Origin of the sequence: Streptomyces sp. NPDC018693 (assembly GCF_044391385.1) — a bacterium.
Classification (GTDB): domain Bacteria; phylum Actinomycetota; class Actinomycetes; order Streptomycetales; family Streptomycetaceae; genus Streptomyces.
The window spans coordinates 168,305-224,300 of sequence record NZ_JBIRZZ010000009.1 but is presented as its reverse complement, the minus strand read 5'-3'; the positions used below and the strand labels follow the sequence as shown (position 1 = coordinate 224,300).

Here is a 55,996-nt window from a genome sequence, read left to right as displayed (position 1 = left end):
GGCTTGGGCAGCACCTTCCTAGGCGGCAGCGACCAGTGCTTGCCCTGGAAGCCGACGTACTCGTCCTGGAGCCACATCTTGGGGAACTCGGCGATCGTCTCCTCCCAGATCTCCTTGGTGTGGTTCATGTCGGTGATGCCGGGCAGGAACCCGAGGATCTCGTGCGAGCCCGCGCCCCGCCCCGAGCCGAACTCGAAGCGGTTGCCGCTGAGATGGTCGAGCATGGCGACCTTCTCGGCGACCTTGACGGGGTGGTTGACCTGGGCCAGCGGGTTGAAGATCCCGGAGCCGAGGTGGATGCGTTCGGTCGCGTGGGCGAGGTAGCCGAGGAAGACGTCGTTGGCGGAGAGGTGCGAGTACTCGTCCAGGAAGTGGTGCTCGGACGCCCAGGCGTACTTGAAGCCGGACTTGTCCGCCTGGATGACGTACTCGGTCTCCTCCATCAGCGCCTTGTGCTCGGCCAGCGGGTCGGTCTCGGCGCGCTTGCCCACGTATCCCTGTACGAACAGCCCGAATTCCACGGAGGCTCACCGTCCCGGTCTCAGTTGGCTGACGGCTCGTCAGATTGGCACCGCCGGTATGCACCGTCAATAGCTGACGGTCGGTCAGATAGTGGTCAGATCACGGCGACCCCCGCCAGCCACCCCCCGTCGATCACGAACGGCTGCCCCGTGATGTACGACGAGTCCTCGCACGACAGGAACAGCGCCAGCCGCGCCACCTCCTCCGGCCGCCCGATCCGCCCGAGCGGCACCAGCCTGCGGTACAGCTCGTCCAGGGCCCGCGCGGTCGCCTCCGGATCCGCGTCCGGGTCGAGCCGGGCCGGGTTGGACATGGCCGTGTCGATCGCGCCGGGGCACATCGCGTTGACGCGGATGCCGCGCGGGGCGAGCTCCAGCGCGGCGACCCGGGTGAGGCCGACGATCGCGTGCTTGGTGGCGGCGTACGTGCCCACGGCCGCCATGCCGGTCATACCGGTGTGGGAGGCGGTGTTGACGATGGTCCCGCCGCTCGGGGGCATCTCCGGCGCGACCGTCTTCACGCCGAGGAAGCAGCCGACCTGGTTGACCCGGACCACCTGCATGAACTCGTCCAGCGGGGTGTCGACGAGGGAGTTGAAGCGCAGGATCCCGGCGTTGTTGACCAGCCCGTCGACCCGCCCGTACGCCTCCTTCGCCGCGGTCACGGCAGCCTGCCAGTCGCCCTCCTCCCGCACGTCCAGATGGACGTACAGCGCCCCCAACTCCTTGGCCAGCGCCTCCCCCTGCTCGTCCAGCACATCCGCCACGACGACCCGCGCGCCCTCCGCCGCGAAGAGCCGCGCCTCCTGCTCCCCCTGGCCGCGCGCCGCACCTGTGACAAGGACAACACGTCCGTCGAGCTTGCCCATGCGAACTCCCTTGGCGTCGATGGATACCGCCAGCGTAGGGCATATCTGACGGCTCATCAGCTCAGCGGGACGTCGATTGCGGATTGCGTGTGCACATATCAAGTGACCGTGCAGTAGGGATATTTGACCCTGTCGGCGCCGCTCACGGCACGCCAATAATCCCGGCGGAAAGGCAAAGTCCACCCCCCTCAGGAGAGAGCGGAGCATGGCAGCCAAGAGGCGCTTCAGGAACAAGAAGGTCCGCTATGTGGCGATCGGCGCGGCGGTCACATCCGGAGCGGCGGTCGCCGCCGTACTACTGCCCTCGGCGAACGCGGCCGACATCGACAAGACACCGGAAGAGATCATGTCGATGTGCCACAGGTCCGCGAAGATCAATGGGCAGCAGCGGTCGACGAGGGATTTCAACGGCGGCCTCGGGGACGGATTCGCGGCCGACACCTGTGATTTCCGGGAGACGAACTTCGAGACCTTCGACGGACCCACGGAAAAGGTCACGATCGACTTCCCGAACTGCGCGCCGGACGTCGATCCCAACGCGTCGGCCGACACCACCTGGAAGACCACGGTCGGTCAGGGCCGAGGCAAGTACACCGTGACCCAGCAGGGCGGCGGGGCCGGAATATTCGGTTTCCTGAACGCCTCCTGGCTGCGGCACAAAGCCACGCTGGACATGACCCTGGAGTCGGCGACCGCAAGCGAGTCGACGAACCGGAAGATCCCGGAGGGCAAGGTGCTCCACGTGGAGTTCACGCCCAAGATGCAGCGCATGACCGGCACATGGGTGGTGAAGATCAACGCCCGTGAGCAGGGCACCGTCCTTCCCGCGGTGCCCGAGCAGATCTTCGAGGCGGAGGAAGTGGTCGAGGGACCCGTCATCCGGCCGGGGGCCGCGGGCGCGCCCGGGGTCGTGGACGGCGTGATCGAGTCCGTCCTGACCGACTGCTGACACCCTTCCCCACACCCACCTCACCCCTCTTGACCTGCACCACGACCCGTACAGGAGAAACCCATGACACGCGCCGGCCGCAGCGGCAGCCACCGGAGCAAGAAGAAGCGCCTCGTCCTCGCCCTGGCCCCGGTGGCCGCCCTCGCCGTGGCGATTCCGCTCATGGCCAACGCGGGCGCGGCCACCCCCAGCCAGGTGGACGCCGACTGCAAGAACGACTCGAACGAACTGGAGAACTGCGAGTTCGTGCCCGTCCAGAACAAGGCGAACAGTTTCGGCCCCAATGAGCGGGTGTCCGCCGTGGAGAGCAACTGCGGTTTCGACACGGAGGAGAGGAAGAGCTTCTCCGTGGCCGCCGAGGTGACCAGGGTCATTCAGACGGAGAGCGGTTCCAGCATCTCCGGCGGCACGAAACTGGGGAACTCGGTCTTCGAGATCGGCGTCCAGTTCGCCATTCAGGACATCAACATCAAGCGCGACGACACGACGACCGGTATCTCCTTCACCAGGAACGGCACCATGCAGCCGGACCACATCGCGTTCTTCATGTGGTCGCACAAACGCACCGACGTGAGCGGATTCCTCCGGGCCACCTACAAGAAGGAACAGGACGGCCAGAAGGTGTTCTTCTCCCCCAGCGAGGGAGCCACCAGCGTCCATGTCTTCTACCCGCAACTCCTCAAGAACGGAACGCCGGACGGCCGCCTCTGGCTGCGCAACGTGAAATGCGGCACTCCGCAGGCCGACGGGATTCTGAGGAGCCAGAACAGCGTGCGCGTCGAGCCCGGGTTCGGTGAGGCCGGCGAGAATGTCACCGACGTCGAGATTCCGCTGTCGGAGATCCCGCTGTCGGAGGTCACGGCGTCCTGACGGATCCCGGCGTCCTGCCGCTCGATGTTCTCAGGTGCGAAGCACGGGCGAGGCTCCCAGCCACCGCAGGACCGCGTCCGTGCTGCCCCGGGCGTCCAGCTTGGCGTAGATGTTGCTGAGGTTGTTGCGGACCGTCTTCTCGCTCAGCCGTAACCGCAGGCCGATCTCCTGGGCGCCCAGCCCGGTCGACAGCAGCTCCATGATCTGCCGCTCGCGCGGCGAGAGCAGCGACCGCAACCGCTCCATCGTGTACCCGGCCGTGGGCAGCCGCCGGACCCCCTCCCGCAGGGCCGCGCAGGCCGCCGGGGAGAGGTAGGTGTGGCCGACCGTGGCGCCCACGACGGCCGAGGACAGCATGCAGGTGCAGTAGTCGCCCTCGACGAGGTAGCCCGCTCCGCCGCGGAACACCTCGATGATCGTGTCGACGTCCCGGCGGGGACTGATGACGATCACGGGAACGTCCCGTCCGAGCTCGCCGAGCGCCTCCAACGGGTCGTGGCAGCGCAGGACGACCACGTCCACGCCCTCGCCGGGAACCCGGAAGGGCGGTGTCAGCCGCGTGATCCGGCCGACGTGCCGGTCGTCCGGCGCCGGCCAGTCGGCGTGCGGCCACTCGCCCTCGGCGCAGGCGAGGGCAACGGAGAGTCGCTGGGAGGATCGCACGTCAGGTGTCCTTCCGCCGGAACCGAGTCGTCCGTACGTCCGTACATACGCGGCCCGGCGGGAGTCTGTTCAAGTTTCAAAGAGAACCTGTCTGACAGGTGGTTGCTCGGTCGGGTCCCTCCCCGCTCACAGCAGTGGCGCCACCTCGGCGCCGAACGCCCGGATCTGGTCGGTGAGTTCGGTCCGGCTCCGGCTGCGGAACCGGACCTGGAGCTGGTTCACGCCCATCGCCCCGTAGCCGCGCAGCGACTCCGCGAGGGCGTCCGGGGCCCCGGTGAGGGTGCGGCGGCCGGTGTCCCAGCCGGGGGCGCCGACGTACAGCGGCTCGGCGATGGCGCCGACGGTGAACGGCCCCCGCAGGCCGGCCCCTTCGCGGATGCGCCGGATCCGGTCGATCCGGTCGGACAGCCGGTCCCGCGGGTCGCCCTGCGGCAGCCAGCCGTCACCCCTGAGCGCGGCCCTCCGTACGGCGACCGGGGACGATCCGCCGACCCACAGCGGGACGTGCGGCTGGGCGGGCCGGGGCCGCTGGCCCAGGTCGGCGAAGTCGTGGAGCTTGCCGTGGTGTTCGGGGAACTCGTCCGGGCCGAGGGCGGCGCGCAGGGCGTCGATCGTCTCGTCGAGCACGGCGCCGCGCCGCTCGAAGTCCACGCCGAGCGCCTCGAACTCCTCCCGTACGTGGCCCGCCCCGACCCCGAGGATCAGCCGCCCGCCGCTGAGGTGGTCGAGGGTGGCGTACTGCTTGGCGGTGGGGAGCGGGTGGCGCAGGGCGACGACGGCGACATGGGTGAGCAGCCGTATGCGCTCGGTCGCGGCGGCGACGTGGGCGAGGGTGGCGACGGGGTCGTACCAGACCGTGCTCATCGCGGGCGCCAGCCGGCGCGGGATGGCCACGTGGTCGCAGCAGGCGACGTACGCGAACCCGGCCTCCTCGGCGGCCCGCGCGACGGCGACGAGGTCGGCGGGGCCGGCGGCGGTCTCCCAGGGCTCGGTGTAGAGGGTGCTCTGGGACTGGACGGGGAGCTGGATGCCGTACTTCACGGCGACCACAGCCCGTCGGGCGTGAGCTGGAGCAGGTCGATCGCGTTCCCCCGTACGATCCGCTCGACGACGTCGGGGGCCAGGTGCCCCATCTGCGCCTCGCCGACCTCCCTCGACTTCGGCCAGGTGGAGTCGGAGTGGGGGTAGTCGGTCTCGTACAGGACGTTGCCCAGGCCGATGGCGTCCAGGTTCCGCAGTCCGAAGGCGTCGTCGAAGAAGCAGCCGTAGACGTGGTCGGCGAAGAGCTCGGACGGCGGACGGTGGACCTTGTCGGCGACGCCGCCCCAGCCGCGGTTCTCCTCCCAGACGACGTCGGCGCGTTCCAGGATGTACGGGATCCAGCCGATCTGGCCCTCCGCGTACATCACCTTCAGGTGGGGGAAGCGCTCGAACTTGCCGCTCATCAGCCAGTCGACCATCGAGAAGCAGCAGTTGGCGAAGGTGATGGTGGAGCCGACGGCGGGCGGCGCGTCCGCGGAGGTGGACGGCATACGGCTGCTGGAGCCGATGTGCATGGCGATGACCGTGCCGGTCTCGTCGCAGGCGGCGAGGAACGGGTCCCACTCGTCGGTGTGGACGGAGGGGAGGCCGAGGAACGGGGGTATCTCGGAGAAGGCGACGGCGCGGACGCCGCGGGCGGCGTTGCGGCGGACCTCGGCGGCCGCCAGCTCGGCGTCCCAGAGGGGGACGAGGGTGAGGGGGATGAGCCGGCCGTGCGCGTCCGGGCCGCACCACTCCTCCACCATCCAGTCGTTGTAGGCGCGGACGCAGAGCAGTCCGAGGTCGTGGTCCTCGGCCTCGGTGAAGGTCTGGCCGCAGAAGCGGGGGAAGGTGGGGAAGCAGAGGGCCGACTGGACGTGGTTGACGTCCATGTCGGCGAGGCGGGCGGGGACGTCGTAGGAGCCGGGCCGCATCTGCTCGTAGGTGATGACTTCGAGCTTGATCTCGTCCCTGTCGTAGCCGACGGCGGTGTCGAGGCGGGTCAGGGGGCGGTGCAGGTCCTCGTAGACCCACCAGTCGCCGAGCGGGCCGTCGTCGGTACCGGGGCGGCCCATGACGGGCTTGAAACGGCCGCCGAGGAAGGTCATCTCCTTCAGGGGTGCGCGGACCGTGCGGGGTCCGGTGTCGAGGTACTTCTTCGGGAGGCGGTCCTGCCAGACGTCGGGGGGTTCGACGGTGTGGTCGTCGACGGAGATGATCCACGGGAAGGGCGCGGTCCCGGGGTTCGTGGTCTCGGGGTTGGTCGTCTCGGGGTCCATGTCGGCCACGGTAGCGCTGATCTGACGGAGCGTCAGCTACCGTGCCGTGTGCGGGGGTCTGCGATGAGGATGTGCGGAGTTTGTGGACTCCCGTGCGCCCGGCTGTGATCGGGGTCTCCCGCGGCTGACGGTTCCGGCATGGACAGGGCAAACTGACCTGGATGGTCAGAAAGCCGAGGGGGACTCCGATGGACGACCGTGTACCTCGCGTGCCGGAACAGCGACGTCCCGACGCCTCCGAGGAGCCGGGTGCCGCGCTGCGCTTCGGCGTGCTCGGGCCCGTACGCGCCTGGCGTGGCGGGGAGCCGCTCCCGACGGGCTCCCCGCAGCAGCGGGCCCTGCTCGCCGCGCTGCTGCTGCGGGAAGGCCGCACCGCGACGGCCGGTGAGCTGATCGACGCGCTGTGGGGCGAGGAGCCTCCGTCCCAGGCGCTGGCCGCGCTGCGGACGTACGCCTCACGGCTGCGGAAGGTGCTGGACACCGGGGTGCTGGTCAGCGAGTCCGGCGGGTACGCGGTGCGCGGCCTGCGGGACGGGGCGCTGGACCTCGCCGAGGCACAGCGGCTGGCGGCGGACGCGGACAAGGCGCGGGCGGCCGGCGATCCGGGCCGCGCGCGGGAGGCGCTGAACCGGGCGCTCGCCCTCTGGGACGGCGAGGCGCTGGCGGGCGTGCCCGGCCCGTACGCCGAGACCCAGCGGGTCCGCCTGGAGGAGTGGCGCCTCGGCCTGCTGGAGTCGCGCCTGGACATGGACCTGGAGCAGGGCTGCCACGCGGAGGCGGTCTCCGAACTGACCGCCCTGACCGCGGCCCACCCCCTGCGCGAACGCCTGCGTGAGCTGCTGATGCTGGCCCTCTACCGCAGCGGCCGGCAGGCGGAGGCGCTCGCCGTGTACGCCGACACGCGTCGCCTGCTGGCGGAGGAGCTCGGCGTCGACCCCCGGCGCGGCCTGCGGGAGCTGCAGGAGCGCATCCTGCGCGCGGACCCGGCCCTGGCGGAACCGTCGGCCCCGGCCGCCGAACCCCCCGCCGCCCCGGTCCGCCCCGCCCAACTCCCGGCGACCGTCCCCGACTTCACCGGCCGGACGTCCTTCGTGCGGGAGCTGAGCGAGGTGCTCGCGGCGGCGTCGGGCAGCGAGAGCCGGGTGATGGCCGTCTCCGCGCTGGCCGGCATCGGGGGCGTCGGCAAGACGACCCTCGCGGTCCATGTCGCCCACCAGGCGCGGACCGCCTTCCCCGACGGACAGCTGTACGTCGACCTCCAGGGCGCGGGCCAGCGCGCGGCCGAACCGGAGACGGTCCTCGGCGCCTTCCTCCGCGCCCTCGGCACGGCCGACTCGGCGATCCCCGACTCGATGGAGGAACGGGCGGCGCTGTACCGGTCGGTCCTGGACGGCCGCAGGGTCCTGGTGCTGCTGGACAACGCGAAGGACGCGGCACAGGTACGACCGCTGCTGCCGGGCACCGAGGGCTGCGCGGCCCTCGTGACGTCACGGGTGCGGATGGTGGACCTGGCCGGCGCCCACCTGGTGGACCTGGACGTGATGTCCCCGGACGAGGCCCTGGCCCTCTTCACGAGGATCGTCGGCGAGGAGCGGGTGGAGGCCGAGCGGGAGGCCGCCCTGGACGTGGTCGCGGCCTGCGGCTTCCTGCCGCTCGCCATCCGCATCGCGGCGTCCCGGCTGGCGGCCCGTCGTACCTGGACGGTGTCCGTCCTGGCGGCCAAGCTCGCCGACGAACGCCGCCGCCTCGACGAACTCCAGGCCGGCGACCTGGCCGTCAAGGCCACCTTCGAACTCGGCTACGGCCAGCTGGAACCCGCCCAGGCGAGGGCCTTCCGCCTCCTCGGCCTGGCCGACGGCCCCGACATCTCGCTGTCCGCGGCGGCAGCGGCCCTCGACCTGCCGACCGAGGACACCGAGGACCTCCTGGAAGCACTGGTGGACACCTCCCTCCTCGAATCGGCCGCCCCCGGCCGCTACCGCTTCCACGACCTCGTACGCCTCTACGCGCGTGCGTGCGCGGAACGCGACGAGCAGCCGCCCAGCGAGCGGGAGGCCGCGATGTCGCGGCTCCTGGACTTCTACCTGGCCACCGCGGCGGGCGTGTACGCGATCGAACGGCCGGGGGAACGGGTCCTGGACCACCTGAGCCGCGGCAACTACCCCGGCCTGGTCTTCACCGACCGCGGCAGAGCGCTGGACTGGCTGTTCACGGAGGCCGCCGGACTGCTGGCGGCCGCGCAGCAGGCCACCACGGCCGGCATGCTGCGCAGAGCCGCCGACCTGCTCGTCGTGTGCGTCGACCTCGGCGAGTCCGGGATCAGCTCCCGCCAGTACGTCCTCGCCGCCACCGCGGTGATCGAGGCGGCCCGGCGGACGGGCGACGCCTACGCCGAAGGCCGGGCGCGCCTCATGCACAGCCACCTCCTGGGCGTCTCGGGCCAGTTCGAGGAGTCGGACCGGGAGGCGAGTGACGCACTACGGCTCGGACTCGCCGTCGACGACCCCGTCGTCTGCGCCCAGGCACCGAACCAGCAGGGCATCATCGCCCTCTACAACGGGCGCCACGACGAGGCGGAGCGGCACTTCACGCGCGCGCTGGCCGCGTTCCGCGCCGACCGGAACAAGCCCGGTGAGGCCAGCGCCCTGTGCAACCTGTCCCGGGTGCACCTGGCGACCGGGCGCACCGAGAGCGCCGTGTCGCTGGCCCGCCAGGGCGTCACCCTCTACGAGCGGGACAACACGGGGATGGCGCTGCGCCTCGCCAACGGCAAGTACGCGCTCGGGCTGGCGTTGACGCGTGCCGGGGACACGCGGCTGGCGCTCGACACCCTGAGCGACGCCCTCGCCGTCTTCCAGGACGCCAGGCAGCGCCTGTGGCACGGCATGACGCTCTTCCGCCTCGCCGAGGTGCATCTGGCCGAGGTCCATCGGGCCGACGGAGCCGCCGCCCAGGCCGCCGCCCACGCCGAGCAGGCACTCGCCGTCCTGCACGGCATCGGCGGCGAGTGGCGCCGTGCCAACGTCCTCACGGCGCTGGGGCGCGGACTGTACGGCGTCGGCCAGATCGACCGTGCGAAGGTCTGCTGGCAGGAGGCCCTCGGCATCTTCGAGACCACCGGGTCGCCCGAGGCCATGGACGTGCGGAAACTGCTGGCCGCCGCGCCTGTCGGCTGAGGGAACGGGCCGGCGTTCATTGTTCGTTTATCGCCGCCCGGCACTTTTGCAGCTACCGGTCCGTCGCATCGGGGGGCAGACGGCTCGGTGCCGGCCACACCACTAAGGTGAACGGCCTTGCGATGTCCCTCCCGGCGGCCCGCGGGGGAGCTGCCGGACGGATATCGCGTCTGTTTTGCTCTGTTCTGTTCTGTTTCGTGATCGTTCCGCGATTCAAGGAGTTACCTCATGGCCGACACCACCGGCGACGTCAACCCCAACGACTTCCACGCCACCGGCGAGGAGACCGAGGCCCCCGCGGCCGTCGCGACCGCCGAGGCCGGCGAAGAGATCGCGACCAAGGACTTCCACGCCACCAGCGAGCCCCTGCTCAAGCCCACGGACTTCCACGCCACCAGCGAGCCCGCCAACTGACCACACCCGCACGGGGACCGGCCGCGGCGGCACGGAGGGGGAGCCGCCGCGGCCGAGGTGTGTGCAGTCCGCTTCCCGAAGGCCGGTCACGGGCTGTGGAGGGCTTCGCCGATTTCGCGGGCGACGCGCTCGTGGGAGAGGTACTCGTCGATGTCGTGGGCCCGGTCGCTGCCGTTGGCGACGGCCAGTTGGGCGAGTTTGCCCCAGCGGGGGTCGTCCAGGGGGCAGCCGATGGCGACGGCGTCGGTCGGGGACCAGGTGTTGAGCCAGTGGCGAGCCCTGCCGGGGCGGTGGGGTCCTCCGGCGAGCAGGCGCTCGTTCACCGCGTTCATGCCCAGGGGGCTGCCCGCCGTGACGAACAGGGTGAGGTCGAGGGGGTCCGGAAGCCGGCCGATGAGGTCCATGCCCACGACGGTGCCGAGACTGTGGGTGATCAGTACCAGTTGGCCGGTGGTCGGCATGGTTTCGAGCACGGTGTCCAGTACCGCGTCGCGGACCTCTCGGTCGCTGAGGTAGCGGCTGACGTCCCGGAAGAGGAGGGCGATGCTCCACTCGTCGACGTCGGTTCTGGCCGCCAGCCAGCGCAGGGGCCGGTTCAGCCTGCTCACCACGGTGTCGCCGAAGCCCTCGGTGGTCTCCGGTCCGTCCTGCGGCATTCCCGCACGGTGTGCCGCTTCGAAGAGCAGCTGTTCGTAGAGGCCCGACGGTGCCTCGGCGGCGAACTGTTCCGCGGCCGAGGCGGCGGTCGGCTCCCCGGCCTCGAAGGCTCCGCTGACGGCCTCCGTCCAGCCCATGAGAGCGCCGAGCCGGTCGCCGTAGTACGGGAACCAGACGTGCTCCGGGTCGATCGTGGGCAGTCCCGCGATGGTGAGCCCTCGGTTCAGTCCGGAGGCCCAGGTACGGCGGAGCACCTCGGGCTCCTTCCTGTGCTGGCGCCTGCCGTGCAGGAAGACCAGGTGCCGTTCACCGCCGCCGAAGGTGCTGCCCCGGGCCCGCAGTCCGGTGCGGGCGGGCCGCAGAGCCTCGGGGCGGGCGCCCACGGCGGGCGCGGCCGTTCTCTCCGGTCCGGGCGGGACCTGAGTCTCCACCGGCTCGGGCGGTACCGGCGTCTCCAGCGGGCCGGGCAGGACGCCCTGGCCGAAGCCGGAGTCCGGTCCCATCTCCGCCAGGAGCGCGCGCCGCGCGGGGTCGAAACTCATCGCGGCCAGGTGCCTCATGATGGAGCTGATGCGGACGCCTTCGTTCGCGATCCACTCGATCGTGTCGTCATCGTCGCCGCGGCGCCACAACTGGCCGTCCTTGCGCAGCACCCGTCCCTGGGAGTCCGTCTTCGGTACGCCTCTGTGGTGCAGGGCCACCACTTCCCACTGGTCGTTGAAGACGGGGGATCCCGAGTTCCCGGGTTCCGTGTCGGTCTTGTAGTGGAGGAAGTCGTCCAGCCGCACCAGAAGGGTGTTGTCGCGCAGGGCGATCTCCTTCAGACGGCCGTTGGGATGGCCGATGATGTTCACGCGTTCGCCGATGACCAGGTTGCCGACCTGGGCGGCGAGCGGGTTCCAGCCGAAGATCTCCCCCGGAGGGCGGCCGTCCGCGGCCGGGGCGACGGCCACCAGGGCGTAGTCCAGCCGCCTGTCCGCGGCGAAGAAGGCGTCCGGGTCGAACTCCATCCGGACCACCGTGTCCGGGACGTTGTCGATGGTGACCTGGGCGTTGAACTCCACGACGCAGCGCCGGGCGAAGCCCGCCTCCGGCAGTACGTGGTGGTTGGTCATCAGCAGCCGGGGCGAGACCAGGAAGCCGGTGCCGTGGGGGATCTCCCGGCCCCCCTGGCGCAGGGAGATACGGGCGACGGTGGCGGCGGCCCGCGCACCGCGCGGCAGAAAGCTCCATGCCTGCAGCTCGTTGGAGAGGCTGATGATCCGCTCGCTGGCCTGCGGAAGGTCCATGGGCTCGGCGTGGATGCCCGCCACCACCGCCGAGGGCGGCAGTCCGCCACGGTCGAGGATCCGCGCGGCGCGCAGACGCAGGGTCTCCGGGGGCTCGGGGAGCTCCCCCGCGTCCAGCCGCTCCTCGATGCGCTCCCGTTCCCCCGCCGACTCCCGGTACCGCCGGGCCGCGTCGACGGCGTGCTCGTGCAGCTCGTCGTGTGAGTCGCCTGAGTCGCCTGAGTCGCCGTCTGTGGAGGCTTGCGAGCCGGCTGACTCTGCTGAGGTGTGCGAGTCCCGTGAGTGTTGCGAGTCGCGTGAATCGCTCGTCGCGGCCATGGCTTCCACCGTCCTGTCCGGGCTGTCGGCGCTACGTCGGCCTCCCTCCCAGTAGCCGGGCAGACGGCCGGCGCCGCAAAGCCGGCGGATGCGACCGGGTGACGGACGCTCACCGGTACCAGTACCGGTGCCGGTCCCGACGCGCCCTCACGGCCACAGCAGCTCTCGCCGCCACCCCCCGTCCTCGGCGCGATACCTCACCCGCACATGCCTCCTCCGCTCGTCCCCCTGGAAGAACTCCACCGACTCCGGCAGCAGGCGGTACAGCGTCCATGTGGCGGACTCGGCCGCCGGTTCCGTGCGGGCCCGTTCCCACGCCTCCTGCGACGCCTCCGCCAGCTCCTCCACCGACCCGAGGATCTCGCTCTGCCGCCCGGTCAGCGCCGCCGCCAGGGCCCCCGTCGACCTCGCCCGCAGATCCGCCCGGGCCTCCGCCGCCGTACCCGTCGTGACCGGGCCGCGGAGGCGGACCTGGCGGCCGAGCGTCGGCCAGTAGAAGGCGAGGGCCGCGTAGGGGCGGGAGGTCAGGGCGCGGCCCTTGGCGCTGGTGCGGTGGGTGCCGAAGGACCAGCCGGACTCGTCGGCGCCGTGCAGCATGACGATCCGTACGTCGGGGCGGCCGTCCTCGTCCGTCGTGGCCAGGGACATGGTGTGCGGCTCGTGCTCGCCCGCCGCCACGGCCTCCGCGAACCAGTCGACGAACAGTGCCAGCGGGCTCGCGGGGGCGGTGGCGGGGTCGAAGGGAGGGAGGGTCGTCGTGTCCGGGTCCCAGACCCGCAGTGACCTCAGGAGGTGGTGGAGATCCGGTGCCATGGGGTCATGGTCACACCTGGCCCAGGTCCGACGACACCCACCTCTCGGGGCGCATGTGGATCACCATCTGCTCGCCGTGTTCCTTCCAGGCGTAGTCGACGTATCCGTCGACCTTGTCCGCCGGCAGGTAGCGCGCCGAGATGTCGCGCAGCTCCTCCTTCGTCGCCGGCTCGGTCGCCACGACCGGGCCCTCGACCGACACGTAGCGGATCGTCGGCTCCAGGCGGTCCACCAGGAGGGTGAAACGGCCCGCCGCCTCGATCAGGCCGTACTTGCGGGAATCGCGGGCCGTCATGATCCATACCGCGCCGCCGGGCTCGTACCAGTACCAGATCGGGACGGAGAGGGGCGCGCGTCCCGGGCCTCCGTCCACGGACAGGGCGGCGACATGGGGTTCGGCGAGGAACTGCTCGCGTTCGTCGCGGGTCAGGGGCATTGTCGTCCACTCTCCTTGGGTGCGGGTGGTCGTCGGCGGCAACAGCGGGGCCGCCGGTCGGCTTCCCCTCCGCCCCGTACGACGATCAGTTCCGGCCAAGTACCACCGTTCCCGACGAGCAGAACCAGCCCCCGGTCCCGGACGCCACCCCCAGCTCGGGCAGGCTGCCGTCCGGCCGGCGCACCTGGCGTGCGCCCGCCTCTCCCCTGAGCTGCCGTACCGCCTCCACCAGCAGGAACAGCCCGCGCATCCCGGGGTGCTGGGCCGACAGACCGCCGCCGTCGGTGTTCACCGGCAGCTCGCCGCCCGCCACCCGCAGCCGGCCCTTGCCGACGAACGCCCCGCCCTCCCCCTTCCCGCAGAAACCCAGGTCCTCCAAGGTCACGAGGGTCATGTAGGTGAAGGCGTCGTAGATCTGCGCGAAGTCCATTTCCGATGCCCTCACCCCGGCCCGCTCGAACGCCAGCCGTCCGCTGACCGCCGCCGGGGACACCGTGAAGTCCCCCCACTCGGACATGGCGGCATGCGACACGTGTTCGCCCGCGCCCAGCACCCACACGGGTTCCGTGCGGCAGTCCCGCGCGTACTCCTCGGCCGCCAGCAGCACCGCGGCCCCGCCGTCGGAGCGGAGGCAGCAGTGCAGCTTGGTGAACGGGTCCGCGATCAGCGGGCCGGACAGCACCTCGTCCACCGTGAGGGGGGTCCGGAACATCGCCTCGGGGTTCAGCGCCGCGTTCGCCCGGGCCTGGACGGCGATCTCCGCGAGCTGCTCGATCGTCGTACCGAACTCGATCATGTGGCGGCGGGCCGCCATCGCGTACTTGGCGATCAGCGTGTGGCCGTAGGGGACCTCGAACTGCGTGGGGCCACGTCCGCCGAAGGGCAGTGTGCCCGTGCGGCGGCCGGCGCGTATGTCCGCCCGGGCCGTCGAACCGTACGCCAGGAGCACCGCGTTCGCGCGGCCCGCCGCGATCGCGTCCGTCGCGTGGGCCGCCATGACCTCCCAGGTCGAGCCGCCCACCGACGTCGAGTCGACCCACCTCGGCCGCAGGCCCAGGTAGTCGGCGACCTCCACCGGCGCCAGCGTGCCGAGGCCGGCCGACGCGAAGCCGTCGATCAGCGCCCGGTCCAGGCCCGCGTCCGCCAGCGCGCGGCGGGCGGCCTGCGCGTGCAGGGCGTACGGGGTGGCGTCGTCCACGCGTCCGCAGTCGGAGAGGGCGACGCCGACCACGGCGACCTTCCGGCTTCCCTGCACGACGGGAGTCATACGACGCGCCTCCTGACCCTGGGCATCTCGTTGCGGCACCCCTAATATGACGGTCCGTCAGATCCGGGGGAAGAGTCAGGGAAGAACCAGGGAAGAGCCAGGGAGCTGTGGTCATGGACGCCCGCTTCACCGCCGAACAGGACGACATCCGCCGTACCCTGCGCGAACTGCTCCACAAACGCTGCGGGTTCGAGGACGTCCGGTCAGCCGTCGACACCCCCGCCGGACATGACCCCGCACTGTGGGCCGCCCTCGCCGACCAGCTCGGCCTTCCCGGGCTCGCACTCCCCGAGGCGTACGGCGGGGTCGGCTGCTCGCCCACCGAGCTGGCCCTCGCCGCCGAGGAGACCGGCCGGGCCCTCGCCCCCAGCCCCCTGCTCGCCACCGCCGCCCTCGCCGCCCCGCTCCTCCTCGCCCTCGGCACCGAGGCCCAGCGCACCGAGCACCTCCCCCGCCTCGCCGCCGGGCACCTCACCGCCGCGCTCGCCGTCCCTGGGCCCGTTCTCGCCACCGCGCTCGCGCTGACCGGAGCCAACGGCGGTGACTGGGCCGGGGGCGGGCGCGCGGGCGGCGTACAGGCGCGGCGGGACGGAGACCGCTGGCGGCTGTACGGCGAGGTCGCCCAGGTGCTCGACGGGCACAGCGCCGACCTGCTGCTCGTCGCCGCCCACACCGGGGGGTACGCCCGCTCCCGCGTCCTGCTCTTCCTCGTGCCCGGGGACGCGGCCGGGCTGGTACGGGCGCGGCAGACCGCCCTCGACGCGACCCGACCACAGGGGCGCATCCAACTCCGGGACGTGGAGGCCCGGTTGCTGGGGGAGCCCGACGCAGACGTCCGTACCGCCCTCGCCGCCACCGGCGACACCGTCGCCGCCCACCTCGCCTGCGAGGCCGTCGGCGCCGCCGACCGGGCGTTGGAGCGGACCGTCGAGTACGTGGGGCGGCGTGAGCAGTTCGGGCGGGCGATCGGGTCCTTCCAGGCCGTGCAGCACCGGCTGGCCGATGTGTACGTGGCGGTGCAGTCGGCCCGCTCGGCCGCCTACTACGCCGCCTGGGCCGGGCCCGCCCGGACGGGTGAGGCGGTCGGCGGGCTCGCCCTCGCCCAGGCCCTTCAGGCCCTGCGCACCGCCGCCGCCGAGGCCGTGCAGCTGCACGGCGGCATAGGGTTCACCTGGGAGCACGAGGCGCACCTGTACTTCAAGCGGGCCGCCGGCGACGAGCTGCTGTTCGGGCCCGTGCACCGGCTGCGCGCCCATGCGGCCGACACGGCCGGGCTCTTCGAGACGGGGGTGGTCATGTGATCGGCGTCAGGCTCGTGCAGAAGGTGTCCTCCACCCGGGCCTTCGCGAAGGCCGGCCCGCACCTCATCCCCCTCCTCGACCGCGCCGTGCACCGCCTCACCCGGGGGAAAGTGCTGCTCAGCGCCCAGATGCTGCCGGGTGTGGTGCTCACCTCGACCGGCGCCCGCAGCGGGCTGCCCCGGCGCACCCCGCTCGCCTGCATGCCCGAGGAGGACGGCTGGATCCTCATCGGCTCCAACTTCGGCCGCCCCGGCCACCCGGCCTGGACCGCCAACCTCCTCGCCCACCCCGACGCCGAGATCAGCTGGAAGGGCACCGACATCCCGGTGACCGCCCGACTCCTCACCGGAGAGGAACGTGCGGCGACCTGGCAGGCCGTCCTGGCCTTCTGGCCGCCCTACGCCACCTACCAGGCGCGGATCGACCGCGAGATCCGCCTCTTCAGCCTGACGAGCCGGACGGGACACCCCGCGTAGCGCACACCGCACCGGACGACCCGGCCGACCGTGCCGCTTCGGTCGGATCCCACCGGCCGCCCCCCTGGCAGGGCGGGGCGTATTGCGTCGGACGACTCCCGACAGAGCAGGCGCACGCCGCATCGCGCGACCCCCCACAGACGGGCGGACGACGCAACGGCAACCCCACGGCAGGGCAGGCGCGCGCCGCATCGCGCGACTCCGCACGGGCGGGCGGGACGGCGCATCGGCGACTTCCGGCGGCGCGGGGCGTGCTGCTTGGGCGACTCCGCACGGGCGGGCGGCCGGCACATCGGCGACCCCCCGGCAGGGCAGGCGCGTGCCGCATCGCGCGACTCCGCACGGGCGGGCGGGACGGCGCATCGGCGACTTCCGGCGGCGCGGGGCGTGCTGCTTGGGCGACTCCCCACAAAACGGGCTGCCGGCACATCGGCGACCCCACGACAGGGCAGACGCGCGCCGCAACAGGCGAATCCCCACACGCGGACGGCCGGCACATCGGCGACGCCCCGCAGGGCAGGCGCGTTGCCGCATCGCGCGACTCCGCACGGGCGGGCGGGACGGCGCATCGGCGACTTCCGGCGGGGCGGGGGCATGCTGCTTTGCGCGACTCCCCCAGGCGGGCGGACGACGCATCGGCGCCCCCACGACAGGGCAGACGCGCGCCTCAACAGGCGACTTCCGGTACGACGGGCGGACGTCGGCGTCGGAGGCCGCGCCCGGCGCGGCGGGCGGGTGCCGCGTCGAACGGGCCCGGCCGTGCGTGCTGCGCGGGGCTTCCCCCCGGGCAGCGCGTCGCCGCAGTGGGCCGTCCTACAGCGCGTGCTGCACCAGCAGGAACGCCCCGATTCCCAGCATCGCCGCCCCGGATGTGCGGGTCACCGCACGCGCCGCCGCCGGTCGGGCCGAGAGGACCGCGCGGGACAGGGTGCCGACCATGCCGTAGACGAGGGCGCAGCACGCCATGTGGAGCAGGCCGAGGACGACGGTCTGGGCGGCCACCGGCAGGTGCGGCCCGGTGCTGCTCCCGGTCACCAGGAACTGCGGCAGCACCGACAGATACAGCAGCAGCCCCTTCGGGTTCAGGCCGCTGATTGCCGCGCCGCGCAGGAAGACCGACGTACGGGACGCCGCCACCGGCTCCTCGCCTGCCCCGGGGACTCCGGGACGTCGTACGACGTTCCAGCCGAGCCACACCAGATATGCCGCGCCCGCCACGGTCAGCGCCGTGAGCAGCGCGGGGGAGCCGGCGACCAGGACGGCGAGGCCCGCCGCCGCGAGGGCGGTGTGCAGGGCGTAGCCGCTGACCAGGCCCGCCACCGCCACCCCGACCGAGCGGCCGCGCAGGCCGGCGGCGATGGTGTACGCCCAGTCGGCGCCCGGCACGCACACCAGCAGCAGGTCGAGGGCGAGGAAGGAAAGCAGCGGTCCGATGTCCATGCTGGTGACATTAGGCGCGTATGTCTCGAAAGTGTTTCTTAAGTTTGCCGGGGTGTGCGCTTGATGGGGGAAGATTTGCCTCATGGACGACGTGGACCGGAAAATCCTTGCCGAGCTGCAGCTGGACGGGCGGCTGACCGTGACCGAGCTGGCCGCGCGGGTGCGGCTGAGTGTCTCGCCCTGTCACCGGCGGCTGCGTGAGCTGGAGCGGTCGGGGGCGATCAGCGGGTACCGGGCGGTGGTGGAGCCGGCTTCGGTGGGGCTGACCTTCGAGGCGCTGGTCTTCGTGTCGATGCGGCAGGAGGACCGGGACACGGTCGCCGAGTTCGAGAGCGCGCTGGCCGGCATTCCGCACGTACTGGAGGCGGAGCGGCTGTTCGGGGAGCCGGACTATCTGCTGCGGGTGGCCACCGCCGACCTCGCCGCCTTCCAGCGGCTGTACGACGAGCGGCTGGCGACGCTGCCAGGGGTGCAGCGGCTGACGTCGACGCTGGTGATGAAGCACGTGGTGAAGGACCGGCCGCTGCCCGCATAGCCCGCACAGCAGCGGGCGGTGGCCCCCCGGTGCGACAGATGCACCGGATGAGCCACCGCCCGCCAGACAGGACTTGAAAGTTACTTGGTCGGCTTCTTCCCGGTGACGCCCAGATGCACCAACAACGCCAGATTCGGCTTGAGTTCGGCCTGCTTCACGCCCCAGCTGGTGAAACCCTTCTGGTGCGAGGCGACCGCGGCGAGCATGGCGACGAGCGAACCGGCGATCGCCGCCGGGTTCACGTCCTTGTCCACCCGGCCCTTGGCCTGCAACTCGGCGACGGCGTCCGAGAGGGAGTTGTTGACCGAGTTCAGGATCTTCATGCGGATCTTGTAGAAGCGTTTGTCGCCCTCGGAGGCGCCGAGGTCGACCACGCGCAGGATCGCGTCGTTCTTCCGCCAGAACTCCAGGAATCCGTCGACGAGTTCCTGCGCGGTCTGCCAGCCGGCCTTGCCCACCCAGGAGCGCCCCTCGACCAGCTCGGTCAACCCCGCGCCCTCGGCGGCCATTTGCTCGGCGATCTCCAGGACGGCACCCTCGACGTCCGGGAAGTACTGGTAGAAGGTCGCGGGCGAAGTGCCCGCCTTCCGGGCGACGTCGATGACCTTGACGTCGCGGTACGGAGAAGAGCTGAGCATCTCACTGAGGCAGTCCAGCAGCTTCTGCCGCGTCGCCTGCCCGCGCCGACCGGCCACGCGGCCGTCGACGGTACGCACTTGTCCTGTCATGCCGTCAGCTTACCGAGGGGTGATCGGAGCGCGATTCGGCCGACTGCAAATGGGGTGCACGGGTGTACGGAGGCGGGTGTTGCTGGTCTGCGCGGTGCGCGGGCCGCCGTTACTTTGGGCGCATGGCCGAAAACAGCGCGGTGTACGCAGAGGGTGTCCCCTGCTGGGTCGACGCCCAGCTGCCGGACGTGGACGCGGGCGAGCGGTTCTACGGTGAGCTCTTCGGGTGGACCTTCGAGGAGGCGTACGGCGGATCGATGTGGGCCAGGCTGGAGGGCGAGCCGGTGGCCGCGCTCGCACACAAGGCGGACGGCCGGCTGCCCACCGTGTGGACGGTGTACTTCGCCGCCGCGGACCTGGAGGCGACCGCCCGCCGTGTCCGGGCGGCCGGGGGACAGCTGGTCATGGCGCCGCTGGCGGTCGGCGCACTGGGCACCGCCGCCCTCGTCACCGACCCCGAGGGCGCCGTCTTCGGCCTGTGGCAGGCGGGCGACCACCCCGGCTTCCGCAGGCGCCACACGCCCGGGTCCTTCGCCTGGGCGCAGCTCTACGCCCGGGACACCGAGGCCGCGAACACCTTCTACGGCGGTCTCTTCCACGACGCCCTGTTCGGACCGGACGCCGACCCCGACTTCGGCCGGGCGCCCGTCTCCGACGTCTTCCCGGCGGAGATGCCGCCGCACTTCCTCGTCCACTTCGGGGTGGCCGACTGCGAGGCGGCGCTCGGCACGGTGAGTCGGCTGGGCGGGCGGGTCCAGGCGGGACCGTTCACCGCCTCCTATGGCACGGTCGCCGTCGTCACGGACAATCAGGGGGCGTCGTTCGCGCTGCTGGAGCGGTAGCAGGGTCTGTTCGCCCCCATTCAGCGTGAGACACCCCTTTTGTCACCGGGTTCGCAACCGGCCGCCCGGCCAGGAAGAATCGGGGTGCGTGCCGCCACGGCGGTGCGGTGGTGAGACGCTGCACTTCGGCCGCGTACACATAGTGGGTGGCGTGGCCCGTACGGGGAGGTGGCAGGCAAGTGGTGGATCAGCTGACGCAGCACGATCCGCGGCGGATCGGGCCGTTCGAGGTGCTGGGACGGCTGGGTGCCGGCGGCATGGGGCTGGTCTATCTGGCGCGCTCGGCGTCCGGTCGGCGGGTGGCGATCAAGACGGTCCGCACGGAACTGGCCGAGGACCAGCTCTTCCGTGTGCGCTTCACGCGGGAGGTGGAGGCGGCCCGGGCGGTCTCCGGCTTCTACACGGCGGCCGTGGTCGACGCCGATCCGCGTGCGGCCGTGCCCTGGCTGGCCACGGCGTACGTGCCCGCGCCCTCCCTCGAGGAGATAGTGAACGACTGCGGCCCGCTGCCGGCGCAGGCGGTGCGCTGGCTCGCGGCGGGCGTCGCCGAGGCGCTCCAGTCCATCCACGGCGCGGGGCTCGTCCACCGTGACCTCAAGCCGTCCAATGTGCTGGTCGTCGAGGACGGCCCCCGGGTGATCGACTTCGGCATAGCATCCGGCGTGTCGAACACCCGTTTGACGATGACGAACGTCGCCGTCGGCACCCCTGCCTACATGTCCCCCGAGCAGGCCAAGGACTCGCGGAGCGTGACCGGCGCCAGCGATGTCTTCTCGCTCGGCTCGATGCTGGTCTTCGCCGCCACCGGGCACCCGCCCTTCCACGGCGCCAACCCCGTCGAGACCGTCTTCATGCTGCTGCGTGAGGGCCCCGACCTGGAGGGACTCCCGGACGAGCTGCGCCCGCTCATCGAGTCCTGCATGCAGATGGACCCCACGGCCCGCCCCAACCCGGCCGACCTCCAGGCCCAGCTCGCCCCCCACCTCTTCGGCTCCGGCTCCGACGACAGCGGTACGGCGTCGGCGTGGCTGCCCGAGAAGGCGGTCGCCATGATCGAGGCGCGCCGCGGCGGCCGGCCCGCCGCCAGGCCGGCCCCCACGACCGGCCGCAGCGCGGGCGGCCGGGGCGGCTCCGGCGGCGGAGTGGGCCCGGGGGGCGGCCTGCCCGCCGTACCGCCCCCGCCGCCCCACGACCCGGTCGTACCGGCCCACCCGGCCCAGCCGCCCGCTCCCGCTCCCGTGCCGGTCGCGGTCGGTGCCCCCGACACCGGCCCGGTGCGGCTGGCCGGCGCGGCCGTGCCGATCGGTCCCGGCCCGCGCGTCGCCGACGTACGCGCCACCGCCGCCGTCCGGGCCCCGGCCCCCGACCCCGGCCTGGTCGCCTCCTGGTCCCGCCCGCGCCCCGGCGTCAACGGCGCCGACCCCGCCGCGCCGCAGGCGCAGGCCGCGCCCGCCGCGCCCCCGGAGGCGTCCGGCTGGCGGCCCTGGCGGTTCCGTATGTCCAACGACGTGTGGGGCACCCCGTCCGTGGCCGGTGACCTCGTCTACGTCACCTCCTTCGAGGTGCACGCGCTCGACGTGGCGACCGGCCGGCGGCGCTTCAAGACGCGGGACGTGGCCTGGTCGATGGCGGTCGCCGACGGCCGTATCCACGCCTCCGACGGGCCCACCCTGTTCGCCCTGGACTGCCGCGAGGGCATGGACCTGTGGCGCGTCCAGACGGACGCCTGGGTGTACACGCTCCAGGCCGACCGGGGCACGGTCGTCACCGGCACCCGGGGCGGCGGCGTCCAGGCGTGGGAGGCGGCGAACGGGCAGAAGCTCTGGGAGATCACCGGCTGCCAGACCGACTTCGAGTCCCCCGAGGCGGGCCCCCAGGTCCACGAGGGCACCGTCTACGTCTGGCAGGACGCCCGTCTGCGCGCCCTGGACGCCCGCACCGGCGACGAACGCTGGGCGTACCCCATCGGCGACGCGGCCTCCTGCGGCGGCGTCCCGGTCCGTGTCACCCCGGCCCCCGACGGCTATGTGTACGTCTCGGCCGGCACCCGCGTCCTCGCCGTCGACGTGGCCGGCGGCATGGTGCGCTGGCACTTCGAGGCCCCGGCGGTCTTCCTCAGCCCGCCCACCTTCGTGCCGGGCCCGGCGGTCACCGGCGGCGGCGTGTACCTGGCCGACTACCTCGGCACGGTCTACGCCCTCGACGCCACCGACGGCCGCGACCGCTGGCGCATCGCCACCGAGTCCCGCGCCTCGATCGAGCCGGTGCTGGTCGCGGCGGGCCATGTGCACGTCGGCAGCGGCAAGGGGCTGTACACGCTGGACGCGGTGACCGGCACCCCGAAGTGGCGCTTCCAGGCGGGCGGCGACATCGTCGGCGCGCCGGCGGTCGCCGAGGGCCGCATCCACTTCGGCTCCACCGACCACCTCCTCTACACCCTGAAGGCCGACGACGGCCGCCTGAGATGGAAGCTCGCCACGGGCGGCGAGATCACCGGCTCGCCGGTGGTGAAGGACGGCGTCGTGTACGCGTGCAGCAAGGACCGCTGCGTGTACGCGCTGGACGCGGAGAAGGGGACGGGGACGGCACGTACCGCGTGAAGCGCGTGAGTGCGGCTGCCGGGGAGGGCCGTCGGGGCGCCGACTCCCGCTTCCCGGCACTTCGGCGGCGCGACGGACACGCGGCTTTGGAACGGCGGGTGCGCACCGTGATCAGCGGGCCGGTGCATTGGCCGGCCTGTGGGAGAGCCGTCGGCGCGGCGTACTGAGCGAGGCTGCGCGACGGGCCGCGGGAGCTGGCTCATCGACCGGGCTGCGGGACGGCCGTCGGGGCCAGCGCATGGGCCGGGCTGCGGGACGGCCGTCGTACCGGGCGTCACGGAAGGGGATCCAGACGGCGGCCGTCACTGCGGGAAACGGCGGGCCGCGCCGCTCCCACCCCAGACGCTACGCCGGGTACGCGCCGGTCGCCAGGCAGTGACATGGCCGTGACAGCGGACCCCTAGGGTGACGGCCATGCATCGACGGGCACACACCCTCAGACTCGCGGCCGTCTCGGCCCTGGTCGTCCTCGCACTGACCGGCTTCTCCACGGGCCGCGGCCACGGCAGCAGCGGCAGCGGCGACGGAGGCGGGGGCGGCGGCTGCAGCAGCTCCAGCCAGAACCACGACAGCTCGTCGTCCAGCGGCGGCTCGTCCGGCTCCAAGCACGACGACGATGACGACGACACCACGGTCGACGACACCACGGTCGGCGACGGCACCTCGACCTCCCTCCAGGCCGCCCTGGTGGAGCTGATCAGCTGCGTCACCCCGGAGCAGCCGCACGCCACGGTCAAGGTCACCAACCCGAACTCCTCGGACGGCACCTTCACCGTCAGCGTCAGCTTCTACGACCAGAAGGACGGCACGCTCATCGTCAACCAGAGCGTCGTCGCCCAGGTCCCCGCCCTCGGGGAGGCGGAGGTCCAGGTGGCGCCCACCGACCCTGCCGACGCGGCACGGATCGGCCACTGCGAACTCAAGGGCGCGGCACTCCCGGTCACCTGACAGAAGATCACCTCACCCGGAATCGCCCACCCCTCCGCCCGGCGAACAGCTCCGCCTGCCGCCCGGCGGGCAGATTCCCCAGCGCGATGAGATGCGGCGCCTGCGCGAACGCCGCCGCCCGGGCCGCCTCCTGCGCGGCCCACAGCGCCCGCACGGTCCCCTGGACGCCCGCGGCCGGATACCCGGCGAGCACCGAGGCACAGGCGAGGGCGGCGGCCGACGCCCTGCCGGGTTCGGTGAGTTCGGAGACCAGCCCGATGTCATGGGCCCGCCGCGCGGAGATCCGCTCGGCGGTCCCCATCAGCATCATCCGCGCGACCTCCCCGTACGGCATCCGGTGCGCCATCAGCGTCGACTCGTAGGCGCTGACCATGCCGTACGTCGTATGCGGATCGAAGAAGCAGGCATCGGCCCCCGCGACGACGAACTCGCACTCCCCGAGCAGATAGAAGGCACCTCCGCAGGCCATCCCCTCGACGGCGGCGATGACGGGCTTCCACAGGTCGTTCGCCTTCGGCCCGACCGTGAGCAGCGGATCGTCCTGCATGTACGGGGAGTTGGGCTGGGGCACGACGGTGTCACGGTCGATCCCGGTACAGAAGGCGCGCGTGCCGGAGGCGGCCAGCACCACGGCCCGTACGGAGTCGTCGAACCGCAAGTCCCGCCACACGTCCCGCAGTCGCCCGGCCATGTCACCGTCGATGGCGTTGAGCCGGTCCGGCCGGTCAAGGGTGACGACGGCGACGCCGGAGTCGGCGTGGACGCGCACGCTCACGGCCGCCGCTCCAGGACCCACTGCGGAAGATGCCCCTCACCAAAGACGACCTGGACCCGAGCGCCGATACGAAGCCGCTCCGCCGGTACGGAGTCGAGAGCCGCCCCCGCCTCGGAGACGAGATTCCCGACGAGCCGGATCCCCGGATGCTCGGCGAGTTCGACGACGACCACGTTGTACGGCGCCTGGTCCGCGTAGTCGGCGAGGAGGGGCGGGTGCGGAATGACGTACGACCAGATCCGCCCCCGCCCGGACACGGCCCGCCACTCGCTCGCGAAGGACTGGCAGTGGGGACAGCAGGGCCGCGGCGGGAAGCGGGGTTCGGCGCAGTCGGCGCAGGTCTGGACACGGAGTTCGCCCTGGGCGGCGTACCGCCAGAAGGGCGCGCCGTCGGGGTCGGTGACGGGGGTGAGCATGGGCTCAGCTCCTGAGGAGGAGGGCGGAGGTGGGTACGCCTTCGCCGGCGGTGACGAGGCAGGTGGCGGCGCCGGGCACCTGGGCGGTGCTGGTGCCGCGGAGCTGCTTGACGCCTTCGGTGATGAGGTTGAACCCGTGGATGTACGCCTCGCTGAGCCCGCCACCGGCGGTGTTGAGCGGCAGCCGTCCGCCGATCTCCAGCGCCCCGCCCTCGGTGAAGGCGCCCCCTTCCCCTCGCCCGCAGAAGCCGTAGCCCTCCAGGGAGAGCGGTATGAGAGGCGTGAACGCGTCGTAGATCTGGGCGACATCGACGTCCTGCGGGGTGAAGTCGGCGTGCTTCCACAGGTGTCGGGCGGCGGCCCAGGAGGGGCCGGTGAGGGGATCGTCGGTCCAGTAGTTGACCATGCCGTGGTGCTGGGCGGGCAGCGCCTGGGCGGCGGAGTGGACGTGGACGGGAGGCCGCCGGCAGTCGCGGGCGCGCTCCCGTGAGACGACGACGCACGCCAGCGCACCGTCTGTCTCCAGGCAGTTGTCGAAGAGGCAGAGGGGTTCGCTGATCCACCGCGCGCTCATGTACATGTCCCTCGTGAGGGGCCGTTCGTACATGATCGCGGCGGGGTTCTGGTTGGCCCGGTTGCGGCAGGCGAGGGCGACGTTGAAGAGATGGTCCCGGGTCGCGCCGTACTCGTGCATGTAGCGGCGTGCGAGCATGCCGATCTCGTCGACGGGCCGGAGGAGCCCGAAGGGCCGGGTCCACTGGGCGGGCGTGGGCAGTTGGGCGGCGGTATTGGTCCACGGGCGGGGCCCGCTGCCCCGCTTCCGCGACCGCCAGGCGACCCCTACGGTGGCCTGCCCGGCGGCGATGGCGGCGGCGAGGTGGGCGACGGTGGCGCAGGATCCGCCGCCGCCGTACCCGACCTTGCTGAAGAAGGAGAGGTCGCCGAAACCGACGGCCTTGGCCAGCTCGACCTCGTCGGTCTCCTCCATGGTGTACGAGGCGAGGGCGTCGACCTCGCCGGGTGCGATCCCGGCGTCGTCGAGGGCGGCGAGGACGGCTCGGCAGGCGAGGGTCTTCTCGTCGTCGGGGAGGTGCTTGGCGAAGCGGGTCTGCCCGATGCCGACGATCGCGGTGGCGTCCTTGAAGGTCACGGGGCACGCACCTCCGTATCCGTATGGGCGTGGCTGACAGGTCGTCAGGTTACAGCTAATCTGACGGTCAGTCAGCTACGGGTGGTGGGGAGGTGACCGATCGTGGAATGCCGGAACATCCCTGATCTGGTCCGCTGGGCGGCGGCACGGTACGCGGACACGGAGGCGGTGGTGGACGGCCGTACGCGGATCACCTACGCCGAGCTCGGCGCCCGCGTGGAACGCGCGGCGGCCGCCTGCCTGGCCCGGGGTCTGCGGCCCGGCGACCGGGTGGCGGTCTGGGCCCCCAACTCCCTGGAGTGGATGGTCGCGGCCCTGGGCGCGGTGACGGCGGGCGGCGTCCTGGTCCCGCTCAACACCCGCTTCAAGGGCACGGAGGCGGCGGACGTCCTGCGCCGCAGCGGCACGCGGCTGCTCTTCGTGACGGGGACGTTCCTGGGGACGTCGTACGTGGCGTCGCTGAGGCGGGCGACCGGGGCAGGGCCGGGTGCTGCCGGTCCGCTGCCCGGCCTGCCGGATCTGGAGACGGTGGTGGTCCTGTCGGAGGACGCGCCGCCCGACTTCCTGACCTGGAAGGACTTCCTTGCGGGCGGGGAGGGGGTGGGGACGGCCGAGGTGGGGCGAGTGCGGGTGCCCCCGGCATCGGACGTGATCTACACCTCCGGCACGACGGGCCGCCCCAAAGGCGCGGTCATCACCCACGCCCAGACCCTCCGCGCCTACGACATCTGGAGCGACCTGGCCGGCCTGCGCCACGGCGACCGCTACCTGATCGTCAACCCCTTCTTCCACACCTTCGGCTACAAGGCGGGCGTGATCGCCTGCCTCACCCGGGGCGCGACGATGATCCCCCAGCCGGTCTTCAACGTGAACACGGCCCTGGCCAACGTCGCCTCGGAACGGGTCTCGGTCCTCCCCGGCCCCCCGACCCTCCTCCAGTCCCTCCTCGACCATCCGGCGCGCCGCGACTACGACCTCTCGGCGCTCCGGCTCGTCGTGACGGGCGCGGCGGTCGTGCCCCTGCGCCTGGTGGAACGCCTGCGGGACGAACTCGGCGTGGACACCGTCCTGACGGCGTACGGCCTCTCCGAGGCGTCCGGCGTGGTGACGATGTGCCGCCGCGGGGACCGCCCCGAGGTGATCGCCTCCACCTCGGGCCGGGCCATCCCCGGCACGGAGGTCAAGGTGGTCGACCCGGTGGGCCGCACCCTGGCCCCCGGAAGGCCGGGCGAGATCCTGGTCCGCGGCTTCAACGTCATGCGCGGCTACGACACCGACGAGCCGGCGACCCGGAAGGCCCTGACCTCCGACGGCTGGCTGCGCACCGGCGACGTGGGCGTTCTGGACGCCGACGGCAACCTGCGCATCACGGACCGCCTCAAGGACATGTTCATCGTCGGCGGCTTCAACGCCTACCCGGCGGAGATCGAGCAACTGCTGGCCCTGCATCCCGATGTGGCGGACGTCGCGGTGATCGGCGTACCGGACCCCCGCCTCGGCGAGGTCGGCAAGGCGTACGTGGTGCGCCGACCGGGCTCCCTCGTCACCGCCGACGACCTGATCGCCTGGTCCCGCCGCGAGATGGCGAACTACAAGGTGCCGCGGACGGTGGAGTTCGTGGCCGACCTCCCGAGGAACGCGAGCGGGAAGGTGGTGAAGGGGGAGCTGCGAGGGCGGTGATCAGGCGGGGCCGGGCTGTCGCCGGTCCTCGACCCGGAGGTCGAGGTGGGGCCAGTGGGCGGAGGGCAGTTCGAGGGGCAGTGCGGGCAAGTCCTGGGCCGGAAGGAAGTGAACGGTGGTGCCGGTGGTGCCGTCGCCGGCGAGGGGGACGAGGTCGGTCACGGGGAGCCCGTGCTCGTACCGCTGACTCCAGGAGCCGTTGAGCCGCCGATTGGTGTGCACGAGCCACTCACTGAGCGCGGCGACGACGGACATACCGCGCCGGGGATGTCCGTCGGGGAGCCGCTGGGCATCCGGAGCGTCGAAGAACCGCAGATCCTTGGTGGCCATGACGGGCTTCCTCACCGCCCGCCCCCGCTCATCGAACCGCGTATCGGTCCCCCGCCCGTCATCGGCGACGGTGACGGACCCGTCGGGGTGGAGGCTGACGACACAGCGCCCCACCCCTCGCCCCCGGCTCTCCGCCTCGTCATCGGCATAGGCGAGCACCTCCAGCACGAGATGCCAGACCCCACCCGGAGCGAACACCTCGGGCCGCTGCCGCACGTACCCGAGATGCCCCTCATCGACAGAACGGCCCCAGTCATGCGTGCCGTTGACCCATTCACCCCTCGCCCCTCCCATCCCCCAAGTATCCGGCACTGCACCACCGGCGCCGACTCCCACCCTGGCATCCACACGATTGCGCATCCGTCGCCGACGTGTCTGCTCTGCGTTTGACGCAGGCGTGGCATGGGGCTGGACTGGATTAATGGGCGCTGCGGCCGAACTCCGTTCCAGGGAGAGCAGCGATGACTGCTACGGAAACCTTCAATCTTCTGGAGCCGTACAAGATCGCCGAAGAGACATTTGTCATCCCATGGGCCTTGGAGGCCCCGCCGGTCGGCCACTTCCCGATGAATTCGATGGTGATCCGGGGAGCCGAACCGGTGCTTGTGGACACCGGGGCGCCGGCGGTGCGATCCCAGTGGCTGGAGGCTGCATGGTCCGTGGTGGATCCGTTGGACGTTCGATGGATCTTCCTCACCCACGACGATCGTGATCACGCCGGCAACCTTCTGGCTGCCCTCGCCGAATGCCCGAACGCGACACTGCTGACGACCTGGTTTTCGATCGGGCGCATGGCCGAGGAGTGGGAGACACCGATCAACCGGTGCCGTTTCATGATCGACGGCGATACGGTGGATGTAGGTGACCGCACTCTGGTGGCCAAACGGCCACCGCTGTTCGACAACCCGACAACCCGCGCCCTCTTCGACACGAAGACCAACGTCTTGTGGGCGGTGGATACCTTCGCGACGAACGTGCCCACTCCCCTGCCCGAAATCGCCGGCCTGTCTGCGGATGAATTTCGCGACGGGCAATTCTTCGGCGGGCGGCTGGTTTCGCCCTGGGTGGCGTTGCTGGACGGCCAGAAGTTCCGGGCAGTGGTGGATGACGTCCAGCGGCTGGACGCCGAGGTCGTCGCCGGCTGCCACTCGCCGGTGCTCCGCCGACCACGCATCGCGGAGGCATTCGATCTTCTCCGCCAGTTGCCTGAGATACCGGCCTGGCCAGAGTTCACACAAGCCGACCTCGACCAGTGGATGGCGCTGGCCGAGACCTCGGTCCCGCCCGAACAGCCACGGCCATCGGCCACGTGACGAACGTTCCGGGGGCCGTCCGGTCGGATGCCGGTCGGGTGGGGAGATCCACTGAGCAGGTGTGGGGTCACCCCGAATACGGGGTGACCGTTCAAGGCTCTCGATAAGCAGGCCGACATCGGCGTGCCTACTCCTCTGGGGCCGCCACGCAGGCCAACCAGGGCCGGGCGATCGACCTCTCGGCGATCAAGGGCCAGGTCGACGTGGCCGGGTTCACGCGGTCGGTGCTGAAGCACTGGCGCGAGCTGCCGCGGCCGGCTGGGGTCAAGATCCGCGTCAGCCCGTAGGTCGATCCTCTCGGATACGGGCTGTTCACGAAGGTATTCCGGTTCGGTACCTTCGAGTGCGAGGGCAACGGCATCGGCCCGCAGAACAAGTGGCCCATGCCCGGACCGGGCGAGGGCGGCCTCATGGTCTATCCGGACCACAAGGACCCGGCCTCGCGCGGCGTCCCATCAGAACCACTTCCATCTGTTGTACGGCTTGAGCCAAGAGCCGAGACCACGCTCGCTGTCACCCACCAGCACGGCGCTGCGGTCATCCCCGGCGCCACCCTCCACGTCGTCGGCACCGGCCCCGTCGACACCGACAGCCAGCGCACCCGCCGGCTGCCGGCCGGGGAACGCCCCCTCGGCATCTCCGTGCTGTGACTGTGATGTGCGGGGAACTGGCGAGCGGGTAAGGGAAGTTGGGGATACAGGGACATACGGACGCATGAGCGGCGGGAGCGGCGCGAGCGGTACGGCCGCGGCTGCCGGGGGAGGAGCGGGGGTGCGTTTCACACTCGGCGTACAGGCGGCGAGCGGCGACCACGCGGGGGCCACGGACGAGTTGTACGACTGGCTGCGCCAGGATCCCGAACTGCACGGCCTGGTGCGGCGCGACCTCGCGGACAGCGCGCCCGCGGGGGCGATGGGCGGTGCCTGGAGCGAGCTGCTGACCCTGCTCCTCGCCCCCGGCGGGCCCACCGCGGCGGCGGGCGCCGCTCTCGTCGTCTGGCTGCAGAACCGGCGGAGCAATGTGACCGTCACCATCAACCGGCCGGACGGCACCCAGCTGGTGGTCGCCTCCGAGAAGGTCCGGCCGCTGACCGCGGAGGGCACCGGCGAGCTGGCTCAGCGGGTGGCGGAGGCCCTGCGGGAGCCCTCGGCCCGGAAGACGGACGAGCGAGAACCGGCCGGAGAGGACCCGGCCGGCGAAGACGGCTCCCGCCGGGCCGAGGGGGCACGCTGACCATGCCGTCAGGGGGAGGGTCCACGCCGTCAGGAGGAGGGCCGGACCTGACGGGGCCCGGCTGTCACGCGGTCGTGGTCGGCACAGGCCGCCACCCGGGAGACCGGCTGCACGATCTCCCTGCGGCCGTGCCATCCGCCGAGGCGCTGGCCGAGACGTTACGCACCCACTGCGGCCTGGGCGACCGGGTCCGCGTGCTGACGAACCCCGCGTCGCCGAGCGACGTGCTGGAGACGCTGGCAGAGGCCGCCGACCGGGCGGCGCCCACCGAGGAGCGGCCCGAGAGCGGCATCGTCGTCTTCTGCTTCGTCGGCCACGGTCTGCGCGGGCCCGGCGGGCGGCTGTATCTGGCGACGGCGGCGACGAAGTCCCTCACGGACACCGCCCACTCGGTGCCCTACGCGGAGATCGAGCGCTATCTCGGCGACGCCGCCGCGGACCCGGTGCTGATCCTCGACTGCTGCTTCGCCGGGAACGCCCGGGAACCCGGCCGCATCCCCGCCCCGGACCCGTTCGGCGCGTCCCGCCCCCAGGGCAGCTATCTGCTCGGATCCGCCCAGCACAACACCCTGGCCTACGCCCCGAAGGGCGCCGAGTACACCCTGTTCACGGGACATCTGCTGACGCTGCTGCGGGACGGCGACGCGGGCGCCGCCCGCCTGATGACGCTCGGCGGGGTCTACCGCCTGCTCGACCAGCGGCTCCAGGGCGAGGCGGCCCGCCCCTACGGCGGCGGCACCGCCCGCATGGCCGAGCTGGTCCTCACCGTCAACCGCCGCTATCCCGCGCAGCCCGCAGCGGATGGCCCGGCGGCGCCGGACGACGACGCGGACGCCGTGTGCCCGTACCCGGGCCTGCGCCCGTTCCTGCCTGAACAGCACCACCTCTTCTTCGGCCGCGAGGAGGTGACGGAGCGTCTGCTGGCCAGGGTCGCCGGTACCCGGCCGGGGGAGCCGCTGGTCCTCATCGGCAACTCCGGCGTCGGCAAGTCGTCGCTGCTGCGGGCCGGGCTGAGCGTGGCGGCCCAGCGCGCCGGACTGGGACCGTTGTGCCTGGTGCCCGCACCGGGCGCACGACCGTTCCGGCGGCTCGCCGAGGCGTGGGCGCAGGCGGCGGGCCGCCCGCTCGCGGAGGTCGTACGCGATCTGGAACAGGGACGGTTCGCCCGCCCCGAGCCCGGGGCGGGCGGCGGGCCGGTGCCGGGGGTGCTGGTCGTCGACCAGCTGGAGCAGTACTTCACGCACGGCGTGGACGACGCCGAGCGCGCCCGGTTCGCCGCCGCGCTCACCGCGACCGACGGCCCGCGCATCGTGCTGGCGCTGCGCGCCGACTACCACGGCGACGTCCTCGGCGACCCGCACCTCGCCCCGTTCGGGGAACGTGACCACTTCGTCGTGCCCGCCCTGAACGACGCCGAGATCGAGGCGGCCATCGTGGAGCCCGCCCGGTACGCCGGACTGGACTGGGAGGCGGGCGTCCCGCGCATCCTGCTGCGCGAGGTGAACGAGGAACGGCGCGGCGGACGCACCGGCGACGCGGCGGCCCTGCCGTATCTGGCCTACGTCCTCCAGGAGATCTGGCTGCGGCGGCGCGGCGCCACGCTCACCTACGCCGCGTACCAGGAGGCGGGCGGCATCCGTGACGCGGTCGCCCGCGCCGCCGACCGGATCCACGACGGCCTCGACGACGACGGCCGGCAGCGGCTGCGCGCCCTGATGCTCGCCATGGTGCAGGTCGCCGACGGCGAGGGGCGGCTGGTGCGGCGCAGGGTGCCGCGCGAGGAACTGGCCGGCGCGCGGGACCTGTTGCGGCTGCTCGCCGACGCCCATCTCGTCGTGGTGGACGAGGACGGCGGGGCGCAGCTCGGGCACGACTCCCTGCTGCACGCATGGGAGCGGCTGACCGGCTGGATCGAGGAGGCCCGCGGCGATCTGCTGCAACTGCGGCGGCTGACCGCCGCAGCGGAGGGCTGGGACGAGGGCGGACGCGGGTCCAGCGGCCTGTGGCGGGGCTTCGACCTGCGGGAGGCGCGCGAGCTGGCCGCCGGCCGGACGGCCGGGGCGGCACCCGTACGGCAGGTGGTCCGTGACTTCGTCACCGCCAGCGAGACCGCCGAGCGGCGCCGGCGCCGCGCCGTCCGGGCGTGGGTCTCCGTACTGTCGGTACTGACCCTGGTGGCGGCCTCCCTGGCGGGCTGGGCGTTCTACGAGAACGGGAAGGCTGCGAGCCGGGAGCATGCCCTGATCGCCCGCGAGCTGGCGGGCCGCGCGGACCGCATCCGCGAGCACGACCCGCAGACCGCGCTTCGGCTCAGCCTGGCCGCGTACCGCACGGCCGAGACCCCGGAGACCCGCTCCAGCCTGTACGCATCGGCGATCACCCTGACCCCGGTCCACCTCACCCCCGAAAAGCCGCACCGCGAGCCCGTCCTGAACCTTGCCTACCGCTCGGACGGCAAGGCGCTGGCCGCGAGCCACCGGGACGGCCGGGTGCAGCTGTGGGACCTGGCCGATCCCGGGCGCCCGGCCGAGGGGGGCCGCTTCCGGCTGAAGGGCCCGTCCGCCCTCGCCCACCACCCCCGTGAGCCGCTGATGGCCGCGCAGACGGGTGCGGAACTGACCCTGTGGAACACCACCGACCCCCACCGGCCCAAGCGGCTCGCGCGTCTGCCGGTCAAGGGGAGCGAGGCGACGTTCAGCGTGGCGTTCAGCGGGGACGGCCGGACCCTGGCGTCCGGCAGTGACAAGGGCCGGCTGCGGTTGTGGGACGTCTCCGACCCGGCGCGCCCGGCGCTGCGCGCGCAGCGCACGGTGGCCGACGCGGACCTGATCTCCCTGGCGTTCACGCGCGACGGACACCACCTGATCACCGGCAACGGCAACGAGCCGGGCTCGGACGGGCGCTCAGCCCAGGTACGGCTGTGGGACCTGACCGACCCCGCCCGGCCCGTCCTGCGGGACACCGAGGGGGCCGACTCGGTCATGTCCGTCGCCGCCCACCCGCGCCGCGATCTGGTCGTCTCGAACGGTGGCGGCGGGAAGACGGCCTGGTGGAAGGTATTGGACGGGCGGGAACTGCGGCGAGTCCCCACCGGGGACGACCTGGACAGCTGGGGCGGCTATGGCGGCATGCCGCAGCTCGCGTTCAGCCCGGACGGCAGGTTCCTGGCGGGGGCGGACGGCGACGCCGGCGTACGGCGGCTCAACGCGACGGCCAAGGCGGCCGAGCTGGCCCAGATCAAGCCGGAACTCGGTGGGCTGTCCTCGGGGCAGCCGGTCCATTCGGTCGCCTACAGCCCCGACGGCCGCTATCTGGCCGCGGGCGAGGCGGGCGGCGAGATCCGGCTGTGGACCGAGCACGCCTGGGCGCCAGCGCTGCCCGGCTATCTGCCGCCTCACGAGATGGGGGGCACGAGCCCCGTCAGTGCCGACGGCAGGCTGCTCATCACGAAGGAGGCGGACTACTCCGCCACCACCCGGATCTGGACCATTGCCGACAACGGCTCGGCGAAGCCGCGCTACACCCTGCCGGAGGACTGGGAGGCGAACTGGTTCCTGACCGGCCGGGACGGCGACCCGGTCCTGCTGGCCCACCACTGGGCGGGAGGGCTGGACCACACCCTCCAGTTCTGGCGGTTCGGCGCCGAGGGCCCGCCCCGCAGAAGCACGAGCATCCGGTACACCGCCAGCGTCCCGCACTTCGCCGTCAGCCCCGACAACCGGCTGCTGACCGTGGGCTCGCCGGAGGAGCCGGCCATCGCCCTGTGGGACATCAGTGACCCCGCGAAGCCCGTACACCGGGCCCACATCCCCGCGCAGGCGGACGGCGGGCCCTTCGAGACGGGAAGCCTGCGGTTCGCGGGTCCGCACACGGTCGTAACCGTCGAGGACGGATGGCACCTTCGGCTCTGGGACGTCTCCGACCCCGACCGTCCCCGCAAGGGCGGCTTGATCGAGGACGCGGCGCTGGGCAAGGGCGCCCTCTACGACGACGTGTCCGAGCTGCTCATCACCGAGGAGACCGGCGACACAATCCGGCTGTACGACCTCTCCGAGCCCGCGCGTCCGGAAGACGGAGCCCGAATCCCGGCCGCTCCCGGGAGCTACTTCCCCGCCGGGAAGGACCAGCTCGCGTCTGCGGTCGCCGACGGCACGATCGAGTTCTGGGACGTGTCCGACCCACGCAAGCCGACGAAGGAGGACGAGACCGTACGCCTCGACCGCGCCATCACGTCCCTCGACCTCACCCCTGACGGCCGCCACGCCATCACCGGCCACCCCTACCGCATATGGTCCCTGGGCCGCGACGGCCGCTGGGTGACCCCGGAGTTCGCCACCCTGGAGGGTGCGGAGTCCGTCCGGCTGCCCTCAGGCGGGAGCTGGCTGGCCGTCACCGCCAAGACCGACGCATCAGGACTGACCAACGGGAAGAACACCTACATCCTCGACTACGACACCGACCGCCTCTACGAGGCCATGTGCCGCTCACAGCCCGTCAGTCTGTCGAAGGACCGCTGGAATGCCCTGTTCCCACACCTGGAGCACCGCGTCTCCTGCGCCGAAGGGGAGTGATCACCTACGTGCCTCCTGGCCGCGCCTGATGCAGGGACGTCCTTATCGGCGTTCGGTGAAATCCGACTCCGCTGCTCCCTGACTGTCATCCGCTGGCGGCCGTGCGGTCCAGCCATGGACGACAGCGGATCGATTCTCACCCGCAGCGCGGCCGTCGCCCTGGCTCTGTTCGACCTGCGGTTTCAGTTGGTGAGGCGGCGGTAGCCGATGAGGGCTGCGGCTATGCCGACGAAGGCGAGGAAAGGCTCGGCCTTGCGCTCGTAGCGGCGGTGTAGGCGTCAGCATCCGGCGAGCGAGGACGCGGTTCGCTCGACGACCCGGCGGTGGCGACCGAGTTGCCTGGAGGACTCGATGCCCCCGCGGGCGATGCGGTGGCGGATGCCGCGCTGGCGAAGCCATCGGCGCAGGTGGTCGTAGCCGTAGCCCTTGTCGGCGTGCAGCTTGGCCGGGCGCCTGCGGCGCGGTCCGCGGTGGCAGCGGATGGGCGGAATGCCACGCACGATCGGCTTGAGGCCGAGGCTGCCGCGCATGTTGGCGCCGGAGATGCCCAGTGCGCACCGCGACTGCGCCTCGCCCGCGCCTTCGCCGACCTGGTCCGCCACCGGCGCGGATACCTCCTGCTGGAGTGGATTCGGCAGGCCGAACCGGACGCACACAAGCTCCTGAAGGGCATCGCCGGCTTGCTCCGCCAGGACCTCGACGCCGTCACCGCCGGTCTCACCCTCCCCTGGAGCTCCGGCGTCGTCGAGGGCCATGTGAACCGGGTGAAAACACTCAAGAGAGCAATGAACGGCCGAGCCTCGTTCGAACTGCTACGGACTCGCATACTCGAAAACGGCCCGTGAGACAGTCGGGCACAGCTCACTGATCGTCACCGAGGAGCAAGATCCATGAGAGCGTTGCCCGCCGTCACCGGCCGTGATGAGTTCGACGTCCTGGTCGTCAGGACCGACTACCACCACGACCAGGCATGGCAGGACGTGACGGCGGCGCTGATGGAGCCCTGGGGAGACAGGCAGTACGAGGCACACGTCCATTTCATAGACGACCCGGCCTGGGCAGGAGCGACTGTTGACGAGGCACTGAATGCGGTCTGCGCCGACGAAAACTTGGCCGTTGTCTTCCTCGCCGACCGGACAACCATGCAGGCCGAGAACCGCGCGTTGCTGGCGGTCACCACGCTGACGCGGGAGGAGTGCGTGGACGACGAGGACTACGAGCAGCTGACCGAGTTCGGCCGTGAGTTCCGCACCGTTCCCGCAGGGGTCCACGACGTCCACGCAAACCTGAGCACCGGCAACCTGGGCTTCGAGGAGTATGCCGCATGGGCTCACGATGACCCCGAGGGGATCTACCGGCCCTTCTGACCAGGGCTCATGAAACTGCGGCAAGAGCCGTTTTTCAAGGAGCGTCGTCAACACCCAACGCGTACCCACCACCGGCCGTGAGCCGCCCACCTTCCGGCGGGCAGGCGAGGCGAGGCGGCGCACCCCAACCCGCCGAGAACGCAGCCCAACCAAGCGGCAAACCCCGGCCACCCGCTCTCCCCGGGCCGTCCGCTCGCTGCCAACCCGTGCTGGAGCGAGCCGAGTCATGGGTGGGCCGAAGGCCCGCCGAAGGCGACACGGAGCCGCCAGGCGGAGCGCCCTCTACTCGGCTCGCGGAAACACGACACTGGCCTGGAAGCGGGCGGCCCAACGGTCACTTCAGTGGGCGCCGCGTGGCTGTAGGCGGCGTGGCTCAGTGGCGCCTGGGGTTGAGGGGTCGACGTGGGCAGGTGTAGTGGGCGGCGCCTGAATGAGGCAGCACTGCCCACATTCGGGTGCCGCCGGTCGGATGGGCTCGGGGGCCGCCGATGCCCCAGTCTCCTCGGCAGGCGTGGACGACCCTGTCGAGGAGGCGGAGCGTGAGGCGTCGGTGGGTCTGGCAGGCGGCGCCGAGGCGGGGATGGGTGTGGCGGGGGTGGCCGTCGTAGAGGGTGACGCGGAGGGCTGCGTCCCGGTAGCGGAGGGAGACGTAGACCTCCGGCGTGGAGGAGAAGCGGCATGCGCAGGCGGTCAGTTCGCTGACGACCTGGACGACCGCGTCGGTCGTCTCGGGGAGGCCGTGTGCCGCGAGGATCGTACGGGTGGCTGCGCGTGCGATGCCGGGACTTCGGGGCGCGGCCGGGAGCGTGAAGCTGTAGGCGAGGGCCTCGGGGTCGGCCGGGGTGAACGGGGCGTCGGTGGGGGCGACTTTGGGTGTCTGGCAGGACGTCGTGTCGATCTGCACGGCAACTCCCTGATCGGGCATGGACATTGAGCGGAGGAATCGGCTGCCCCGGTGGCCTGTCTCCCTGACGCGAGCCCGCCCCACCCAGGGGAGGAGACCGCGGGTGGACTCGCGTGATGCGCTTCCGGGGCCGTTGTGACGCAGCTGTGGTCGATCTGTCACAGACAGTAGAGGAGGCGCGTGGAACATTGCCACCCAATCACCGAGATTGCCACCGAAGTAGTGGACCGACACTGCGCAAACCGGCAAACTGGCGCCGCGACCACGGGAGGAAATGACACATGCCGCCAAGGGCAACACCCACCCAGCGCCAGAAGCGCCTGGGAGCGGAGCTGCGCAGGATGCGTCTCGCGGCGCAGGTGAGCACCGAGTACGCGGCCGGGCTGCTCGGCATCGACCGGACGAAGATCTCCAACATCGAGGCCGGTGTCCGCGTCATCACGCCGGAACGTCTGCGCACCCTCGCCTGCAACTACGACTGCCACGACCAGGCGTACATCGACGCGCTCGCCGACATGGCGGCCGACAACACCCGTGGCTGGTGGGACACATATCGGGGCCAGCTTCCCGCGGCACTTATGGACATCGCCGAGCTGGAGTGGCATTCGCAGCGGATCCGGGCCGGCCTGGCCATGCACGTACCCGGCCTGCTTCAGACCGACGCGTACGCCCGCGCCTTGTTCTCGGCCGCGCTGCCGCCCTTGTCACCCATGGAGGTCGAACTGCGCGTGGCCCTCCGTATGCAGCGCCAGCATGTGCTGCACCGTGACAACTCCATCGGCTACGTCGGTTACGTGCACGAGGCCGCCCTGCGCGTCGAGTTCGGCGGGGCGAAGGTGATGCGGGCGCAGCTCGACCACCTCTGCGACGTGTCCGAGCAGGAGAACATCGAGGTACGGGTGATTCCCTTCCGGGCCGGGGCCTTCCCCGGGGCGGGGCAAGCGGTGATCTACGCCGAAGGGTCCGTACCACAGCTCGACACCGTCGAACTTGACTCCGCACACGGACCCGAATTCCTGCACGGCCAGTCTCAACTCGACAAGTATCGTTCCCACTTGGACTGGATGGAGACGGCATCCCTCCCGCCTGCCGCATCACGGGACTTCATGCGCGGCATCGCCAGCGACTTCTGAGGAACACCACGATGAATGAGATCACCTGGGAAGACCCGTACTGTGCCGAAGGCGCCAACTGCTTCCGCATAGGCACCGACCCCACCGGCAACGCCTACATCGCCGTAGCCGGTCAGGAGGACACCCCCCTCACCGACACCCACGAAGCCCTCCGTGCCCTCATCCTCGCCATCAAGGCGGGGGAGGCCGACCACCTCCTCTGACGCCCAGAGTCACATGCCCGCGATCGGACGCGCGTGCCGTCCTCTCACCCGGCGCTCGGAGCGACGTACCGCCCACCGGACCAGCGGCAGCAGCGCCAGCCACGCCGCCAGCATGACCGGTATGTTCGTGAGGTCGCCCACGATCAGGGTCAGGCCCGCGCACAGGACCGCTCCGAGTGCTTCCTTGCCCCGCGTCAGGAGGGTGGCGGGCAGGCCCCGTTCGGCGTGGCGGCGGGCACCGCGCAGGGTCGTGCCCCCGGCGTACAGGCCGTACGCGCCGCCGGTGAGCAGGGCCAGGCCGAGCGCGCACGTGAAGGCCGGCTCGCCCTCCGGGGTGTCGGCGGTCTTCTGGGCGATGGCCCCCCGGCGCACCTCGACCGCGTAGTCCCGCCACATGGTGACGGTCACCTGGTCCCCGCGTGACAGGCGCTTCAGCAGCGGTCCCGGCCCGCCCATGGGAATGCTGTCCGGCACCTGGGCGGGGCCGTTCAGATACAGCTCGTACTCCGAGGTCTTGGGCTGGTCCTTGATCACCGTGCGGGTCACCGTCGCCTCGAAGGGGCGCAGGCACTCGTCGTGCGCGGCCGACCGGTCGGTGCACGCGGTCGCGGCGCCGTACGTCTTCTCGTCCTGGATCAGCTCCGGTACGAGGGTCAGGAACAGCCCGCCGAGGAGCAGCATCGCGGCGCCGAGCAGCGCCGCGCACAGCCCCCAGGTCCGGTGCCAGAGGGTCCTCCGCCGGACCGCACCCGGCTCCTCCGGCAGCCGGAGGCGACGGCCCGCGCCCAGCTCAGCGGGCCGCGTCATGACGGCGTCCCCCCGCCCGCCCGACCAGGGTGAAGACGAGCAGCGCGACCGTCGCCGCGGTCGCCGTGGCCAGCGCGTCCGCGCGGTACCGGCCCAGTTCCGGACGCAGCAGGTCGACGAGCCCGAACAGCGAGACGGCCCCCGTGAGGCCCGCAGTCAGCGCGGCCGGCCAGTAGCGGTGGTGTACGAAGACCCAGTGGACCAGCCCCATGCCGATGAGGGGCGCGACGGACAGCTGCGGCTCATCAAGAGCAGCCTGCACGCCGTATCCCAGACCGCTGACCGCCCAGCAGACGGCGACCACGAGCGCCGCCTCGCTCCAGGGCACGGACCGGTTCACGCCTGCCCCACCGCATCCAGGGCGCGGCCCCGACGGCGCTCCCGCCACCGGGACAGATACGCCGCCACGAGGGAGCCGACCACGAGCGGGCCCGCCGCCCAGCGGATCACGTGCGCCGACCAGTCCAGCTGTTCGCCGGTCATGAGGGCCACCGACTGGCCGGTGAGGGAGATCCCCAGCAGGACATAGCCGAGCCCCCAGGCCCGGACCGCCCACACCGGCCCCTGGATCATCGGCCCCGGTGACCGGCGCGGCCGCAGCACGGCCCGCGCTCCCAGCCATACGCAGCCCAGCCCCAGGACCACGAAGAGCACGTCCTCGGCCGTGCCCAACGCATCGGTGACACTCCCCAGCATCCGCGCCTCGCCCTCCCTCTGCCTGCCGGACCGCGGCTCATCATGATGCCTTTCCGGGGGCGGCCCCTCATCGGCCGGGCACGGCAGACGGCTCGGGCTGCTGTTTGCCGGTGCCCGGCAATGTGGGCGGCCCGCGGCGCTAGCGGTCCTTCGAGAGGGCCAGCAGCTCCGCGAAGAGGCCGTTGGCCTGGGCGAGGTCGTCGTAGGTGCCCTGTTCCGTGATGCGGCCGTCCTGGAGGACGACGATGCGGTCGGCGAGGCGGGTGTTCTCCAGCTGGTGGGTGACGACGATGGTGATGCGCTGGGCGGCGATGCGTTTGATCTGGAGGAAGATCTGGTGTTCGCCGCGCGGGTCCATCTGGGAGGTCGGTTCGTCGAGGATGAGCAGCGGGGTGCGGCGGTAGAGGGCGCGGGCGCAGGCGAGGCGCTGCCACTGGCCGCCGGAGAGTTCGGCGCCGCCGAAGAGTTCGCGCGCGAGGAGGGTGTCCAGGCGGTCGGGGAGCTTCTCGATGGGCTCGCGCATGCCGACCGCGTCGACGGCTTCCCAGACCGGGGTGTCGTCGTAGGTGCGCGGCTGGCCGAGGGTGACGTTCTCGCGGGCGCGCAGGGGCCAGCACGCGAAGTTCTGGGGTACGAGCGCGGTGCGGGTCCACAGGGAGTCGGGGTCGGCCGAGGCGAGGTCGGTGCCGGCCCAGCGGACGTGCCCCTTGTCGGGGAGGAGGATGCCGGTGATCAGCTTGGTGAGGGTGGACTTGCCGGAGCCGTTCTCGCCGACGACGGCCAGGATCTCGCCCCGGCGGAGGGTGAGGGAGACGCCGTCGACGGCGGGGTCCGCCTTGCCGGGATAGCGGTAGACGACGTCGTCCAGCTCGATCTCGGGGACGTCGGAGGGGATCGTCGACTCGCCTCGCTTCGGGGCGCGTTCGGCCGCCGTGTCGAGGAAGGCGCGCATGTCGGCGAGGTAGAGGGACGTGTGGAACATGGCCGCGCCGTTCTGGACGAGCTGGGACAGCGCGCCGAGCGTGGTCTGGACGGCCACGAGCGCCGTGGCGGCCACGGGCAGGGCGATCCGGCCGGTCATCGCCAGCCAGGCCAGGCAGGCCCAGGTGAGGAGCAGGAACACCCCGCCGAGCGCGGAGGTCGCCAGGACGATACGGAGCATGCGGGGCGCGGCGGTGAGGGTGCGGCGGTCGATGCGTTCGGACAGCGCGCGGTACCAGTGGACGAGGTAGCCGGTCATGCCGTTGGCCCGGACCTCGTCGGCGTGGCGCGCGTAGGTGGCCCAGGAGCGCATCATGCCCCGGACGTGCCGGTCGCCGACGTTGGCGTAGTGGGTCTCGTAGTCGACGCGGGCGGACAGTACGGCGCCGAGGCCGGCGGGCAGCACGGCGAGCAGCAGCAGCGGGAGCATCAGCCCGTGCAGGGCGGTGATGACGCCCGCCGCGGCGATCATGCGCAGGAGGGCGGCCAGGAAGCGCTGGGCGTCCTTGACCATGTACGTGGTGCGGGTGACCCCGACCTCGGCGGCCTCCTGCCGGTCGGCGAACCCGTCCTCGCCGTACGCGGACACCTCCACGCGGCAGACGGCGGAGACGAGCGCCACGTCGGCCTCGGTGACCAGGCGGGGCGTGATCCTGCCGTCGGCGTACGAGGCGAGGGCGCCGCTGACCCGGCCCGCGGCCGCTGCGGCGGCGACGGCCGTGAGAGCGGGCAGGGCCGCGTGCAGGCGTTCGGACACGGCACCGGCGCCGAGGAGGTGGGTCATGGCCTGCGCGGTGAAGCCGAGGACGACCGCGGCCGTGACACCGGTGAGGAGCTGGCAGACCAGGAGGAGCAGGACCGCGGGGCGGTCGACCGCCCAGGCCATGCGGGCGGTGCGGCCGAGCACGGCGGGCAGGCGGGCGCACATCTTCCGGAAACTGGCCTCCGCCAGGGGGTTCTTGCCCCACTTTCCGCCGTAGTTGAGCTCGGCCGGGGGTGGCGGGGGCGGTGTCCCCGCGGCGTCGTCGTCTTCGGGCGCGGCTTCTGTCACGGTCACCTGTGGTCCTCCTTGAGCCGGCGCCGTACCTGGATGGTCCGGCGGTGCCAGGCTCAACGAGGGCGTGAGCGAATCGAACGCGCTCGATTTCGGACTCCGCGCGGGCCCGGAATCCGGGGGTGGGTGTCGCCGGGTCGCGGTGCCGTACGGCTTCGCGCGCGGACACGGATGGCCGAAACGCCGCGCTTGATAGGCAGGTGACAGTTGGGGTTGGCCGGCAGGAGGTCTCAGCCGAAGTCGTACACCGCGAAGTCCCGCACCGGCCGGTATCCGAGGCGCTGGTACAGGCCGTTGCTGGTCGGGTTGGCGAGGTCGGTGAAGAGGAGGACCTCCGAGGCGCCGGCCGCCAGGGCCGCCCGGGACGCCTCGGCCGTCGCGGCGCCCGCGTAGCCTCGGCCCCGCCACTGGGCCGGTGTGTAGACCGGGGCCACCCTGATCTGCCCGGCGACCATCGACGTGACGCCCGCCATCGCGACCGGGATGCCCTCCGGCCCCTCCCAGAGGGTGAGGCCGTCGCGAGAGAGGCGGGCGTCGATCCAGGCGTCGGCGTCGTCGCGGGGCGGCTCGCCGATCGCGGCGATGAAGTCGTCGTGCCACGCGCGCAGTTGGGGCCGGTCGGCTTCCGTGGCCGTTCGGGCGCGGCCGGGAGGCGCGGGGCTCGGGGGTGTGAGGTCGCCGAGCCGGTAGAGGCGCTGGTGCTGGTGGAGGCCGAACGGCGCTCCCGTCCTGCGCCGCCACGCCCGCGCGAAGCCCTCGGCCGTCTCCCGGTCGCCGGCGACCCCGGGCAGGTCCCGACCGGCCTCGGTCAGGCGGCGGGCGAGGCTGTCGGCGTCGTCGGCGGTGAGCGGGGTGACGTAGAGCCCGAAGGGGGGCGTACGGAAGCAGGCGGCCCGGACCTGCGCACGGTCGCCGCGCAGGTAGCCGAAGAAGGGCGCCTGCTCGCCGTACCGCCTCGTGCCCTGGCTGCGCAGGTCCTCCGTGACGGTCAGGGGGACGGTGTGGAGGGCGGGCCGGGAGCGCAGGAAGTCGCCGGCCCGGTCGAGGAACTCCGTCAGGTCCTCCGTGAGGTGCCACCGGGGCGCGCTCACGCCCTCTCCCCGGGCTCCGGGTCGGTCGCCAGGCGGGCGTGCAGGTGCGAGTCCTGGAACGCGTCATGCCGCCCCGCCTCGAACATCGCCCCCCGCAGCGTCCCCTCGTAGCGAAAGCCGCACCTCTCCGCGATCCGGCACGACGCCTCATGGCCCAGCGCGTGGCCCAACTCCAGCCGGTGCAGGCCGAATTCGGTCAGCGCCCACCGTGTGGTCAGGGCGAGGGCGCGGCTCGCCACGCCTCGTCCCCGCGCCTCCGGCAGCACCCAGTATCCGACCAGGGCGCTGCGCATCACGGGGTTGATCAGGCTCACGCCGACGTGGCCCAGTGTCGTACCGCTCTCCGCGTCCGTGACACGGAACGACAGCCCCGTACCCTCCTCCGCCTGCTCGGCCCTGGCCCGCAGCGACTCACGCGCGCTCGCGGGGTCCGTGACGAACTTCAGCGGCGTGTTCCACCGCTTGAACTCCGGGTCGGACTGGCCCCGCAGCCAGGCTTCCACGTCGGTGTCGGACTCCGGGTCCCAGGCGCACAGGCGCAGGCCGTCGCCGTGGATCTCGGGTATGGCGGACTTCGTCGTACTGGTGATTGCTCTGTAGGTCATCCCGGAATTCAAGCTCGCCCGTCCCCAGCTTTCACCTGATTTCCTGCGAGAGGCACCGGCGTTCACTCCGGGGAGGAATCGCGTCCGGGTGGTGCGACGCGGAGGGTCGCCGCGTTCGTTTCAGGCGTGGAGCGCCCGTACTGCTGTCAGGCACCGTCGGGGCGATGCGAACCGCGTGCGGAACTGGTTTCGCGGCCCCCCGACGGCCGGAACACCGGCGCTCCCTCCCGGAAGGCCACCGTCAGCTCCGCGCCCGCCCGCAGGGACTCCGGCGTCCCGTCGACCACCTCCGTCATCATGCGCGGCCCCTCCGCCAGCTCCACCACGGCCGCCACGTACGGCGTCCGGTCGCAAAAGGGCGGCAGGTCGTTGTGGTGGACGACCGACCAGGTGTACAGGGTCGCCCGGCCGCTCGCCCGCTCCCAGCGGACGTCCTCGCTCCAGCAGTGCGGACAGAACTCGCGGGGGTAGTGGTGGGCCCGGCCGCATGCGTCGCAGCGGCGGATCAGCAGGCGGCCCTCCGCCGCCGCGTCCCAGTACGCGCGCGTGAAGGCGTCGGCCTCGGGGAGGTCGTACCGCCCGTACATCACAACCATCCCAGGGCGGCGTCCACCGACCACGTCTGCCACCCCATCCCGAACAGGCAGACCGCCGAGATCAGCGCCATCATCGAGTTCTGCCCCTGCTCGGCCCAGTCGTGGATCATGAGCGTGAAGTAGAGAAGGTTCAGCACCAGTGCCGCGACCAGCGCCACCGGCGTCAGGAAGCCGGCGACGAGTCCGAGCCCGATCGCCAGCTCGCCGTAGAGGACGACGTACGCCATCGTCCGCGGCCTCGGTTTCACGACCGCCTCGAAGCCCGAACGGACCGCGCTCCAGCGGTGCTTCGCCGCCACGTCCGCCGCCCAGGCGATGCCGGCGCCCTCGAACCAGCTCTTCTTCTCCTTGTGCCGCCAGCTCTCCAGCCACCACAGGCCGAGCCCTATGCGCAGCACCGCCAGCCACTGAGCACCGTCGAGCCAGATAGCGTCCATGAATCTGACGGTACGTCAGATCACGCGGGGCTGACAATCGCCCCGACACCGGGCTGTCCGCACCCGCGCAAGGAGACCTACGCCACACAACCCACTCACTTCCCCTACACCCGTGATCAATCCGCAACCAATTCCGGTCTTGACCGATACCCATCAACCCGGCATGTGATTACGCTCCCGACCATGGCCGACTCCACACCGTCAACGAACACCCCCGCCCAACCCGCCACCGCCGCCCACCCCGTCTATGTCATCGGCGGCGGCCCCGGCGGACTCGCCGCCGCGTACGCGCTGCGGGCGCGGGGCATACGGGCCGTCGTGCTGGAGAAGTCCGACCGGGTCGGCGCGTCCTGGCGTGGCCACTACGACCGGCTGCACCTGCACACCACCCGCCGGCTGTCGTCCCTGCCCGGCCTGCCGATGCCGCGCCGCTTCGGCCGCTGGGTCTCCCGCGACAACGTCGTGCGCTATCTGGAGAAGTACGCCGAGTACCACGACCTGGAGATCGTGACCGGCGTCGAGGTCTCCCGTGTCGAGCGCTCCCCCGACGGCACGGGCTGGCTGCTGCACGCCACCGGCGGGCGGGAGCTGACCGGTGCCGCGGTGGTCGTCGCCACCGGCTACAACCACACCCCGCGCCTGCCGGAGTGGCCCGGCCGGGACTCGTACACCGGCGAGCTGCTGCACGCCTCCGCCTACCGCAACGGCACCCCGTACGCCGGCCGGGACGTCCTGGTCGTCGGTGTCGGCAACACGGGGGCCGAGATCGCCGTGGACCTGGTGGAGAGCGGGGCGTCCCGAGTGCGTCTGGCGGTGCGCACCGCGCCGCACATCGTGCGCCGTTCGACGGCGGGCTGGGCGGCCCAGTACTCGGGCATCCTCGTACGACGGCTGCCGGTGCGCCTGGTCGACCGGCTCGGGAAGCCGGCGTCGCGGCTGACCCCGGACCTGTCGGCGTACGGTCTGCCGCGCCCCGACACCGGGCTGTACACCCGGGTGCTGCAGGGGGCGGTCCCGGTGCAGGACGTCGGGCTGATCGACGCGGTGCGGCGGGGGCGGGTCGAGGTGGTGGGCGCGGTCGAGGGGTTCGAGGACGACAAGGTGCTGCTCGCCGACGGCACGCGGATCTCGCCGGACGCGGTGATCGCCGCGACCGGGTACGTCCGCGCGCTGGAGGGTCTGGTCGGGCATCTCGGTGTGCTGGACGCGCGGGGGAAGCCGGTGGTCCACGGGGCGCGGACGCCGCAGGGCGCGCCGGGGCTGTACTTCACCGGTTTCACGAACCCGATCAGCGGCATGTTCCGGGAGCTGGCGATGGACGCGGTGAAGATCGCGAAGGCGGTGGCCCGGAACAGCGGGGGGAGCGGGGCGCGGCTGCTCTGACCGCCCCCTCGGCGCTCGCGGCCCCATCTCCTCGGCGCTCGCCGCCCCATCTCCTCGGTGCACGGCCATTCCTGACAGACAGTCAGTTCAGTTAATCTGACACGACGTCAGCTTACTTGGCAGTCACACAGGAGCGGGGCGGACCGATGCTCGGATCAACCCACGGCACCCTCACCACCGACTCCCGCCGGGCCCGCGTCATCGCGTGCGGCGAACAGCCCGGACCCGCCGTCCACGGCCGCCCGGCCGACGTGGACGACCTGGACGTCAGCGGGCGGCCGCTGTACGCCGACGTCCCCGACCTGGACCGGCTCTTCCGGCCCGGGTCCGTCGCCGTCGTCGGCGCCTCGGACGCCGAGGGGCGGCCGAACACCGGGGTCACCAGGCAGCTGCTGGCCTGGTCCGAGCGGGTGGGGGCCCGGCTGCACCCCGTGCACCCCACCCGCGCCTCCGTCTTCGGCATAGCCTGCGTGCCGTCCGTCGCCGACCTGCCCGAGCAGGTCGACCTCGCCGTCCTGCTGATCTCCGATCCGCTGCCGGTCATCGAGCAACTCGCCGAGGCGAAGGTGAGGTTCGCGGTCGCCTTCGCGTCCGGCTTCGCCGAGACCGGGGAGGCGGGGGCCGCCGCACAGGCCCGTCTGGCGGCCGCCGTACGCCGCTCCGGACTGCGCCTGCTCGGCCCCAACACCAACCTCAACGCCTTCGAGCACTTCCGGGACGACCTGGACGGCCCGGCGATCGCGCTGATCACCCAGTCCGGCCACCAGGGCCGCCCGGTGTTCGCGCTGCAGGAGCTGGGCATACGCCTCTCCCACTGGGCGCCGACCGGCAACGAGGCCGACCTGGAGACCGCCGACTTCATCTCCTACTTCGCCGAACGCCCGGAGGTCGGGGCGATCGCCGCCTATGTGGAGGGCCTCAAGGACGGCCGCGCCTTCCTGCTCGCCGCCGACCGGGCCGCCCGGCGCGGGGTGCCGGTCGTCGCGGTCAAGGTGGGCCGCACCGAGACCGGCACCCGCACGGCCGCCTCCCACACCGGCAAGCTGACCGGCGCCGACGACGTGATCGACGCGGCGATGCGCCAGTACGGCGTGATCCGCGTCGACGGCCTCGACGAACTCCAGGACACCGCGGCCCTGTTGGCGCGGGCCCGCCCGCCGCTCGCCGAAGGGGTCGCCGTCTACTCCATCTCCGGCGGCACCGGCGCACACGTCGCCGACCTGGCCACGGCGGCGGGCCTGCACCTGCCGACCCTGTCCGCGGCCCGGCAGGCGGAGCTGCACCAGTGGATCCCCGAGTACCTGAACGTGGCCAACCCGATCGACAACGGCGGCCACCCGGTGGGCGACTGGCGCGGCCGGCGGATCATCGACGCGATCCTCGACGACCCGGCCGTCGGCGTCCTGATCTGCCCGATCACCGGCCCGTTCCCACCGCTCAGCGACAGGCTGGTCCAGGACCTGGTGGACGCGGCGGAGCACACGGACAAGCTGGTCTGCGTCATCTGGGGCTCCCCCGTCGGCACCGAACCCGCCTACCGGGACGTCCTCCTCGGCTCCTCCCGGATCGCCACCTTCCGCACGGTCGCGAACTGCCTGACGGCGGTCCGCGCCCATCTGGCCCACCACAGCTTCGTACGCTCGTACCGCTCCCCCTTCGACCAGGCCCCCCGCACCCCCTCCCCCTCCCTGCGCAAGGTCCACGACCTGCTGCGCCCCGGCCACCAGCTCAGCGAGCACGCGGCCAAGCAGCTCCTGCGGGCGTACGGCATCCGCGTGCCCCGCGAGCAGCTGGTGACCAGCGCGGCGGCGGCCGTACGGGCGGCGGGACTGGTGGGCTACCCGGTGGTGATGAAGGCGTCCGGCGCCCGGATCGCCCACAAGACCGAACTCGGCCTGGTCAGGGTCGGCCTGACATCCGCCAGCCAAGTCCGCGACGCGTACCGGGAGTTGACCGACATCGCCCGCTACGAGGACGTGACGCTGGACGGCGTCCTGGTGTGCCAGATGGTGGAGGCGGGCGTGGAGATGGTGGTCGGGGTCGCCCAGGACGACCTGTTCGGCCCGACCGTGACCGTCGGCCTCGGCGGCGTCCTGGTGGAGGTCCTGCACGACACGGCCGTACGCGTACCGCCGTTCGGTGAGGACCAGGCGCGGGACATGCTCGCCGACCTGCGCGGCCGCGCCCTCCTGGACGGCGTCCGGGGGCGTCCCCCGGCCGACGTGGAGGCGCTGGTGGAGGTCGTCCTGCGGGTGCAGCGCATGGCCCTCGAACTGGACGGCAGGCTAGCCGAGTTGGACATCAACCCGCTGATGGTCCTGCCCCGGGGACAGGGCGCGGTGGCCCTGGACGCGCTGGCGGTCTGCCGATGACACCTGGGATCCGGACCACCACCGACGGCGGAGTCACCCACATCACACTCAACCGCCCCGAGGCCCTCAACGCCCTCACCCCGGCCCTGCGCGACCACCTGATCGACCTGCTGGCGACGGCTTCCGCCGACCCGGCCGTACGTGCGGTCGTCCTCACCGGGACCGGTCGGGGCTTCTGCGCGGGGGCGGACCTGCGGGGCGGGGGGCCGGTGGGGGAACGCGTGGCCGGTGATGTGTCCCGTACCCTCCGCCTCGGCGCCCAGCGCCTGATATCCGCCGTCCTGGACTGCGAGAAGCCGGTGATCGCGGCGGTCAACGGCACGGCGGCGGGCCTCGGCGCCCACCTCGCGTTCGCCTGCGACCTGGTCCTGGCCGCCGAGTCGGCCCGCTTCATCGAGGTCTTCGTACGCCGGGGCCTGGTCCCCGACGCGGGCGGCGCCTACCTGCTGCCCCGCATCCTCGGCCCGCACCGCGCGAAGGAACTCCTCTTCTTCGGCGACCCCCTCACCGCCCCCGACGCCGAACGCCTGGGCCTGATCAACCGCGCCGTCCCCGACGCCGAACTGCCCACAACCACCCACGCATGGTCGACCCGCCTCGCCACCGCCCCCACCCGTGCCCTCGCCCTCACCAAACACCTCGTCAACACCTCCCTCGACACCGACCGCACCACCGCCTTCGCCGCCGAAGCCGCCGCCCAGGAGATCAACATGACAACGACAGACGCCCGCGAGGGCCTGCGCGCCTTCGCGGAGCGAAGGGCGCCGGAGTTCCGGGGCAGTTGACCATGTACGGCGGATCGGAAGACGGAGGACAGAAGGTAAACGGGTTGGCCGACCGGTCGACGGATTCCTAGCCTGCCCCTGTGATCACTCTGGGATTTCTGGACCGTTCCGGACGACGCGTCGCTCTGCGGGAGGTGGACGACGACAACTGGCGGGCCGTCGCGGACGTCGCTCCACGCGATGACCAGCGCAGGTTCGCGCCGGCCCTCGCGGCCCGCTACCTGCTGCTGTCGATGCGGGAAGGCGTGTGGCACTCACTCGCCGTCTACGCCGACGACTCGGTGGTGGGACACGTCATGTGGGGCCGCGACGACGACGGCTCGCACTGGATCGGCGGCATGCTGATCGACGCCGCCGAGCAGGGCAGGGGACTCGGGCGGGCGGCGGCACGCACCCTCATGGGATGGCTGGCGGACCGTGCGGACTGCCAGGTGCTTCGCCTGTCGTACCACCCGGACAACACGGTGGCCGGTGAGCTGTACGCGTCCCTGGGCTTCCGGACGACATCAGCCGTCGAGGCGGACGAGGTGGTTGTCGAACTGTCCGCGCGGTCGCTCACCACGAGGACAGCCGGACGAGGGGACGACTGACGTGCCGATGCTCAGCCTCTGACAGCGCCGGTGCCGCTGCGGAACGTGCGCCGGTACGCCGTGGGTGTCACCCCCAGCGCGGTCTGGAGGTGCTGTCGCATCGACTGGGCGGTGCCGAAGCCCGCGGTGCGGGCCACCTGGTCGACGGACAGGTCGGTGGACTCCAGGAGGTGGCGGGCGCGTTCCACGCGCTGCTGGGTGAGCCACTGGCCGGGGCTGACGCCGGCCTCCTCGCGGAAGCGGCGCGTGAAGGTCCGTACGGACATGGACTCCTGGGCGGCCATGTCGCGCAGCTGGATCGGCTCGTGCAGGCGGCCCAGCGCCCAGGCGCGCGCGGCCGTCGTACTGGACTGCTGCGGGTCGGGCACGGGCCGTTCGATGTACTGCGCCTGGCCGCCGTCGCGGTGTGGCGGTACGACCGTGCGGCGGGCGACCTCGTTGGCGACGGCGGTGCCGTGGTCCCGGCGGACGATGTGCAGGCACAGATCGAGGCCGGCCGCGACGCCCGCCGAGGTGAGGACGTCGCCGTCGTCGATGAACAGCACGTCCGGGTCGACGTCGATCTTCGGGAAGAGCCGCTGGAGGCGCTCGGCGTCGGCCCAGTGGGTGGTGGCGGGGCGGCCGTCGAGACAGCCGGCTGCGGCGAGGACGTAGACGCCGGTGCAGATGGAGGCGAGGCGGGTGCCGGGGCGGATGTGGGCGAGGGCGGCGGCCAGTTCGTCGGTGAGGACGCCCTGCTCGTAGACCGGGCCCATCTCGTACGACGCCGGGACGATCACCGTGTCGGCGGTGGCGAGGACCTCGGGGCCGTGGGCGACGTGGATGTCGAAGTCGGCGTCCGTCTCGACCGGGCCGGGCGGGCGGACCGAGCAGGTGACGACCTCGTACAGGCGCCGCCGCCGCGCGTCCCTGGGTCGGCCGAAGATGCGGTGCGGGATGCCCAGTTCGAAGGGGAGCAGGCCGTCCAGGGCGAGGACGGCGACGCGGTGGGGGCGGAAGTCCGGCTCCGGCTCACTGCTCATGGCCCGATCCTAGCGAAGGCTGTCCTTCGGGCCAGTCGAGGGGAACCGGCCCGGGGCCCGAAGCTCTATGACGTGACCCAGACAAGCGAAACACCGACAGCCGTAGCAGCCGTAGCAGCCGTGGAGGAACGGCGGGCGAATCGGATCCGCATCCACCGCGCGTGGTTCGTCGCCGCCGTCACCTTCGTCACGATCATCGGCGCGGCCGCCTTCCGCTCGCTGCCCGGCCTGCTCATCGACCCCCTGCACAGGGAGTTCGACTGGTCGCGCGGCACGATCGGCGCGGCCGTCTCGGTCAATCTGGCGCTGTACGGGCTCACCGCGCCCTTCGCGGCCGCGCTGATGGACCGCTTCGGCATTCGCCGCGTGGTGGCCGTCGCCCTGACGGTGATCGCGGTCGGCTCGGGCGCGACCGTGTGGATGACGTCGGCCTGGCAGCTGATGCTGTGCTGGGGCCTGCTGGTGGGCCTGGGCTCGGGCTCGATGGCGCTGGCCTTCGCGGCGACGGTCACCAACCGCTGGTTCACCGAGCGCCGCGGCCTGGTCAGCGGCATCCTGACGGCCGCGTCCGCCTCCGGGCAGCTGATCTTCCTGCCGCTGCTGTCATGGCTGGTCACCCGGCACGACTGGCGTCCGGCGGCGGTGACGGTCGCGCTGGCCGCGCTCGCGGTGGTCCCCTTCGTATGGCTGCTGCTGCGGGACCACCCGGCGGACGTCGGCCTGAAGCCGTACGGGTCGGAGGAGTTCGTACCGAAGCCGGCGCCGGTGCCGGGCGCTGCGCGCCGCGCGGTGAAGGTGCTGCTGTCGGCGGTCCGCACCGGCCCCTTCTGGCTGCTGGCCGGCACCTTCGCGATCTGCGGCGCCTCCACGAACGGCCTGATCCAGACCCACTTCGTGCCGGCCGCGCACGACCACCACATGCCGGTGACGGCGGCGGCCTCACTGCTCGCGGTGATCGGCGTGTTCGACGTCGTCGGCACGATCGCCTCCGGCTGGTTCACGGACCGCTTCGAACCGCGCCGCCTGCTGGCGATCTACTACGCGCTCCGGGGCGTCTCGCTCCTCTTCCTCCCGATCCTGCTGGCCCCGGCCGTCCACCCCCCGATGATCTTCTTCATCGTCTTCTACGGCCTGGACTGGGTCGCCACCGTCCCGCCCACCCTCGCCCTGTGCCGCGAGCAGTACGGCGACGACAGCGCCATCGTCTTCGGCTGGGTACTGGCCTCCCACCAGGTGGGCGCGGCCCTGGTCGCCTTCCTCGGCGGCGTGGCCCGGGACGTCTTCGGCTCGTACGACGTCGTCTGGTACGCCTCGGGCGCCCTGTGCGCGGCGGCGGCCCTCATGGCGCTGGCAATCCGGCGGCGGCCGGCAGTCCCGGCGTGACTATCAGGGAGCGGTTGGAGCGATTGGAGCGATTGGAGCGACTGTTCCACGAAACCGGGCGAAAGGCCCAGGTCAGCCCCGGCTCCGGTGAGGCATACGCACCACTCTCGCTTCAGTGCAGCTGCCGGAACCGCCCACGGTGGAAGATCAGCGGGCTGTCGCCGTCCTCGGTGGCGGCCGTTCCGAGTGCGTCCACCCGTCCTACGACGATGAGGTGATCGCCGCCCGTGTGGACGGCGTGGATCGTGCAGTCGATCCAGGCGAGCGCCCCGGTCAGGCGGGGTGAACCGGACATGGGTGCGGGGTCGTACGGGACGCCCGCGAACTTGTCCGTGCCGCTGCGGGCGAACGCCCTGCACAGTTCGCCCTGCTCGGCGCCGAGCACGTTCACGCAGAAGACGCCCGCGCCGGCGATCCGCGGCCACGTCGTCGACGTACGGCCGACCATGAAGGCGACGAGGGGTGGGTCGAGGGAGAGGGAGGAGAAGGACTGGCAGGCGAAGCCGGCCGGGGAGCCCTCGGCCTCGTCCTCGACGGCGGGTGCGGTGATCACGGTGACGCCGGTCGCGAAGTGGCCCAGGACGCGGCGGAACTCGCCCTGGTCGAGGGGCGCCCGCTCATGCTCCCCGACACACCTCAGCTCCGGGCGCGGCAGCGCCTCGACCGGCGGTGCCGACCTGAGATGGCGAACGGCGGCGGCTGCGGCTCCTGCGTGTCCCATCACATCCACCATTGAAGCTGACGGTGCGTCAGATAGGAAGACTCCGGAAGCTCAGGAAGCCGTTCACCCGACCCGATCGGGCACAGGATGTCGGGTCCGGGCGGACGCGTGCCGCCTGGCGTAGTGATCACATCGCAGCCGCCCCGGCCCCGAACTCCTGCGCATCCGCCTGTCCCCGGACGGCACCGAGGGCGACGCCGAGCTGTGGCTGCCGGTGGAGCGGGCGACGTGAACACCAGCGCCCGTGGAAGGTGAGCACCGGCCGGATCAGAACGTGAGCACCGCCCGCGCCACCCGCCCCGCCTCCGCGTCGGCCCGTGCCTTCGCGAAGTCCTCGACCGGGTAGGTCGCAGTGACCAGTTCGTCCAGGAGGAGCCGCCCGGCCCGGTAGAGGTCGGTGTAGAGGGCGATGTCACGTTGGGGTCGGGAGGAGCCGTAGCGGCAGCCGAGGATGGACTTGTCCAGGAAGAGGGAGGAGACCTGGAAGGTCGCCTCGGCGCGGGCGGCCGGCACGCCGAGCAGCACGGCCTGCCCGTGCCGGCCGAGCAGGTCGATGGCGGCGCGGATCAGCTCGACCCGCCCGACGCACTCGAAGACGTGGTCGGCGCCGTCCGGGAGGAGCTCCCGCACCGCGTCGACCGAGGTCAGGAAGTCCGTGGCGCCGAACCGCCGGGCGGCCTCCGCCTTCGCCGGGTTGGTGTCGACGGCGACGATGCGGAGGGCCCCGGCGATGCGCGCCCCCTGGAGGACGTTGAGCCCGATCCCGCCCGTCCCGATGACGACGACGCTCTCCCCGCGATCGACCCGCGCCCGGTTGAGCACGGCTCCCACCCCCGTCAGCACCCCGCACCCGATCAGCGCGGCGGACGCGGGCGGGATCTCCCGCGGAATGCGCACCGCCTGCACGCCCTTCACGACGGTCCGCTCGGCGAAGGCGGAGTTGGCCGCGAACTGGTACACCGGCCGCCCCGCCCGGCTGAAGGGCCGCTGCGGCCGCCCGATGGACCGTCGGCACATGGTCGGCCGGCCCCGGTCGCACTCGGCGCAGGTCCCGCAGTTGGCGAGGGTGGACAGGGCGACGTGGTCACCGACCGCCACATGGGTCACCCCGTCCCCCACAGCCGCCACGACGCCCGCCCCCTCGTGCCCGAGCACCACCGGCGCCGGGAAGGGAATGGTTCCGTCGACGACGGACAGATCGCTGTGACACAGCCCGGCCGCGGTCACGGCCACCAGCACCTCCCCGGGCCCGGGCTCCCGTACCTCCAGGTCGTCGACGACCTCGACCCGCTTCCCGTCGAACACCACACCTCGCATCGCGGCCACTCCCCTATCCCCTGGGCTGTCTGGGCAGACCGAGCACCCGCTCGGCGATGATCGTGCGCTGGATCTGGTCCGAGCCGCCGTAGATGGTGTCGGCCCGCGAGAACAGGAACTGCCGTTGCACATCGTCGAGTTCGTACGGTGTGCAGGGCCCCCAGTCCGCCGGCCCGGCCCCCGCCGCGGCGCCCCGTACCCGCACCGCCACCTCCCCGAGCCGCTGATGCCACCCGCCCCACAGCAACTTGGCCACACTGGGCGCACCGAGCCCGGCCGAACCCCCGAGCGTCCGCAGGGCGTTCCACCGCATCGTCCGCAACTCCGCCCACAGACAGACCAGTTCCGCGCGTACTGCGGGGTCCTCGACGGCCCCCGTCTTCGCGGCCGTCTCCACCACCCGCCCCAACTCCGCCGCGAAACCGATCTGCTGGGCCAGCGTCGACACCCCCCGCTCGAACCCGAGCAGACTCATCGCGACCCGCCATCCCTCCCCCTCTGCCCCCACGCACTCCTCGGCCCGTGCCCCGTCGAAGAACACCTCGTTGAACTCACTCGTCCCGGTCATCTGCCGAATCGGCCGCACCTCCACCCGACCCGGCTGATCCATCGGTACGAGCAGAAAGGTCAGCCCGTGGTGGCGTCGCGACCCCGCCTCGGTACGGGCCAGCACAAAGCACCAGTCGGCCTCGTGGGCGAGCGAGGTCCAGATCTTCTGCCCGGTGACGCGATACCGCCCGTCCGCTCCCCGCTCCCCCCGCGTCCGCACCCCGGCCAGGTCGGACCCCGCCCCGGGCTCGCTGTACCCCTGGCACCACAGCTCCTCCCCGGCGGCGATCGGCGGCAGGAAACGGGACTTCTGCTCGTCCGTACCGTGGACCAGGAGGGTCGGGGCGAGCAGATTCTCCCCGATGTGCCCGGACCGCCCCGGCGCCCCCGACCGCGCGTACTCCTCGGCCCAGACGACCTGCTGGATGAGAGAGGCGACCCGATTTCCGTACCCGCCCTCCCGCCACCCGATCCCGATCCACCCGGCGGCGCCGAGCACCCGCTCCCATTCCCGACGGTCCTGCCCGGGCCGGACATGGGCGGAGAGCCAGCCCCGCACCTCCGCACGGAACACGTCGTCCTCAGCCGCAAACCCAAAGTCCACAGGGTTCTCCTCACAACGCAGGCCAGCGGGACCTACCGAGGGGCGCGGGGAACTGCGCGACCAGCCACAACTCACCCGCACCCGCCGAACCACAAGCCACCCCGAGCTATGGGGCGCCCGTCTCCGACCTCAACAACGGCATAGGGTCCACCCCGACCGACCCCGGCAGAACCTCAGCAATCCGCTCAGGGGTCCACACACCCTCCCCGTGGACGGCCCTCAGTTCCCGCGGCTGAGCCCACACCGCGATCTTGGCCCCCGCAACCGTGTACACCTGCCCGGTGACCCCCCGAGCCCGCTCCGACAGCAGATACACCACCATCGCCGCCACATCCTCCGGCTCACCGATCTCCGCCAGCTCGACCGGCACCTTCGCCGACATCCGCGTACGGGCGACAGGAGCCACCGCGTTCGCCGTCACCCCGTACTTGTTCAGGCCCAGCGCGGCGCTCCGTACGAGCGAGATGATCCCGCCCTTCGCGGCGCTGTAGTTGGCCTGCGAGTACGACCCCTGGT

53 protein-coding genes and 2 pseudogenes (2 of these 55 cut by a window edge) are annotated in these 55,996 nt (G+C 72.0%); 25 read left to right on the top strand and 30 right to left on the bottom strand.

Features of this window, described 5'->3' with window-relative positions; translation table 11 throughout:
• Both ACH5AC_RS24120 and ACH5AC_RS24115 read right to left on the bottom strand, forming a co-directional pair.
• Positions 1–521 carry the 5' end (the start) of an LLM class flavin-dependent oxidoreductase gene (locus ACH5AC_RS24120; RefSeq protein WP_398864118.1) on the bottom strand. 598 nt of this gene lie to the left of the window's left edge, so only the first 521 of its 1,119 coding nucleotides appear in the window; it begins with the start codon at positions 519–521; its stop codon lies off the left edge, out of view.
• Between the two features lie 95 nt (positions 522–616).
• Positions 617–1,390 (bottom strand): SDR family NAD(P)-dependent oxidoreductase, encoded by a 774-nt coding sequence (locus ACH5AC_RS24115; protein WP_398864116.1) that lies wholly within the window; start codon positions 1,388–1,390, stop codon positions 617–619.
• 205 nt (positions 1,391–1,595) lie between these two features.
• Here ACH5AC_RS24115 and ACH5AC_RS24110 point away from each other — a divergent pair, with 205 nt between their 5' ends.
• The gene (locus ACH5AC_RS24110) at positions 1,596–2,339 is read left to right on the top strand and encodes a hypothetical protein (protein WP_398864115.1); all 744 of its coding nucleotides are present in this window, start codon (positions 1,596–1,598) and stop codon (positions 2,337–2,339) included.
• Positions 2,340–2,402: 63 nt separating this feature from the next.
• Positions 2,403–3,209, top strand: coding sequence for a hypothetical protein (locus tag ACH5AC_RS24105; protein ID WP_398864114.1), 807 nt, complete (start codon positions 2,403–2,405; stop codon positions 3,207–3,209).
• A 30-nt stretch (positions 3,210–3,239) separates the two neighbouring features.
• Here ACH5AC_RS24105 and ACH5AC_RS24100 read toward each other — a convergent pair whose 3' ends face one another.
• The 3 genes from ACH5AC_RS24100 to ACH5AC_RS24090 all read right to left on the bottom strand — a co-directional run bounded on the left by ACH5AC_RS24100 (position 3,240) and on the right by ACH5AC_RS24090 (position 6,172).
• Complete coding sequence (locus ACH5AC_RS24100) at positions 3,240–3,872, bottom strand: LuxR C-terminal-related transcriptional regulator (RefSeq protein WP_398864113.1); 633 nt, start codon at positions 3,870–3,872, stop codon at positions 3,240–3,242.
• Between the two features lie 126 nt (positions 3,873–3,998).
• Positions 3,999–4,913, bottom strand: coding sequence for a TIGR03619 family F420-dependent LLM class oxidoreductase (locus ACH5AC_RS24095; RefSeq protein ID WP_398864112.1), 915 nt, complete (start codon positions 4,911–4,913; stop codon positions 3,999–4,001).
• Positions 4,910–6,172 carry an amidohydrolase family protein gene (locus tag ACH5AC_RS24090; protein WP_398864111.1) on the bottom strand — a complete coding sequence of 421 codons (1,263 nt, stop codon included), beginning with the start codon at positions 6,170–6,172 and terminating at the stop codon, positions 4,910–4,912. Before ACH5AC_RS24090 ends, ACH5AC_RS24095 begins: the two co-directional genes overlap by 4 nt.
• A gap of 188 nt (positions 6,173–6,360) precedes the next feature.
• Between ACH5AC_RS24090 and ACH5AC_RS24085 the strand changes: the two genes are divergently transcribed.
• Positions 6,361–9,348 carry an AfsR/SARP family transcriptional regulator gene (locus ACH5AC_RS24085; protein WP_398864110.1) on the top strand — a complete coding sequence of 996 codons (2,988 nt, stop codon included), beginning with the start codon at positions 6,361–6,363 and terminating at the stop codon, positions 9,346–9,348.
• Positions 9,349–9,576: 228 nt separating this feature from the next.
• Entirely contained in the window at positions 9,577–9,762 is a 186-nt protein-coding gene (locus ACH5AC_RS24080; protein WP_398864109.1) for a hypothetical protein, read from the top strand.
• An 86-nt stretch (positions 9,763–9,848) separates the two neighbouring features.
• Here ACH5AC_RS24080 and ACH5AC_RS24075 read toward each other — a convergent pair whose 3' ends face one another.
• From ACH5AC_RS24075 to ACH5AC_RS24060, 4 genes are all read right to left on the bottom strand, one after another.
• Positions 9,849–12,026: a trypsin-like serine peptidase gene (locus tag ACH5AC_RS24075; RefSeq protein ID WP_398864107.1), complete on the bottom strand. Its 2,178-nt coding sequence runs from the start codon at positions 12,024–12,026 to the stop codon at positions 9,849–9,851.
• 147 nt (positions 12,027–12,173) lie between these two features.
• Positions 12,174–12,839: a pyridoxal 5'-phosphate synthase gene (locus ACH5AC_RS24070; protein WP_398864106.1), complete on the bottom strand. Its 666-nt coding sequence runs from the start codon at positions 12,837–12,839 to the stop codon at positions 12,174–12,176.
• Positions 12,840–12,849: 10 nt separating this feature from the next.
• Positions 12,850–13,275, bottom strand: a complete 426-nt coding sequence (locus ACH5AC_RS24065) for a pyridoxamine 5'-phosphate oxidase family protein (protein WP_398864105.1) — start codon at positions 13,273–13,275, stop codon at positions 12,850–12,852.
• An 85-nt stretch (positions 13,276–13,360) separates the two neighbouring features.
• Entirely contained in the window at positions 13,361–14,542 is a 1,182-nt protein-coding gene (locus tag ACH5AC_RS24060; RefSeq protein ID WP_398864104.1) for a thiolase C-terminal domain-containing protein, read from the bottom strand.
• A 113-nt stretch (positions 14,543–14,655) separates the two neighbouring features.
• On the opposite strand from ACH5AC_RS24060, the gene ACH5AC_RS24055 reads away from it, so the two are divergent.
• Positions 14,656–15,843, top strand: a complete 1,188-nt coding sequence (locus ACH5AC_RS24055) for an acyl-CoA dehydrogenase family protein (protein WP_398864102.1) — start codon at positions 14,656–14,658, stop codon at positions 15,841–15,843.
• Positions 15,840–16,319 (top strand): nitroreductase family deazaflavin-dependent oxidoreductase, encoded by a 480-nt coding sequence (locus ACH5AC_RS24050; RefSeq protein WP_398864100.1) that lies wholly within the window; start codon positions 15,840–15,842, stop codon positions 16,317–16,319. The genes ACH5AC_RS24055 and ACH5AC_RS24050 overlap by 4 nt, the downstream gene beginning before the upstream one ends.
• Positions 16,320–17,132: 813 nt before the next feature.
• On the opposite strand, the gene ACH5AC_RS24045 is transcribed toward ACH5AC_RS24050, so the two are convergent.
• Positions 17,133–17,759 carry a LysE family translocator gene (locus ACH5AC_RS24045; RefSeq protein ID WP_398864098.1) on the bottom strand — a complete coding sequence of 209 codons (627 nt, stop codon included), beginning with the start codon at positions 17,757–17,759 and terminating at the stop codon, positions 17,133–17,135.
• An 82-nt stretch (positions 17,760–17,841) separates the two neighbouring features.
• Here ACH5AC_RS24045 and ACH5AC_RS24040 point away from each other — a divergent pair, with 82 nt between their 5' ends.
• Entirely contained in the window at positions 17,842–18,294 is a 453-nt protein-coding gene (locus ACH5AC_RS24040) for an Lrp/AsnC family transcriptional regulator (protein ID WP_398864097.1), read from the top strand.
• A gap of 80 nt (positions 18,295–18,374) precedes the next feature.
• On the opposite strand, the gene ACH5AC_RS24035 is transcribed toward ACH5AC_RS24040, so the two are convergent.
• Entirely contained in the window at positions 18,375–19,010 is a 636-nt protein-coding gene (locus tag ACH5AC_RS24035) for a TetR family transcriptional regulator (protein ID WP_398864230.1), read from the bottom strand.
• A gap of 134 nt (positions 19,011–19,144) precedes the next feature.
• Between ACH5AC_RS24035 and ACH5AC_RS24030 the strand changes: the two genes are divergently transcribed.
• The 3 genes from ACH5AC_RS24030 to ACH5AC_RS24020 all read left to right on the top strand — a co-directional run bounded on the left by ACH5AC_RS24030 (position 19,145) and on the right by ACH5AC_RS24020 (position 23,412).
• The gene (locus ACH5AC_RS24030) at positions 19,145–19,864 is read left to right on the top strand and encodes a VOC family protein (RefSeq protein ID WP_398864096.1); all 720 of its coding nucleotides are present in this window, start codon (positions 19,145–19,147) and stop codon (positions 19,862–19,864) included.
• Positions 19,865–20,043: 179 nt separating this feature from the next.
• Positions 20,044–22,464: a PQQ-binding-like beta-propeller repeat protein gene (locus ACH5AC_RS24025; RefSeq protein ID WP_398864095.1), complete on the top strand. Its 2,421-nt coding sequence runs from the start codon at positions 20,044–20,046 to the stop codon at positions 22,462–22,464.
• Positions 22,465–22,878: 414 nt separating this feature from the next.
• Positions 22,879–23,412, top strand: a complete 534-nt coding sequence (locus ACH5AC_RS24020) for a hypothetical protein (RefSeq protein WP_398864094.1) — start codon at positions 22,879–22,881, stop codon at positions 23,410–23,412.
• A gap of 7 nt (positions 23,413–23,419) precedes the next feature.
• Here the strand turns inward: ACH5AC_RS24020 and ACH5AC_RS24015 are convergent, their stop codons facing one another.
• The 3 genes from ACH5AC_RS24015 to ACH5AC_RS24005 are packed head-to-tail and all read right to left on the bottom strand — an operon-like array spanning position 23,420 to position 25,753.
• Positions 23,420–24,187, bottom strand: a complete 768-nt coding sequence (locus tag ACH5AC_RS24015) for an enoyl-CoA hydratase/isomerase family protein (protein WP_398864093.1) — start codon at positions 24,185–24,187, stop codon at positions 23,420–23,422.
• Positions 24,184–24,603 (bottom strand): Zn-ribbon domain-containing OB-fold protein, encoded by a 420-nt coding sequence (locus tag ACH5AC_RS24010; RefSeq protein ID WP_398864092.1) that lies wholly within the window; start codon positions 24,601–24,603, stop codon positions 24,184–24,186. Before ACH5AC_RS24010 ends, ACH5AC_RS24015 begins: the two co-directional genes overlap by 4 nt.
• 4 nt (positions 24,604–24,607) lie before the next feature.
• Positions 24,608–25,753 carry a lipid-transfer protein gene (locus tag ACH5AC_RS24005; RefSeq protein WP_398864091.1) on the bottom strand — a complete coding sequence of 382 codons (1,146 nt, stop codon included), beginning with the start codon at positions 25,751–25,753 and terminating at the stop codon, positions 24,608–24,610.
• A 102-nt stretch (positions 25,754–25,855) separates the two neighbouring features.
• On the opposite strand from ACH5AC_RS24005, the gene ACH5AC_RS24000 reads away from it, so the two are divergent.
• Positions 25,856–27,433, top strand: coding sequence for a FadD3 family acyl-CoA ligase (locus ACH5AC_RS24000; RefSeq protein WP_398864090.1), 1,578 nt, complete (start codon positions 25,856–25,858; stop codon positions 27,431–27,433).
• Here ACH5AC_RS24000 and ACH5AC_RS23995 read toward each other — a convergent pair whose 3' ends face one another.
• Positions 27,434–27,979, bottom strand: coding sequence for an ATP-binding protein (locus ACH5AC_RS23995; RefSeq protein WP_398864089.1), 546 nt, complete (start codon positions 27,977–27,979; stop codon positions 27,434–27,436).
• Positions 27,980–28,224: 245 nt separating this feature from the next.
• On the opposite strand from ACH5AC_RS23995, the gene ACH5AC_RS23990 reads away from it, so the two are divergent.
• From ACH5AC_RS23990 to ACH5AC_RS23975, 4 genes are all read left to right on the top strand, one after another.
• Complete coding sequence (locus ACH5AC_RS23990) at positions 28,225–29,076, top strand: MBL fold metallo-hydrolase (RefSeq protein ID WP_398864088.1); 852 nt, start codon at positions 28,225–28,227, stop codon at positions 29,074–29,076.
• A 383-nt stretch (positions 29,077–29,459) separates the two neighbouring features.
• Entirely contained in the window at positions 29,460–29,726 is a 267-nt protein-coding gene (locus ACH5AC_RS23985; RefSeq protein WP_398864087.1) for a hypothetical protein, read from the top strand.
• 121 nt (positions 29,727–29,847) lie between these two features.
• The gene (locus ACH5AC_RS23980; protein WP_398864086.1) at positions 29,848–30,309 is read left to right on the top strand and encodes a hypothetical protein; all 462 of its coding nucleotides are present in this window, start codon (positions 29,848–29,850) and stop codon (positions 30,307–30,309) included.
• Positions 30,310–30,311: 2 nt separating this feature from the next.
• Positions 30,312–34,880 carry a caspase family protein gene (locus ACH5AC_RS23975; protein ID WP_398864085.1) on the top strand — a complete coding sequence of 1,523 codons (4,569 nt, stop codon included), beginning with the start codon at positions 30,312–30,314 and terminating at the stop codon, positions 34,878–34,880.
• Positions 34,881–35,062: 182 nt separating this feature from the next.
• On the opposite strand, the pseudogene ACH5AC_RS23970 reads toward ACH5AC_RS23975, so the two are convergent.
• Positions 35,063–35,434 (bottom strand): annotated as a pseudogene (locus ACH5AC_RS23970) (transposase); the annotation flags it as partial.
• On the opposite strand from ACH5AC_RS23970, the gene ACH5AC_RS23965 reads away from it, so the two are divergent.
• Together ACH5AC_RS23965 and ACH5AC_RS23960 are read left to right on the top strand one after the other, a co-directional pair.
• Entirely contained in the window at positions 35,315–35,725 is a 411-nt protein-coding gene (locus tag ACH5AC_RS23965) for a transposase (protein WP_398864084.1), read from the top strand. The pseudogene ACH5AC_RS23970 and the gene ACH5AC_RS23965 overlap by 120 nt on opposite strands.
• Before the next feature lie 45 nt (positions 35,726–35,770).
• Entirely contained in the window at positions 35,771–36,247 is a 477-nt protein-coding gene (locus tag ACH5AC_RS23960) for a DUF6924 domain-containing protein (RefSeq protein WP_398864083.1), read from the top strand.
• A gap of 373 nt (positions 36,248–36,620) precedes the next feature.
• On the opposite strand, the gene ACH5AC_RS23955 is transcribed toward ACH5AC_RS23960, so the two are convergent.
• Entirely contained in the window at positions 36,621–37,151 is a 531-nt protein-coding gene (locus tag ACH5AC_RS23955; protein WP_398864082.1) for an ATP-binding protein, read from the bottom strand.
• A gap of 281 nt (positions 37,152–37,432) precedes the next feature.
• On the opposite strand from ACH5AC_RS23955, the gene ACH5AC_RS23950 reads away from it, so the two are divergent.
• Together ACH5AC_RS23950 and ACH5AC_RS23945 are read left to right on the top strand one after the other, a co-directional pair.
• A complete protein-coding gene (locus ACH5AC_RS23950; RefSeq protein WP_398864081.1) occupies positions 37,433–38,284 on the top strand; it encodes a helix-turn-helix domain-containing protein in 852 nt (283 codons plus the stop codon).
• Between the two features lie 11 nt (positions 38,285–38,295).
• A complete protein-coding gene (locus ACH5AC_RS23945; protein WP_398864080.1) occupies positions 38,296–38,487 on the top strand; it encodes a hypothetical protein in 192 nt (63 codons plus the stop codon).
• A 9-nt stretch (positions 38,488–38,496) separates the two neighbouring features.
• Here the strand turns inward: ACH5AC_RS23945 and ACH5AC_RS23940 are convergent, their stop codons facing one another.
• The 8 genes from ACH5AC_RS23940 to ACH5AC_RS23905 form a co-directional block, all read right to left on the bottom strand.
• Positions 38,497–39,294, bottom strand: a complete 798-nt coding sequence (locus ACH5AC_RS23940; protein WP_398864079.1) for a hypothetical protein — start codon at positions 39,292–39,294, stop codon at positions 38,497–38,499.
• Positions 39,278–39,634, bottom strand: a complete 357-nt coding sequence (locus tag ACH5AC_RS23935; protein WP_398864078.1) for a hypothetical protein — start codon at positions 39,632–39,634, stop codon at positions 39,278–39,280. Before ACH5AC_RS23935 ends, ACH5AC_RS23940 begins: the two co-directional genes overlap by 17 nt.
• Positions 39,631–39,990: a hypothetical protein gene (locus ACH5AC_RS23930; protein WP_398864076.1), complete on the bottom strand. Its 360-nt coding sequence runs from the start codon at positions 39,988–39,990 to the stop codon at positions 39,631–39,633. The genes ACH5AC_RS23935 and ACH5AC_RS23930 overlap by 4 nt, the downstream gene beginning before the upstream one ends.
• A gap of 139 nt (positions 39,991–40,129) precedes the next feature.
• Positions 40,130–42,022 (bottom strand): ABC transporter ATP-binding protein, encoded by a 1,893-nt coding sequence (locus ACH5AC_RS23925; RefSeq protein ID WP_398864229.1) that lies wholly within the window; start codon positions 42,020–42,022, stop codon positions 40,130–40,132.
• A gap of 233 nt (positions 42,023–42,255) precedes the next feature.
• A complete protein-coding gene (locus tag ACH5AC_RS23920; RefSeq protein ID WP_398864075.1) occupies positions 42,256–43,116 on the bottom strand; it encodes a GNAT family N-acetyltransferase in 861 nt (286 codons plus the stop codon).
• Positions 43,113–43,721, bottom strand: a complete 609-nt coding sequence (locus tag ACH5AC_RS23915; protein WP_398864074.1) for a GNAT family N-acetyltransferase — start codon at positions 43,719–43,721, stop codon at positions 43,113–43,115. Before ACH5AC_RS23915 ends, ACH5AC_RS23920 begins: the two co-directional genes overlap by 4 nt.
• Positions 43,722–43,867: 146 nt before the next feature.
• Positions 43,868–44,308 carry a Zn-ribbon domain-containing OB-fold protein gene (locus ACH5AC_RS23910; RefSeq protein ID WP_398864228.1) on the bottom strand — a complete coding sequence of 147 codons (441 nt, stop codon included), beginning with the start codon at positions 44,306–44,308 and terminating at the stop codon, positions 43,868–43,870.
• The gene (locus ACH5AC_RS23905; RefSeq protein ID WP_398864073.1) at positions 44,308–44,754 is read right to left on the bottom strand and encodes a DoxX family protein; all 447 of its coding nucleotides are present in this window, start codon (positions 44,752–44,754) and stop codon (positions 44,308–44,310) included. Before ACH5AC_RS23905 ends, ACH5AC_RS23910 begins: the two co-directional genes overlap by 1 nt.
• Positions 44,755–44,937: 183 nt before the next feature.
• On the opposite strand from ACH5AC_RS23905, the gene ACH5AC_RS23900 reads away from it, so the two are divergent.
• From ACH5AC_RS23900 to ACH5AC_RS23885, 4 genes are all read left to right on the top strand, one after another.
• The gene (locus ACH5AC_RS23900; RefSeq protein ID WP_398864071.1) at positions 44,938–46,137 is read left to right on the top strand and encodes a flavin-containing monooxygenase; all 1,200 of its coding nucleotides are present in this window, start codon (positions 44,938–44,940) and stop codon (positions 46,135–46,137) included.
• Positions 46,138–46,283: 146 nt separating this feature from the next.
• Positions 46,284–48,509: an acetate--CoA ligase family protein gene (locus ACH5AC_RS23895; RefSeq protein WP_398864070.1), complete on the top strand. Its 2,226-nt coding sequence runs from the start codon at positions 46,284–46,286 to the stop codon at positions 48,507–48,509.
• Positions 48,506–49,294, top strand: coding sequence for an enoyl-CoA hydratase/isomerase family protein (locus ACH5AC_RS23890; protein WP_398864069.1), 789 nt, complete (start codon positions 48,506–48,508; stop codon positions 49,292–49,294). Before ACH5AC_RS23895 ends, ACH5AC_RS23890 begins: the two co-directional genes overlap by 4 nt.
• Positions 49,295–49,374: 80 nt before the next feature.
• A complete protein-coding gene (locus ACH5AC_RS23885; RefSeq protein WP_398864067.1) occupies positions 49,375–49,884 on the top strand; it encodes a GNAT family N-acetyltransferase in 510 nt (169 codons plus the stop codon).
• Positions 49,885–49,895: 11 nt separating this feature from the next.
• Here ACH5AC_RS23885 and ACH5AC_RS23880 read toward each other — a convergent pair whose 3' ends face one another.
• Positions 49,896–50,906, bottom strand: a complete 1,011-nt coding sequence (locus tag ACH5AC_RS23880) for a GlxA family transcriptional regulator (RefSeq protein ID WP_398864066.1) — start codon at positions 50,904–50,906, stop codon at positions 49,896–49,898.
• A gap of 72 nt (positions 50,907–50,978) precedes the next feature.
• Here ACH5AC_RS23880 and ACH5AC_RS23875 point away from each other — a divergent pair, with 72 nt between their 5' ends.
• Positions 50,979–52,289, top strand: coding sequence for an MFS transporter (locus ACH5AC_RS23875; RefSeq protein WP_398864065.1), 1,311 nt, complete (start codon positions 50,979–50,981; stop codon positions 52,287–52,289).
• 112 nt (positions 52,290–52,401) lie between these two features.
• Here ACH5AC_RS23875 and ACH5AC_RS23870 read toward each other — a convergent pair whose 3' ends face one another.
• Complete coding sequence (locus ACH5AC_RS23870) at positions 52,402–53,010, bottom strand: flavin reductase family protein (RefSeq protein ID WP_398864064.1); 609 nt, start codon at positions 53,008–53,010, stop codon at positions 52,402–52,404.
• A gap of 130 nt (positions 53,011–53,140) precedes the next feature.
• Between ACH5AC_RS23870 and ACH5AC_RS23865 the strand changes: the two are divergent.
• Positions 53,141–53,242 (top strand): annotated as a pseudogene (locus ACH5AC_RS23865) (AraC family transcriptional regulator); the annotation flags it as partial.
• A gap of 35 nt (positions 53,243–53,277) precedes the next feature.
• Here ACH5AC_RS23865 and ACH5AC_RS23860 read toward each other — a convergent pair.
• The 3 genes from ACH5AC_RS23860 to ACH5AC_RS23850 all read right to left on the bottom strand — a co-directional run.
• Positions 53,278–54,327, bottom strand: a complete 1,050-nt coding sequence (locus ACH5AC_RS23860) for a Zn-dependent alcohol dehydrogenase (RefSeq protein WP_398864227.1) — start codon at positions 54,325–54,327, stop codon at positions 53,278–53,280.
• Positions 54,328–54,340: 13 nt separating this feature from the next.
• Positions 54,341–55,480 carry an acyl-CoA dehydrogenase family protein gene (locus ACH5AC_RS23855; RefSeq protein WP_398864062.1) on the bottom strand — a complete coding sequence of 380 codons (1,140 nt, stop codon included), beginning with the start codon at positions 55,478–55,480 and terminating at the stop codon, positions 54,341–54,343.
• Between the two features lie 106 nt (positions 55,481–55,586).
• Positions 55,587–55,996 carry the 3' portion of an SDR family oxidoreductase gene (locus tag ACH5AC_RS23850; RefSeq protein WP_398864061.1) on the bottom strand. It continues 463 nt past the right edge of the window, so only the last 410 of its 873 coding nucleotides appear in the window; its start codon lies beyond the right edge, outside the window; the stop codon is at positions 55,587–55,589.

Coding starts and splice junctions, on each gene's coding strand:
- ACH5AC_RS24115 (WP_398864116.1), bottom strand. CDS start 1,390: ATGGGCAAGCTCGACGGACGTGTTGTCCTTGTCACAGGTGCGGCGCGC.
- ACH5AC_RS24110 (WP_398864115.1), top strand. CDS start 1,596: ATGGCAGCCAAGAGGCGCTTCAGGAACAAGAAGGTCCGCTATGTGGCG.
- ACH5AC_RS24105 (WP_398864114.1), top strand. CDS start 2,403: ATGACACGCGCCGGCCGCAGCGGCAGCCACCGGAGCAAGAAGAAGCGC.
- ACH5AC_RS24090 (WP_398864111.1), bottom strand. CDS start 6,172: ATGGACCCCGAGACGACCAACCCCGAGACCACGAACCCCGGGACCGCG.
- ACH5AC_RS24085 (WP_398864110.1), top strand. CDS start 6,361: ATGGACGACCGTGTACCTCGCGTGCCGGAACAGCGACGTCCCGACGCC.
- ACH5AC_RS24080 (WP_398864109.1), top strand. CDS start 9,577: ATGGCCGACACCACCGGCGACGTCAACCCCAACGACTTCCACGCCACC.
- ACH5AC_RS24075 (WP_398864107.1), bottom strand. CDS start 12,026: ATGGCCGCGACGAGCGATTCACGCGACTCGCAACACTCACGGGACTCG.
- ACH5AC_RS24070 (WP_398864106.1), bottom strand. CDS start 12,839: ATGGCACCGGATCTCCACCACCTCCTGAGGTCACTGCGGGTCTGGGAC.
- ACH5AC_RS24065 (WP_398864105.1), bottom strand. CDS start 13,275: ATGCCCCTGACCCGCGACGAACGCGAGCAGTTCCTCGCCGAACCCCAT.
- ACH5AC_RS24060 (WP_398864104.1), bottom strand. CDS start 14,542: ATGACTCCCGTCGTGCAGGGAAGCCGGAAGGTCGCCGTGGTCGGCGTC.
- ACH5AC_RS24055 (WP_398864102.1), top strand. CDS start 14,656: ATGGACGCCCGCTTCACCGCCGAACAGGACGACATCCGCCGTACCCTG.
- ACH5AC_RS24045 (WP_398864098.1), bottom strand. CDS start 17,759: ATGGACATCGGACCGCTGCTTTCCTTCCTCGCCCTCGACCTGCTGCTG.
- ACH5AC_RS24040 (WP_398864097.1), top strand. CDS start 17,842: ATGGACGACGTGGACCGGAAAATCCTTGCCGAGCTGCAGCTGGACGGG.
- ACH5AC_RS24030 (WP_398864096.1), top strand. CDS start 19,145: ATGGCCGAAAACAGCGCGGTGTACGCAGAGGGTGTCCCCTGCTGGGTC.
- ACH5AC_RS24020 (WP_398864094.1), top strand. CDS start 22,879: ATGCATCGACGGGCACACACCCTCAGACTCGCGGCCGTCTCGGCCCTG.
- ACH5AC_RS24010 (WP_398864092.1), bottom strand. CDS start 24,603: ATGCTCACCCCCGTCACCGACCCCGACGGCGCGCCCTTCTGGCGGTAC.
- ACH5AC_RS23990 (WP_398864088.1), top strand. CDS start 28,225: ATGACTGCTACGGAAACCTTCAATCTTCTGGAGCCGTACAAGATCGCC.
- ACH5AC_RS23985 (WP_398864087.1), top strand. CDS start 29,460: ATGCCCGGACCGGGCGAGGGCGGCCTCATGGTCTATCCGGACCACAAG.
- ACH5AC_RS23975 (WP_398864085.1), top strand. CDS start 30,312: ATGCCGTCAGGGGGAGGGTCCACGCCGTCAGGAGGAGGGCCGGACCTG.
- ACH5AC_RS23960 (WP_398864083.1), top strand. CDS start 35,771: ATGAGAGCGTTGCCCGCCGTCACCGGCCGTGATGAGTTCGACGTCCTG.
- ACH5AC_RS23950 (WP_398864081.1), top strand. CDS start 37,433: ATGCCGCCAAGGGCAACACCCACCCAGCGCCAGAAGCGCCTGGGAGCG.
- ACH5AC_RS23945 (WP_398864080.1), top strand. CDS start 38,296: ATGAATGAGATCACCTGGGAAGACCCGTACTGTGCCGAAGGCGCCAAC.
- ACH5AC_RS23940 (WP_398864079.1), bottom strand. CDS start 39,294: ATGACGCGGCCCGCTGAGCTGGGCGCGGGCCGTCGCCTCCGGCTGCCG.
- ACH5AC_RS23930 (WP_398864076.1), bottom strand. CDS start 39,990: ATGCTGGGGAGTGTCACCGATGCGTTGGGCACGGCCGAGGACGTGCTC.
- ACH5AC_RS23915 (WP_398864074.1), bottom strand. CDS start 43,721: ATGACCTACAGAGCAATCACCAGTACGACGAAGTCCGCCATACCCGAG.
- ACH5AC_RS23910 (WP_398864228.1), bottom strand. CDS start 44,308: ATGTACGGGCGGTACGACCTCCCCGAGGCCGACGCCTTCACGCGCGCG.
- ACH5AC_RS23905 (WP_398864073.1), bottom strand. CDS start 44,754: ATGGACGCTATCTGGCTCGACGGTGCTCAGTGGCTGGCGGTGCTGCGC.
- ACH5AC_RS23900 (WP_398864071.1), top strand. CDS start 44,938: ATGGCCGACTCCACACCGTCAACGAACACCCCCGCCCAACCCGCCACC.
- ACH5AC_RS23895 (WP_398864070.1), top strand. CDS start 46,284: ATGCTCGGATCAACCCACGGCACCCTCACCACCGACTCCCGCCGGGCC.
- ACH5AC_RS23890 (WP_398864069.1), top strand. CDS start 48,506: ATGACACCTGGGATCCGGACCACCACCGACGGCGGAGTCACCCACATC.
- ACH5AC_RS23880 (WP_398864066.1), bottom strand. CDS start 50,906: ATGAGCAGTGAGCCGGAGCCGGACTTCCGCCCCCACCGCGTCGCCGTC.
- ACH5AC_RS23870 (WP_398864064.1), bottom strand. CDS start 53,010: ATGGGACACGCAGGAGCCGCAGCCGCCGCCGTTCGCCATCTCAGGTCG.
- ACH5AC_RS23860 (WP_398864227.1), bottom strand. CDS start 54,327: ATGCGAGGTGTGGTGTTCGACGGGAAGCGGGTCGAGGTCGTCGACGAC.